The sequence below is a fragment of the Pseudomonas shirazensis genome, assembly GCF_050496565.1.
GTDB lineage: Bacteria > Pseudomonadota > Gammaproteobacteria > Pseudomonadales > Pseudomonadaceae > Aquipseudomonas > Aquipseudomonas shirazensis_A.
This window is the reverse complement of the sequence record NZ_JBNWAE010000013.1, coordinates 1-57,108: the sequence shown is the minus strand read 5'-3', so window position 1 is coordinate 57,108 and position 57,108 is coordinate 1. Positions and strand designations below refer to the sequence as shown.

The 57,108-nt window shown below is 62.9% G+C and carries 48 protein-coding genes and 2 pseudogenes (1 of these 50 only partly in view); 37 read left to right on the top strand and 13 right to left on the bottom strand.

Features of this window, described 5'->3' with window-relative positions:
• The 3 genes in view from zwf to ACQZ2L_RS18530 are tightly spaced (at most 17 nt apart) and all read left to right on the top strand, a layout consistent with a single transcriptional unit that may run on beyond the window.
• Positions 1-642, top strand: the 3' portion of a protein-coding gene (gene zwf / locus ACQZ2L_RS18540) for a glucose-6-phosphate dehydrogenase (protein WP_430327301.1). Its footprint begins 828 nt before the window's first position; 642 of the gene's 1,470 nt are visible here — the last part of the coding sequence; its start codon lies off the left edge, out of view; the stop codon is at positions 640-642.
• Positions 629-1,342: a 6-phosphogluconolactonase gene (pgl, locus tag ACQZ2L_RS18535; protein WP_430327300.1), complete on the top strand. Its 714-nt coding sequence runs from the start codon at positions 629-631 to the stop codon at positions 1,340-1,342. Before zwf ends, pgl begins: the two co-directional genes overlap by 14 nt.
• 17 nt (positions 1,343-1,359) lie before the next feature.
• Positions 1,360-2,034 carry a bifunctional 4-hydroxy-2-oxoglutarate aldolase/2-dehydro-3-deoxy-phosphogluconate aldolase gene (locus ACQZ2L_RS18530; RefSeq protein WP_430327299.1) on the top strand — a complete coding sequence of 225 codons (675 nt, stop codon included), beginning with the start codon at positions 1,360-1,362 and terminating at the stop codon, positions 2,032-2,034.
• An 82-nt stretch (positions 2,035-2,116) separates the two neighbouring features.
• Here the strand turns inward: ACQZ2L_RS18530 and ACQZ2L_RS18525 are convergent, their stop codons facing one another.
• From ACQZ2L_RS18525 to xseA, 5 genes and pseudogenes are all read right to left on the bottom strand, one after another.
• Positions 2,117-2,983, bottom strand: a complete 867-nt coding sequence (locus ACQZ2L_RS18525) for a methyl-accepting chemotaxis protein (RefSeq protein ID WP_430327379.1) — start codon at positions 2,981-2,983, stop codon at positions 2,117-2,119.
• Positions 2,978-3,958, bottom strand: a pseudogene (locus ACQZ2L_RS18520) (nitrate- and nitrite sensing domain-containing protein); the annotation flags it as partial. The pseudogene ACQZ2L_RS18520 and the gene ACQZ2L_RS18525, both read right to left, overlap by 6 nt.
• Positions 3,959-4,539: 581 nt before the next feature.
• Entirely contained in the window at positions 4,540-6,213 is a 1,674-nt protein-coding gene (gene leuA, locus ACQZ2L_RS18515; protein WP_430327298.1) for a 2-isopropylmalate synthase, read from the bottom strand.
• Positions 6,214-6,674: 461 nt separating this feature from the next.
• Entirely contained in the window at positions 6,675-7,502 is an 828-nt protein-coding gene (locus ACQZ2L_RS18510) for a peptidoglycan DD-metalloendopeptidase family protein (RefSeq protein WP_430327297.1), read from the bottom strand.
• A gap of 3 nt (positions 7,503-7,505) precedes the next feature.
• Positions 7,506-8,885, bottom strand: coding sequence for an exodeoxyribonuclease VII large subunit (gene xseA, locus ACQZ2L_RS18505; RefSeq protein ID WP_430327296.1), 1,380 nt, complete (start codon positions 8,883-8,885; stop codon positions 7,506-7,508).
• Between the two features lie 99 nt (positions 8,886-8,984).
• On the opposite strand from xseA, the gene ACQZ2L_RS18500 reads away from it, so the two are divergent.
• The 12 genes and pseudogenes from ACQZ2L_RS18500 to ACQZ2L_RS18445 all read left to right on the top strand — a co-directional run bounded on the left by ACQZ2L_RS18500 (position 8,985) and on the right by ACQZ2L_RS18445 (position 22,028).
• Complete coding sequence (locus ACQZ2L_RS18500; protein ID WP_430327295.1) at positions 8,985-9,740, top strand: sulfite exporter TauE/SafE family protein; 756 nt, start codon at positions 8,985-8,987, stop codon at positions 9,738-9,740.
• Between the two features lie 49 nt (positions 9,741-9,789).
• Positions 9,790-10,347 (top strand): sugar ABC transporter ATPase, encoded by a 558-nt coding sequence (locus ACQZ2L_RS18495; protein ID WP_430327294.1) that lies wholly within the window; start codon positions 9,790-9,792, stop codon positions 10,345-10,347.
• An 86-nt stretch (positions 10,348-10,433) separates the two neighbouring features.
• Entirely contained in the window at positions 10,434-11,903 is a 1,470-nt protein-coding gene (guaB, locus tag ACQZ2L_RS18490; protein ID WP_430327293.1) for an IMP dehydrogenase, read from the top strand.
• A gap of 78 nt (positions 11,904-11,981) precedes the next feature.
• The gene (guaA, locus tag ACQZ2L_RS18485; protein ID WP_103436237.1) at positions 11,982-13,559 is read left to right on the top strand and encodes a glutamine-hydrolyzing GMP synthase; all 1,578 of its coding nucleotides are present in this window, start codon (positions 11,982-11,984) and stop codon (positions 13,557-13,559) included.
• Positions 13,560-13,699: 140 nt separating this feature from the next.
• Positions 13,700-14,236, top strand: coding sequence for an RNA polymerase sigma factor (locus ACQZ2L_RS18480; RefSeq protein ID WP_430327292.1), 537 nt, complete (start codon positions 13,700-13,702; stop codon positions 14,234-14,236).
• A gap of 3 nt (positions 14,237-14,239) precedes the next feature.
• Positions 14,240-15,073, top strand: coding sequence for a FecR family protein (locus tag ACQZ2L_RS18475; RefSeq protein WP_430327291.1), 834 nt, complete (start codon positions 14,240-14,242; stop codon positions 15,071-15,073).
• Positions 15,074-15,215: 142 nt separating this feature from the next.
• Positions 15,216-17,732 carry a TonB-dependent siderophore receptor gene (locus ACQZ2L_RS18470; RefSeq protein ID WP_430327290.1) on the top strand — a complete coding sequence of 839 codons (2,517 nt, stop codon included), beginning with the start codon at positions 15,216-15,218 and terminating at the stop codon, positions 17,730-17,732.
• Between the two features lie 273 nt (positions 17,733-18,005).
• Positions 18,006-18,173, top strand: a pseudogene (locus ACQZ2L_RS18465) (helix-turn-helix domain-containing protein); the annotation flags it as partial.
• 12 nt (positions 18,174-18,185) lie between these two features.
• The gene (locus ACQZ2L_RS18460) at positions 18,186-18,914 is read left to right on the top strand and encodes a LysR substrate-binding domain-containing protein (RefSeq protein ID WP_430327378.1); all 729 of its coding nucleotides are present in this window, start codon (positions 18,186-18,188) and stop codon (positions 18,912-18,914) included.
• Positions 18,915-18,992: 78 nt separating this feature from the next.
• The gene (locus ACQZ2L_RS18455; protein ID WP_430327289.1) at positions 18,993-19,964 is read left to right on the top strand and encodes an NAD(P)-dependent oxidoreductase; all 972 of its coding nucleotides are present in this window, start codon (positions 18,993-18,995) and stop codon (positions 19,962-19,964) included.
• Positions 19,965-19,977: 13 nt separating this feature from the next.
• Positions 19,978-20,667, top strand: a complete 690-nt coding sequence (locus ACQZ2L_RS18450) for an RraA family protein (protein ID WP_430327288.1) — start codon at positions 19,978-19,980, stop codon at positions 20,665-20,667.
• A gap of 62 nt (positions 20,668-20,729) precedes the next feature.
• Positions 20,730-22,028: a CitMHS family transporter gene (locus tag ACQZ2L_RS18445; protein WP_430327287.1), complete on the top strand. Its 1,299-nt coding sequence runs from the start codon at positions 20,730-20,732 to the stop codon at positions 22,026-22,028.
• A 153-nt stretch (positions 22,029-22,181) separates the two neighbouring features.
• Here the strand turns inward: ACQZ2L_RS18445 and ACQZ2L_RS18440 are convergent, their stop codons facing one another.
• Together ACQZ2L_RS18440 and ACQZ2L_RS18435 are read right to left on the bottom strand one after the other, a co-directional pair.
• Positions 22,182-24,485 carry an autotransporter outer membrane beta-barrel domain-containing protein gene (locus ACQZ2L_RS18440; RefSeq protein WP_430327286.1) on the bottom strand — a complete coding sequence of 768 codons (2,304 nt, stop codon included), beginning with the start codon at positions 24,483-24,485 and terminating at the stop codon, positions 22,182-22,184.
• Between the two features lie 211 nt (positions 24,486-24,696).
• Complete coding sequence (locus ACQZ2L_RS18435; protein ID WP_430327377.1) at positions 24,697-25,605, bottom strand: alpha/beta hydrolase; 909 nt, start codon at positions 25,603-25,605, stop codon at positions 24,697-24,699.
• Between the two features lie 49 nt (positions 25,606-25,654).
• On the opposite strand from ACQZ2L_RS18435, the gene ACQZ2L_RS18430 reads away from it, so the two are divergent.
• The 6 genes from ACQZ2L_RS18430 to tadA all read left to right on the top strand — a co-directional run bounded on the left by ACQZ2L_RS18430 (position 25,655) and on the right by tadA (position 32,757).
• Positions 25,655-26,056: a hypothetical protein gene (locus ACQZ2L_RS18430; RefSeq protein ID WP_430327285.1), complete on the top strand. Its 402-nt coding sequence runs from the start codon at positions 25,655-25,657 to the stop codon at positions 26,054-26,056.
• A 141-nt stretch (positions 26,057-26,197) separates the two neighbouring features.
• A complete protein-coding gene (locus ACQZ2L_RS18425) occupies positions 26,198-27,838 on the top strand; it encodes a methyl-accepting chemotaxis protein (RefSeq protein ID WP_430327284.1) in 1,641 nt (546 codons plus the stop codon).
• A gap of 124 nt (positions 27,839-27,962) precedes the next feature.
• Positions 27,963-28,442 (top strand): N-acetyltransferase family protein, encoded by a 480-nt coding sequence (locus ACQZ2L_RS18420; RefSeq protein WP_430327283.1) that lies wholly within the window; start codon positions 27,963-27,965, stop codon positions 28,440-28,442.
• Between the two features lie 256 nt (positions 28,443-28,698).
• Positions 28,699-30,750, top strand: a complete 2,052-nt coding sequence (locus ACQZ2L_RS18415; RefSeq protein ID WP_430327282.1) for a TonB-dependent receptor — start codon at positions 28,699-28,701, stop codon at positions 30,748-30,750.
• A 139-nt stretch (positions 30,751-30,889) separates the two neighbouring features.
• Positions 30,890-32,272 carry a multicopper oxidase family protein gene (locus ACQZ2L_RS18410; protein WP_430327281.1) on the top strand — a complete coding sequence of 461 codons (1,383 nt, stop codon included), beginning with the start codon at positions 30,890-30,892 and terminating at the stop codon, positions 32,270-32,272.
• Complete coding sequence (gene tadA, locus ACQZ2L_RS18405; protein WP_430327280.1) at positions 32,272-32,757, top strand: tRNA adenosine(34) deaminase TadA; 486 nt, start codon at positions 32,272-32,274, stop codon at positions 32,755-32,757. The genes ACQZ2L_RS18410 and tadA overlap by 1 nt, the downstream gene beginning before the upstream one ends.
• 5 nt (positions 32,758-32,762) lie before the next feature.
• Here the strand turns inward: tadA and mltF are convergent, their stop codons facing one another.
• Entirely contained in the window at positions 32,763-34,220 is a 1,458-nt protein-coding gene (gene mltF, locus ACQZ2L_RS18400) for a membrane-bound lytic murein transglycosylase MltF (RefSeq protein ID WP_430327279.1), read from the bottom strand.
• Between the two features lie 242 nt (positions 34,221-34,462).
• On the opposite strand from mltF, the gene purL reads away from it, so the two are divergent.
• Positions 34,463-38,362 (top strand): phosphoribosylformylglycinamidine synthase, encoded by a 3,900-nt coding sequence (purL, locus tag ACQZ2L_RS18395; protein ID WP_430327278.1) that lies wholly within the window; start codon positions 34,463-34,465, stop codon positions 38,360-38,362.
• Positions 38,363-38,365: 3 nt separating this feature from the next.
• Positions 38,366-38,677 (top strand): NGG1p interacting factor NIF3, encoded by a 312-nt coding sequence (locus ACQZ2L_RS18390; RefSeq protein ID WP_430327277.1) that lies wholly within the window; start codon positions 38,366-38,368, stop codon positions 38,675-38,677.
• Between the two features lie 219 nt (positions 38,678-38,896).
• On the opposite strand, the gene ACQZ2L_RS18385 is transcribed toward ACQZ2L_RS18390, so the two are convergent.
• From ACQZ2L_RS18385 to tatA, 4 genes are all read right to left on the bottom strand, one after another.
• Positions 38,897-40,912 carry an HET-C-related protein gene (locus tag ACQZ2L_RS18385; RefSeq protein ID WP_430327276.1) on the bottom strand — a complete coding sequence of 672 codons (2,016 nt, stop codon included), beginning with the start codon at positions 40,910-40,912 and terminating at the stop codon, positions 38,897-38,899.
• Between the two features lie 86 nt (positions 40,913-40,998).
• Complete coding sequence (tatC, locus tag ACQZ2L_RS18380; protein ID WP_430327275.1) at positions 40,999-41,742, bottom strand: twin-arginine translocase subunit TatC; 744 nt, start codon at positions 41,740-41,742, stop codon at positions 40,999-41,001.
• Positions 41,739-42,029 carry a Sec-independent protein translocase protein TatB gene (tatB, locus tag ACQZ2L_RS18375; protein WP_430327274.1) on the bottom strand — a complete coding sequence of 97 codons (291 nt, stop codon included), beginning with the start codon at positions 42,027-42,029 and terminating at the stop codon, positions 41,739-41,741. The genes tatC and tatB overlap by 4 nt, the downstream gene beginning before the upstream one ends.
• Positions 42,029-42,262 (bottom strand): twin-arginine translocase TatA/TatE family subunit, encoded by a 234-nt coding sequence (gene tatA / locus ACQZ2L_RS18370; RefSeq protein ID WP_430327273.1) that lies wholly within the window; start codon positions 42,260-42,262, stop codon positions 42,029-42,031. Before tatA ends, tatB begins: the two co-directional genes overlap by 1 nt.
• A gap of 322 nt (positions 42,263-42,584) precedes the next feature.
• Between tatA and gspK the strand changes: the two genes are divergently transcribed.
• Positions 42,585-43,547, top strand: coding sequence for a type II secretion system minor pseudopilin GspK (gspK, locus tag ACQZ2L_RS18365; protein ID WP_430327272.1), 963 nt, complete (start codon positions 42,585-42,587; stop codon positions 43,545-43,547).
• 70 nt (positions 43,548-43,617) lie between these two features.
• On the opposite strand, the gene ACQZ2L_RS18360 is transcribed toward gspK, so the two are convergent.
• The gene (locus ACQZ2L_RS18360; RefSeq protein WP_430327271.1) at positions 43,618-45,663 is read right to left on the bottom strand and encodes a PhoX family protein; all 2,046 of its coding nucleotides are present in this window, start codon (positions 45,661-45,663) and stop codon (positions 43,618-43,620) included.
• Between the two features lie 224 nt (positions 45,664-45,887).
• Here ACQZ2L_RS18360 and ACQZ2L_RS18355 point away from each other — a divergent pair, with 224 nt between their 5' ends.
• The 13 genes from ACQZ2L_RS18355 to ACQZ2L_RS18295 all read left to right on the top strand — a co-directional run.
• Complete coding sequence (locus tag ACQZ2L_RS18355) at positions 45,888-47,528, top strand: lipoprotein UxpA (RefSeq protein WP_430327270.1); 1,641 nt, start codon at positions 45,888-45,890, stop codon at positions 47,526-47,528.
• Positions 47,525-47,950 carry a pilus assembly protein PilZ gene (locus tag ACQZ2L_RS18350; RefSeq protein WP_430327269.1) on the top strand — a complete coding sequence of 142 codons (426 nt, stop codon included), beginning with the start codon at positions 47,525-47,527 and terminating at the stop codon, positions 47,948-47,950. Before ACQZ2L_RS18355 ends, ACQZ2L_RS18350 begins: the two co-directional genes overlap by 4 nt.
• Positions 47,951-47,954: 4 nt before the next feature.
• Positions 47,955-49,907 carry a type II secretion system secretin GspD gene (gene gspD, locus ACQZ2L_RS18345; RefSeq protein WP_430327268.1) on the top strand — a complete coding sequence of 651 codons (1,953 nt, stop codon included), beginning with the start codon at positions 47,955-47,957 and terminating at the stop codon, positions 49,905-49,907.
• A complete protein-coding gene (locus tag ACQZ2L_RS18340) occupies positions 49,907-51,355 on the top strand; it encodes a GspE/PulE family protein (RefSeq protein ID WP_430327376.1) in 1,449 nt (482 codons plus the stop codon). The genes gspD and ACQZ2L_RS18340 overlap by 1 nt, the downstream gene beginning before the upstream one ends.
• A gap of 3 nt (positions 51,356-51,358) precedes the next feature.
• Positions 51,359-52,561, top strand: a complete 1,203-nt coding sequence (gene gspF, locus ACQZ2L_RS18335; protein ID WP_430327267.1) for a type II secretion system inner membrane protein GspF — start codon at positions 51,359-51,361, stop codon at positions 52,559-52,561.
• Between the two features lie 15 nt (positions 52,562-52,576).
• Positions 52,577-53,011, top strand: a complete 435-nt coding sequence (gene gspG, locus ACQZ2L_RS18330) for a type II secretion system major pseudopilin GspG (RefSeq protein ID WP_259075641.1) — start codon at positions 52,577-52,579, stop codon at positions 53,009-53,011.
• A 3-nt stretch (positions 53,012-53,014) separates the two neighbouring features.
• Positions 53,015-53,452: a type II secretion system minor pseudopilin GspH gene (gene gspH, locus ACQZ2L_RS18325; protein ID WP_430327266.1), complete on the top strand. Its 438-nt coding sequence runs from the start codon at positions 53,015-53,017 to the stop codon at positions 53,450-53,452.
• Complete coding sequence (locus tag ACQZ2L_RS18320) at positions 53,449-53,817, top strand: type II secretion system protein (protein ID WP_430327265.1); 369 nt, start codon at positions 53,449-53,451, stop codon at positions 53,815-53,817. The genes gspH and ACQZ2L_RS18320 overlap by 4 nt, the downstream gene beginning before the upstream one ends.
• Positions 53,814-54,404, top strand: a complete 591-nt coding sequence (locus tag ACQZ2L_RS18315) for a type II secretion system protein (protein ID WP_430327264.1) — start codon at positions 53,814-53,816, stop codon at positions 54,402-54,404. The genes ACQZ2L_RS18320 and ACQZ2L_RS18315 overlap by 4 nt, the downstream gene beginning before the upstream one ends.
• Complete coding sequence (locus tag ACQZ2L_RS18310) at positions 54,401-55,474, top strand: GspL/Epsl periplasmic domain-containing protein (protein ID WP_430327263.1); 1,074 nt, start codon at positions 54,401-54,403, stop codon at positions 55,472-55,474. The genes ACQZ2L_RS18315 and ACQZ2L_RS18310 overlap by 4 nt, the downstream gene beginning before the upstream one ends.
• Entirely contained in the window at positions 55,471-55,854 is a 384-nt protein-coding gene (gene gspM, locus ACQZ2L_RS18305) for a type II secretion system protein GspM (protein ID WP_430327262.1), read from the top strand. The genes ACQZ2L_RS18310 and gspM overlap by 4 nt, the downstream gene beginning before the upstream one ends.
• Positions 55,851-56,495, top strand: coding sequence for a hypothetical protein (locus ACQZ2L_RS18300; RefSeq protein ID WP_430327261.1), 645 nt, complete (start codon positions 55,851-55,853; stop codon positions 56,493-56,495). The genes gspM and ACQZ2L_RS18300 overlap by 4 nt, the downstream gene beginning before the upstream one ends.
• A 151-nt stretch (positions 56,496-56,646) precedes the next feature.
• Positions 56,647-57,108: hypothetical protein (locus ACQZ2L_RS18295; protein ID WP_430327260.1), on the top strand; the 462-nt coding region annotated here is incomplete at its 3' end.

The window sequence follows — 57,108 nt, the reverse complement described above, 5'->3', positions numbered from 1 at the left end:
CTCAGCACCGCCGTGGTCCGCGGCCAGTACATCGCCGGTTACAGCGATGGCAAGCCAGTGCCGGGCTACCTTGAAGAAGACAACGCCAACGCCCAGAGCGACACGGAGACCTTCGTCGCCCTGCGTGCCGATATCCGCAACTGGCGCTGGTCGGGGGTGCCGTTCTACCTGCGCACCGGCAAGCGCATGCCCGGCAAGCTGTCGCAGATCGTCATCCATTTCAAGGAAACCCCGCACTATATATTTGCCCCTGAACAGCGCTTGCAGATCGGCAACAAGCTGATCATCCGCCTGCAGCCGGACGAAGGTATTTCGCTGCGGGTGATGACCAAGGAGCAAGGCCTGGACAAGGGCATGCAACTGCGCAGCGGCCCGTTGCAACTGAATTTTTCCGACACCTGGCGCAGTGCGCGGATTCCGGATGCCTACGAGCGCTTGCTGCTGGAAGTAATGCGCGGCAACCAGAACCTGTTCGTGCGCAAGGACGAAATCGAATATGCCTGGAAGTGGTGCGATCAGCTGATCGCTGGCTGGAAAAACGCCGGCGACGCGCCCAAGCCCTATGCGGCCGGCTCCTGGGGGCCGATGAGCTCGATTGCACTGATTACACGTGATGGGAGGTCATGGTATGGCGATATCTGAACTGCAACTGCCAAGCGTCGTCACGACGCGTCAATTGGCTGATGCCGAGGCATTGGCTGCACGCCTGGCGGCGGATGTCGCCGAGCGTCTGCGCCAGGCAATCGCCAGCAAGGGCCAGGCGTGCCTGGTGTTGTCTGGCGGGCGTAGCCCGGTGCCGTTTCTCGAGCAACTGGCCAGTGCCGAGCTGGATTGGGCCAAGGTCACCGTGAGCCTTGCCGACGAGCGCTGGGTGCCGGTCGAACATGCCGACAGCAATGCTGGCCTGTTGGCCCGGCACCTGTTCAAGGGTCCGGCCGCCAAGGCCCGCTTCCTCGGCCTCTACCACAACGCCAGCAATCTTGAGGCAGCAGCCGAGCAGGCCGATCAGGCCCTCGCCGAGTTGCCGCCAATCGACGTGCTGGTGCTGGGCATGGGTGACGATGGCCATACCGCGTCGCTGTTCCCGGCCAGCCCATTGTTGCGCCAGGGCCTGGCCAAGGTCGGCGAGCAGCGGGTGTTGCCGATGCTCGCGCCCAGCGTGCCGCATCAGCGCCTGAGCATGACCCGCGCCTTGCTGGCCAGCGCTGCCTTTACTGCTTTGTCTGTGCAGGGGGCCGGCAAGCTGGCGACCCTGCGCGCTGCGCTGGCGGGCGATGACCCCAGCGAAATGCCGATTCGCGCCTTTCTTCACGACCCCCTGAGCATCTACTGGTGCCCATGAGCCAAGGATCCACTGTCATGACCACCCTTGAACGCCCCCAGCCTTTGCTGTCGATGGCCGAAAAAACCGCGCGGATCGATGCGATCTGCGCCGCTGCACGGATCCTGCCGGTAGTTACCATCGCCCGTGAGCAGGACATCCTGCCGCTGGCCGATGCGCTGGCCGCTGGCGGCATTCGCACGCTGGAAGTAACCCTGCGCTCGCAGCATGGCTTGAAGGCCATTGAAGTGCTGCGCGAGCAGCGCCCGGAATTGTGTATCGGTGCTGGCACTGTGCTCGATCGTGGCATGTTCAATGCTGTCCAGGCCGCAGGCGCGCAGTTTGTGGTGACCCCGGGGATCACTGCCGACATTCTCGCTGCCGGTGTAGAGAGCGACATTCCGCTGTTGCCCGGCATCAGCACGCCGTCGGAGATCATGCAGGGCTACGCCCTCGGTTACCGCCGCTTCAAGCTGTTCCCGGCCGAGATCAGCGGTGGCGTGGCAGCGATCAAGGCCTTCGGCGGGCCGTTTGGCGATATCCGCTTCTGCCCAACCGGCGGGGTCAACCCAGGCAACGTGCGCAACTACATGGCGCTGAACAATGTCATGTGCGTGGGCGGTACCTGGATGCTCGACAGCAGCTGGATCAAGAACGGCGACTGGAACCGCATTAGCGAATGCAGCGCCGAGGCGCTGGCATTGTTCGACTGATTGAATTCGTTGTGTGCTGCACGGCTTATGGGGCGCTTGGTCAGCGCCCCTTTTTTTGCTTTGGAGAAAGCCCGGCTGGCAGTCAGGCCAGGCGGAAGCGGCTGACCAGTTGCTGCTGATGCTCGGCCAGACGGGCCAGCTCCTGGCTGGTGACGGCGGTCTGCTGGGCGCCGGCGCTGACCTGGATGACCAGGTCGTTGATCTCGTTGACGTTGCGGCTGATGTCTTCCGAGACCGCACTTTGCTCTTCGGCCGCAGAGGCGATCTGGATAGTGCGGTCGTTGATGGTGGCCACGCCTTCGGCAATGTTGCCGAGCAATTCGCCGGCCCGACCGATACGTTCGGCGCCTGACTGCGCCTTGCCCAGGGTTTCCAGCATCGAGGCGTTGGCGCGGTCGGAGCCTGCCTGCAGGTTGCTGATCATCTGCTGGATATTGCCGGTCGACTCCTGGGTGCGCTGAGCCAGCGTGCGCACTTCCGAGGCGACGACAGCGAAGCCGCGGCCATGATCACCGGCGCGGGCGGCCTCGATGGCGGCGTTGAGGGCGAGCAGGTTGGTTTGCTCGGCGATGCCGCGAATCACGTCCAGCACCGAGGTGATGGCGTCGCTTTCGTCCTTCAGCTCATCAATGATGGTGGCGGTCTGCTGGGCTTGGCTGGACAGCTCGCGGATCAGCGTGATGGTGGTTTCGATCTCCTCGCGGCCCACCACGGTGCTGCCGTGGATCTGCTGGGAGAGGTTGGCTGCATCGCTGGTGCTCTGGGCCACGTCGCGCACGGTGGCGCTCATTTCATTGATCGCGGTGGCGACCAGTTCGGTGCTCTGGCGTTGCTGCTCGACACTGCGGCTGGTTTGCAGGGTGACGGTCGACGACTCTTCGGCGGCGGTGGCCACCTGGGCGGTGGCGCTGCCGATCTCCTGGACGATCTCGGTGATCTCTTGGGCCATGCGGTTGAGGTTGGCGGCGATCTGGCCGAACTCATCCTGGCTGCGGTAGTGGGTGCGTGCAGTCAGGTCGCGGCGGGCCAGGGCGTCGAGGGTGGCGTTGATGTCATGCACTGCACGGCCCATGCTGCGGATGATCAGCGATGCCAGCAGCGCAACGCAGAGCAGTGCCAGCGCTGCACCGATAGCGGTCAGCCAGAACGCTCGGGCGGCGCCGCTGCGGGCCTGCTCGGCAAGCTGGCCGACGGTCTGCGCCAGGCTGGTTTCGACTTCGCTCATTTGGTCGATGCGTTGCGTTGCCAGCTCGAACCAGGCTTCAGGCTTGGTGTTCAGCGGCTGGCCCAGTGGCACGTCGAAACCGAGCTTCTGCAGTTTCGCCACTTCCAGCGCCGACGCGCTTTGCAGAGCGTTCTGGTATTGGCTCAATACGCTGGCGGGTGCCTTGCGCATGAAGCCTTCGCTATAAGCGGTGAATTCACCCAGGTTACGACTGAAGCGCGATAACAGTGCCGCATCGAAGTGATCTTGATTGAATACCAGGCCGAGGATAACGCGCTCACGGCCAGCACGCTCCTTGAGTTCTATAAATTGATTGAGGGCGCTGAGTGCTTGCACCACGGCAGTATCGGTGACGCGGTTTTCCAATGAATGGGTATAGCCGATCAGCTTTTGAATAAGTTCGGTATAACGCAGGCTCGATTGCGTACTGTCGATGCTCAAGCCGTCGACTTGGCTACGCAGCGCTGAAAGTTGTTCGAGGCTGCTCAAGGTCTGGGTCAACTCAGCGGATTTTTCCGGCAGGTTGCGCAGTGTTTCCAGCGCAGCGCTGCTGTCCTGGCGAAACTGAACAAGGCGATCGCCCATGTTCTTGCCCTGGCTACCGATGAATACACCGCTGGCGCCACGCTCGCGTTGCAGGCGGGTGACCAGCTGGCTGATCGACTGGGCGGTGCCGCTCGCGCTGACGGTGGCCTGCATGTCTCGCAGGGTGCGCAGGTTGTCATTCAGAAACAGGCCGGCGAGTACCAGAAAGCCGAGCAGGGGGAACAGCAAGATCAGCAGCAGTTTCTGGCGTAGCGGTGCGTTGGTCAACATTGGCTTTGGCGTCGATATCCTTGTGAGCAGAAGTAAATATGGCGAGTGCCGAAGCTGTTGTTGTCATTGGTGGCACGCGGCCACTATGTTAAATGTTTAATCAAATAAAACGAAGTTGATAAGCGACGTATTTCGTCGGAGAATTTGATGCCCAACTTTAGTGCAATAAACAAAGTGTTGATCCATGTCAGTGCATGTTCAATTACTTGCTACATAAAGATAATTAGTTCGACATCCAACGTCTGCCCTTGTCGTGCCCGCATCCCTGTAGGAGCGGCCTTGTGTCGCGAAAGGCCCGCAAAGCGGGCCCGGCGATGTCAGCGGCGAAGCTGAAATTTTGGGGGCGCTTCGCACCCCTTTCCGACCGGTCCGGCGCCCCGGCAAGGCCGCTCCTACGGACAGCGCTGAACTGCTGGCCAAAAAAAACCGCATCCTTGGATGCGGTTTGATGAGCCGGCGGTGAGTTAAGCCGCTTTGGCCTCTTCCTGGCTCAGCGAGCGGTTCAGGGCACTGAACAGCGCCTTGAAGCTTGCGGTGGTGATGTTTTCATCGATACCTACACCATGCACCGGGCGGCCACCGGCAACGCGCAGCTCGATGTAGGCGGCCGCCTTGGCGTTGGTACCGGCACCGATGGCGTGCTCGTTGTAGTCCATGATTTCCACGGCGACCGGGATGCAGGCAGCCAGCGCTTCCAGCGCACCGTTGCCCTTGCCGTGCCAGTGCAGGTTGGTTTCGCCTTCACCGGCTACTTCCACTTCGACCTTGCTGCTGCCGTTTTCTTCCTGCAGGCGGTGGCTGACCAAGGCGTACGGGGCGTTGGCCTGGAGGTACTCCTTGTGCAGCAGCTTGTAGATCTGCTGGGCAGTCATTTCCAGGCCCAGGCGGTCGGTTTCACCCTGTACGACCTGGCTGAACTCGATCTGCATGCGGCGCGGCAGGCTGATGCCGTATTCCTGCTCGAGCAGGTAGGTGATGCCGCCTTTGCCCGACTGGCTGTTGACGCGGATCACCGCCTCGTAGCTGCGGCCGATGTCGGCCGGGTCGATCGGCAGGTACGGCACTTCCCACAGCTCGCCTTCCTGCTGCTTGCTGAAGCCTTTGCGAATGGCGTCCTGGTGCGAGCCGGAGAACGCGGTGTGGACCAGGTCGCCGACGTAGGGGTGACGTGGGTGCACCGGCAACTGGTTGCATTCCTCGACGACCTTGCGCACGCCGTCGATGTCGGAGAAGTCCAGTTGTGGGTCGATGCCCTGGGTGTAGAGGTTCAGCGCCAAGGTCACCAGGTCGACGTTGCCGGTGCGCTCGCCGTTGCCGAACAGGCAGCCTTCGGCGCGGTCGGCACCGGCCATCAGGCCCAGTTCGGTGGCAGCGATGCCGGTGCCACGGTCGTTGTGGCAGTGCAGGCTGATGATCACGCTGTCACGGCGATTGACGTTGCGGCAGAACCACTCGATCTGGTCGGCGTAGATATTCGGCGTGGCCACTTCAACAGTGGCTGGCAGGTTGAAGATGATCTTGTGCTCAGGCGTCGGGTTCCACACCTCGGTCACGGCGTCGCAGACTTCCTTGGCGAACTCCAGTTCGGTAGCGCTGAAGGTCTCTGGCGAGTACTGGAAGGTCCAGTGTGTCTCAGGCTGCTGCGCTGCGTATTTGACGAACAGCTTGGCGGCGTTGACGGCGATGTCCTTGACGCCTTGCTTGTCCTGGTTGAAGACGATGCGGCGGAACGACGGGCTGGTCGCGTTGTACAGGTGGACAATGGCCTTTTTCGCCCCACGCAGCGACTCGAAGGTGCGTGCGATCAGGTCTTCGCGGGCCTGGGTCAGTACCTGGATGGTGGTGTCATCCGGGATGTGGCCGCCTTCGATCAAGGTGCGCACGAAGTCGAAATCGGTCTGCGAGGCAGACGGGAACGACGCTTCGATTTCCTTCACGCCAACCTGCACCAGCGTCTTCCAGAAACGCAGCTTCTTCTCCGCATCCATCGGCTCGATCAGCGACTGGTTGCCATCACGCAGGTCAGAGCTGCACCAGATCGGCGCTTCGGTGATGGTCTTGGACGGCCAGGTGCGGTCGGGCAAATCGATGGTGGGGAAGGCGCGGTATTTCTTCGACGGGTCTTTGAGCATGGTCATGCGAATAATCCTTTTGGGTGCGGCCGAGATCGGGCCTGCCGGACGATAACGAGATGAAAAGGCGAGGCGACGCGATTCACCCTGGTAGTCGGGCACTGACCAGGCAGAGGCTGCGGTGTTGGCGGAGCAGAATGAGGGTGCTTGAGGTTTTCATGGCTTCAACCCTAACCAGAGCGATGAGGGTTGGCAAGCCTTGAGAAAAAATTGAGATAAATGCTTAAAAAGTGTTCATTGGCGCGATTTTATGGCTGTTATTCCTCGAGTGCTTAATGCTGGTTGCGCACTATATTTTCACGGCGCAACTCAGGCGCAGGTCCTGTAGGAGCGGCCTTGTGTCGCGAAAGGGGTGCGTAGCGCCCCCAGATATTCAGCTCCGCCGCAAACATTGCTGGGCCCGCTTTGCGGGCCTTTCGCGACACAAGGCCGCTCCTACACCCACACGCAGCACCGCGTGTAACCGATCAGGGCTGGAATGCGCCGATGAAGATCGCTGGATCGACCCGCGCATCGTTCAGGCTGACGTTCCAGTGCATGTGCGGGCCAGTGGCGCGACCGGTGGCGCCGACCCGGCCAACCACGTCACCACGGCGCAGTTGCTGGCCGTTCTTCACGTCGATTTTCGACATGTGGCAGAACATGCTGATAAAGCCCTGGCCGTGGTCGACGAATACCGTCTGGCCATTGAAAAAGTAGTTACCGATCAAGATCACCGTGCCGTTGGCCGGGGTCTTGATCGGCGTCCCGGCGGGGACGGCGAAGTCCAGCCCGGCGTGCGGGTTGCGCTCTTCACCGTTGAAGAAGCGGCGCACGCCAAACTTGCTCGACAGCGGCCCGTTGACCGGTTTGTCGAGGATCAGGTTGCTCGGCAGGGCCGGGCTGAAGCTGCGGTAGGCTTTGACCTGCTCGGCCAGCTCGCGGTCGATCCGTTTGAGGTCGGCCGGGTCTGGGTTGACCTGGCGCTTGTTCTTCAGGGTGATGTGCTGTTCGGGGTATTTCTTGCTGCCGACGGTGAACGGCAGGCTGCGGTTACCTTGGCTGAGAGTGGCAGTGCCAGGCTTCTGCGTCAGCGGGATGCCGACGATCGCCAGCCAGTTGTCCTGCTCCTTGACCACCAGCACCGGCTTGCCGTCAAAGCGCGCCTGTGGGGCACTGGCAGCAGGGCCCAGGTCGACCACGGCGACGCCGCCCGGCACTGGCTTGTTCAAGGTGCGGGTGATGTAGCTGGCCTGGGCCGCAGTGGTCAGCAGCAGCAAGGACAGAGCAAGCAGTGGAGCGAGCAAGCGGGGCATGTGTCAATCCAATAGCGAAAGGGTGACCGGAGTCTGGTGGTTGTCTTCGACCCGCACCTGCAGCTCGCCTTCGTTGAGGCGAGCGGTCAGGCGTTGACCGTTGCGCGTCTGCGCCGCGCTGCGGATGGCCTGGCCGCGCTCATCCAGCAAGATGCTGTAGCCACGTGCCAGGGTCGCAAGCGGGCTGACCACCTGCAAGGTCTGCAGCTGGGCCTGGAAGCGTTGCCGGCGGTCCTTGAGGGTTTCGCGCATGGCCCGCGGCAGGCGCTCGGCGAGGCTGTCCAGACGCTGGCCGAGCAACTTCAGCGTGCGCCCCGGGTGCTGCGCGGCCAGGCGCGTGTCGAGGCGGCCGAGGCGCTCCTGGCGTGCGCGCATGTTCAGCGCAAAGGCGCGGCGCAGGCGCATGTCCAGATCGTCCAGACGCTGCGCCTGTTGGCGCAGGCGTTCGCCGGGGTGACGCAGGCGGCGGGCCAGGCCATCGACGCGCAGGCGGTCATGGCTCAGACGGTTCTGCATGCGCAGCAACAGCCGCCGTTGCAGGCTCTCAAGGCGCAGCTGCAAACCGCTGCTGTCCGGAGCCAATAGTTCGGCAGCGGCGGACGGCGTGGGGGCGCGCACGTCGGCGACGAAGTCACTGATCGAAACGTCTGTTTCATGGCCTACAGCACTGACGATCGGCGTCACACAGGCGGCAATAGCCCGCGCGACGGCTTCTTCGTTGAAGCACCAGAGGTCTTCCAGCGAACCGCCGCCACGGGCCAGGATCAGGGCATCAAAGCCACGGCTGTCGGCCAGGCGCAGGGCGCGCACGATCTGATTGATCGCCTCGCGGCCCTGCACGGCAGTCGGGATCAGGTTCAGCTCGACCTGCGGCGCGCGCCGGCCAAACACGCTGATGATGTCGCGGATCACCGCGCCGGTAGGCGAGGTGATGATGCCGATGCGTTGTGGGTGCGCCGGCAGCGGCTGCTTGCGCTCGGTGCTGAACAGGCCTTCGGCGCTGAGTTTCTCTTTCAGCGCTTCGAAGGCCAGACGCAGGGCGCCGTCACCAGCTGGTTCGACCGTATCGAGGATCAGCTGATAGTCGCCGCGGCCCTCGAACAGCGAGACCTTGCCGCGCACCCGCACGGCCAGGCCATCGCGCAGGGCCTGACGCACACGCGTGGCGTTCTGGCGGAACAGCGCGCAGCGCACCTGCGCGCCGCTGTCCTTGAGGGTGAAGTAGATGTGGCCAGAGGCGGGCCGGGCCAGGTTGGAAATCTCGCCCTCAACCCAGACGTTGCGGAACACGTCCTCGAGCAGCACGCGGGCGCGGCCGTTGAGTTGGCTGACGGTGAGGACCTCGCGGTCCAGGCCGAGTCGTTCGAAAGGGTCTTTGATCATGCTCGGCATCATAAAGGACAAGGCTGACTTGTGCATCGCCCTCTGCACCGAGCATGCGCTGGAGTGCTACCTTTGCGCATCGCCCAAGGAGGGACTTGCATGCTCGCTCAATTGCCGTTTACCGGCCTCGAATGGATTCCGGTGTTACTCGCGGTCAGCGCGGCCTACGTCGTGTTCGGCATTGCCGGATTTGGTACGGCGTTGATTGCGGCGCCGGTGTTGATTCATTTCATGCCGCTGTCCAAGGTGGTGCCGCTGCTGGTGCTGCTCGACTTCATTGCGGCGTTCGGCAACCTGCTGCCGTCGCGCAAGGACGTTGCCCGTGCCGAGTTGCTGCGGCTGCTGCCGTTCATGGCCATCGGTTGCATTTTGGGCGTGGTGTTCCTGCTGCAGCTGAAATCAGACCTGCTGTTGCTGCTGATGGGCGTGTTCGTTACGGCCTACGCCATTTATGGGCTTGCGATCAAAACCCGACCGAAACGTCTGAATCCGCTCTGGGCGATGCCCATGGGAACCGTCGGCGGGCTGTTCGGCGCCATGTTCGGCAGTGGTGGTTTCCTTTATGCGATCTACCTGAATGCACGGCTGGATTCCAAGGATGAGGCCCGCGCGACGCAGTGCGCGCTGATCAGTTGCAGCACCATCGTGCGCCTGTCGTTGTTCGTGATTGCCGGGGTGTATGCCGACACAAGCCTGCTGTTGCTGGCGGCGTGCTTGCTGCCAGTGATGTTCCTTGGCACCTGGATAGGCCGCCAGTTGAGCTTCAAGCTCTCCCGCGAAGCTTTTGTACGGCTGGTGACCTGGCTGGTACTGGCCAGCGGTGTGGCCTTGATTGTTCGCTACCTGACGAGCTGAGCAGGGGGTAGAATTGGCCGATTATTGAAGTCCCAGGCCTGCCTTGTTCATGAACACCCAGAGCATTATCGTCCCCAGACTGTCCACCGTCCCGGTGCACGAGGCCCGCGCGCGGGCGATCCTGCGCTGGCTGGTCAGGGAGAAAATCGTCGAGGAGCAGTTGAGCACCTGTGGCCGCAGCGGCAACCGCATGGCCTACGCGCTGGCGCCAGGCGCGCGCAAGATCGCCCTGCGGCCCGAGCTGCTGCCGTTCGATCAGCCGGTCAACGGCCTGGAGGTCATGCTCAAGCGCTGCATCTACACCCCGACCGAGGGCTTTCTTGAAGAAGCCGGCTGCCCGGAGTGCCGGCGTGAGGTCGGCGAACCGCTGTTCGACAGCCTGGAAGAGTGGATGCCGGGGGTGAGCGACAACTTCACCTGCCCGCTGTGCGCCTTCGAAGACGACATCAATGGCTTTCTATTCTTGCAGCCATGTGCCTTTTCCAACCTGGGGTTCATCTTCAACAACTGGGGCGAGGCCGGTTTTACCTCGACCTTCCTCGCCGCGTTTGCCGACTGGCTCGACCATCCGGTAGCCGTGGTGCAGGTAAAACTGCCACAGGCCTGACCGAAGGCCCTTATTTTGCATTGAGCGGCGCGCCATGGATGAGTATAATGGCGCGCTTCCAATTTTCCCGCCCGGGAGCCCCCGCGATGCTGCGTATCAGCCAAGAAGCACTGACCTTCGACGACATTCTCCTTGTACCTGGTTATTCCGAGGTACTGCCCAATGAAGTCAGTCTCAAGACCCGTTTGACCCGTGGCATCGAGCTGAACATTCCGCTGGTATCCGCTGCCATGGACACCGTTACCGAAGCCCGTCTGGCCATCGCCATGGCGCAGGAAGGCGGTATCGGCATCATCCACAAGAACATGACCATCGAACAACAGGCCAGCGAAGTGCGCAAGGTCAAGAAGTTCGAGGCTGGCGTGGTCAAGGACCCGATCACCATCGAAGCCGACGCCACCGTGCGTGACCTGTTCGACCTGACCCGCCTGAACAATATCTCTGGTGTTCCGGTGCTGGCCAACGGCGACCTGGTCGGTATCGTCACCTCCCGTGACGTACGCTTCGAGACCCGTCTGGACGCCAAGGTGCGTGACGTGATGACGCCCAAAGAGCGTCTGGTCACCGTCCGCGAAGGCGCCGACAAGAACGAAGTCCGCGAGCTGCTGCACAAGCACCGCCTGGAAAAAGTCCTGATCGTTGACGGCAAGTTCAGCCTCAAGGGCATGATGACCGTCAAGGACATCGAAAAGGCCAAGGCCTACCCGCTGGCGAGCAAGGACGACCAGGGTCGTCTGCGCGTCGGCGCTGCGGTCGGCACCGGCAAGGACACCGGCGAGCGCGTTGCGGCGCTGGTTGCTGCCGGCGTTGACGTGGTGGTGGTCGACACCGCCCACGGTCATTCCAAAGGCGTGATCGACCGCGTTCGCTGGGTCAAGGAAACCTACCCACACGTGCAGGTGATCGGCGGCAACATCGCCACCGGCGCTGCCGCCAAGGCCCTGGCTGATGCCGGCGCCGACGCCGTCAAGGTCGGTATCGGCCCAGGCTCGATCTGCACCACGCGTATCGTTGCTGGTGTCGGCGTGCCGCAGATCAGCGCTATCGCCAACGTAGCCGCTGCCCTCGAAGGCACCGGCGTGCCACTGATCGCCGACGGCGGCATCCGCTTCTCGGGTGACCTGTCCAAGGCCATCGTCGCAGGCGCCTCGTGCGTGATGATGGGTTCGATGTTTGCCGGTACCGAAGAAGCACCAGGCGAAGTCGAGCTGTTCCAGGGTCGTTCGTACAAGGCTTACCGCGGCATGGGTTCGCTGGGTGCAATGGCTCAGGCGCAGGGTTCGTCCGACCGTTACTTCCAGGACTCCTCGGCCGGCGCCGAGAAGCTGGTCCCGGAAGGCATCGAAGGCCGCGTACCTTACAAAGGCGCACTGGCTGCGATCATTCACCAGCTGATGGGCGGCCTGCGTTCGTCCATGGGCTATACCGGCAGTGCCACCATCGAAGAGATGCGCACCAAGCCTGAGTTTGTACGCATCACCGGTGCCGGCATGGCCGAGTCCCACGTGCATGACGTGCAGATCACCAAGGAAGCGCCAAACTACCGCGTAGGCTGAGGCTTCCAGCATCATTAGCAAGCGGGGCTGTTACGACAGCCCCGTGTTGTTTCCGATTTCCACTGACGAGATTGAGTCATGGCCCTCGACATTCACGCTCACCGCATCCTGATCCTCGACTTCGGTTCCCAGTACACCCAGCTGATCGCCCGCCGCGTGCGCGAGATCGGTGTCTACTGCGAGCTGCATCCGTTCGACATGGACGATGAAGCGATCCGCGAATTCAACCCGCGCGGCATCATCCTCGCTGGCGGCCCAGAGTCGGTCCACGAAGCCAACAGCCCGCGTGCACCGCAAGCGGTGTTCGACCTCAACGTACCGGTGCTGGGCATCTGCTACGGCATGCAGACCATGGCCGAGCAGATGGGCGGCAAGGTCGAAGGCTCCGAGCTGCGCGAATTCGGCTACGCTCGCGTTGACGTGGTCGGCAAGAGCCGCCTGCTCGACGGCATCGAAGACCATGTAGACGCCGACGGCGTGTTTGGTCTCGATGTATGGATGAGCCACGGTGACAAGGTCACCCGCATGCCAGAGAACTTCCACGTTCTGGCCAGCACCCCAAGCTGCCCGATCGCCGGTATGTTCGACGACAGCCGCGGCTACTACGGCGTGCAGTTCCACCCTGAAGTGACCCACACCAAGCAGGGCGGACGCATCCTGTCGCGCTTCATCCTCGACATCTGCGGCTGCGAAGCGCTGTGGACCTCGTCCAACATCGTTGAAGATGCCATCGCCCAGGTCCGCGCCCAGGTCGGCACTGCCAACGTCCTGCTGGGCCTGTCCGGTGGCGTCGACTCGTCGGTGGTTGCTGCGCTGCTGCACCGCGCCATCGGCGACCAGCTGACCTGCGTATTCGTCGACAACGGCCTGCTGCGCCTGCACGAAGGTGAGCAAGTGATGGCCATGTTCGCCGAGAACATGGGCGTCAAGGTGATCCGCGCCAACGCCGAAGCTCAGTTCCTGGGCAACCTGGAAGGCGAAGCCGATCCGGAGAAGAAGCGCAAGATCATCGGCCGCACCTTCATCGACGTGTTCGATGCCGAAGCCAGCAAACTGGAAAACATCCAGTTCCTCGCCCAAGGCACCATCTACCCGGATGTGATCGAGTCGGCTGGCGCCAAGAGCGGCAAGGCCCACGTGATCAAGTCGCACCACAACGTCGGCGGCTTGCCAGAGGAAATGAACCTCAAACTGGTCGAGCCACTGCGTGAGCTGTTCAAGGACGAAGTGCGCAAACTCGGCCTCGAACTCGGCCTGCCGTACGACATGGTCTACCGCCACCCGTTCCCGGGCCCGGGCCTGGGCGTGCGTATCCTTGGTGAAGTGAAAAAGGAATACGCCGACATCCTCCGTCGCGCTGACCACATCTTCATCGAAGAGCTGCGCAAAGCCGACTGGTACCACAAGACCAGCCAGGCCTTCGTGGTGTTCCAGCCGGTCAAGTCGGTGGGTGTGGTCGGTGACGGCCGTCGCTACGCCTGGGTCGTCGCCCTGCGCGCCGTCGAGACCGTGGACTTCATGACCGCACGCTGGGCGCACCTGCCTTACGAGCTGCTGGAAACGGTCAGCGGGCGGATCATCAACGAGATCGAAGGCATCTCGCGCGTGACTTATGACGTGTCGAGCAAGCCGCCGGCGACGATTGAGTGGGAGTGATCCCGCGTCGATCTGCCAGTAAATAGTCCAAAGCCCGCGTAACTGCGGGCTTTTGGTTTCTGGACGAACCCGAAGTCGGCTAGCGCACAGCTTATCTTTATATATAATGCGACTCACTTTCACTTAGCCACACCGTCATCATGACTCAGTCACCTCACAACCCGGAACTGATCAGCGCTCTGGCGCTGCATTACGAAGACCTGGTCGCCTACATCCGTCGGCGCTTTCACGGCAGTCAGTTTGCCCGCGATGTGGTCCATGACGTGTGCCTGCAGCTACTGGAGAAGCCGCCACAGCAAGCGGTCAGGCTGCCGTTCGCCTTCCTGCGCCGTACTTCCTTCAATCGCGCCATCGACCGCCGGCGTGCGGATATCACCCGTGACGCCTATTTCGAGCCGACTACCGACGTGCCGGACTGGCACGTGCATGAATTCGACGGCGCAGCAGCGCTGGATTTCGCTCAACAGCTCGAAGCACTATTGGCGATTATCGACAATCTGCCGGCACGGGCGCGGCAAGTTTTTCTGCTGCACCGCATCCATGGCATGCCGCAGCGTGAGATCGCTGCTGAGCTGGCCATCTCGGTGAACATGGTCACCCAGCACTTCGCCCGGGCCATGCGCAGCATCGCCCAGGACTGGGAGCCGGCACGGCTAGCGCTGGCAGGGCGCAGCTGAGTCATGAGCGAACCCCGTCGCCCCGGCAGCAATGACCCGCTGACGCCCTTTGAGCTGGCGCTTCGCAACCGTGTACCGTCCCGCGAAGCACTGCTGGCGGAAGGCAAAGCGCAGACTGTCCGCCAGCGGCGGCGCAAGCAGGTGCTTGGCGCAAGCCTTTCGACAGTGGCGCTCGCGTCGATGCTGTGGGGGATAGATCCAGCCTGGCGCAGCGAAGACGTGCGCACGGCCTATGGCCAGCGGCACGACCTGCAACTGGCTGACGGCAGCCGGATCGCCCTCAACAGTGCCACTCACCTGCGTATCGAACAACGTCTGCGCAGTCGCCAGTTCGAATTACTGGAGGGCGAGGCTACCTTCACCGTGGCGCCGGGCGACAAGCCTTTCATTGTCCGTAGCCAGGGTGTGGCGGTGCGCGACATCAGTACGGTGTTTAATGTACGCAGCGATAGCCGTGGCGTGGCTGTAGCCGTAATTGAAGGCGCGGTGGATGTATCGACAGCGAGTGCCGGGCCTCAGCGTTTGCTGGGCGGTCAGCAGCTGATGCCCAGTCGTGAGTCATTGGGCGCGGTCGCAGCGCTCGACCCTGCCAGCGCCACCGCCTGGCAACAGGGCAAACTGCGCTTTGACGGTACACCGCTACGCGAGGTACTCGCTGAAATTCGTCGGTATCGCCAGGCCCCGATCCGGCTGGCCGACAATCGACTTGGCGATTTGCGCTTGTCAGGCGAATTCGACAGTGCAGCGGTGGAGTCACTGATCGACCTGCTGCCTGCCGTCATGCCGGTGATGTTGATCCGTGGGAGGGATGGCAGCGTGCTTGTAAGCGCGCGATAGCGGTTGTACGCGCGAGTAGAGGTACCGACGTAACGTTGAATGAAAATAAACAAGAATTATTCACATCTGACCTCAACATCTTTTGTACCCCATCCGCCTTCACCCATGAACGTCACTACTGATTGCGTCCTTGGGGAGTTCCATGAACAACAATGCACCATTGCGCCGTGCTCGGCTTTGCCGGCAGTCATTGCTGGCAGCCAGCGTCCTGCTCGCCTCCAGCCTGCACGCCGCGCAAGCTCTGCACACTGTCAACCTCTCGGCCCAGCCATTGGACCAAGCGCTCAACGCCTTGGCCGGGCAGACCGGCTCTCGCATTCTGTTCGCTACTGCCAGTGCTGAAAACCTGCAGGCTCCCGCTTTGAACGGAGAGTTGAGTGTCGAGCAGGCTTTGCAGCGCCTGCTGCGCGGCTCATTGCTCAGCGTGGACAAAACCCCGGATGGCAGCTTTGTAGTGGCTGAGCGGGTGTTGGCGGGTAGTGCGCTGGAATTGGGAACGACCACCATCAGCGGACAGGGCATCGGGCAGGCCACTGAAAACAGCGGCTCTTACACCGGGGGCCTGGTCAGCGTGGGCTCCAAGACTCCAGTCAGCATCAAGGATACCCCGCAGGCGGTATCAATCATCAGCCAGCAGATGATCGAAGATCAGCGCATGACTGCCTTGGCTGATGCGATGAAATGGTCGCCCGGCATTACCCTGCGCAACGCCAACTACAACACTCAGGCGTTCTACTCGCGTGGCTTCGGCATCGACAACGTGCAGATCGACGGCGCCGCGCCGATGGACATCGGCACCGGCGTGGGCACTTTCTACAGCGAGCGTCAGTACGACATGGCGGCGTACGATCACGTCGAGGTGCTGCGGGGGGCAAGTGCGCTGCTGGGCGGCAGCGGCGATCCGGGTGCCATCGTCAACCTGGTGCGCAAGCGGCCGCTGGACAGTTACCAGCTCAAGCTCAATACCTCGGCAGGCTCTTGGGACAACTACCGCAGTGAGGTCGACGTGACCGGCCCATTGGCGATGGAGGGACGCTTGCGCGGTCGCGCCGTGGCAGCCTACACCGATCGCCAGTACTTCATGGACAATCGCAGCACCGAGAAGCCCTTCATGTATGGCATCGTCGAGTTCGACGTGACCGATGACACCTTGCTTACCCTCGGCGGCAGCTATGACAAGGTCAAGGAAAATGGCACCGGTGACGGCTTGCCGCGCTACAGCACCGGCGGTGACCTGAAATTGCCGCGCCACCGCTGGTTCACCAACAGTCGAGCCTGGAGCGATAGCGAATCCCGCGAATGGTTCGCCAAGTTCGATCACCACTTCAATGAGGATTGGACCCTAAACACGTCCTACACCCACTCCATGAACACGGCCACTACCGAAGGTATCATCCCCTACGGTTCGGTCGATGAGACAACCAACACTGGCACCTACTGGTGGGGCAGCTACGTATCCAGCTGGAGCAAGCAATCGGTATTCGACGTGAACATTGCCGGTAGCTTCGACGCCTTTGGCCGCCGTCACGAAGTGCTGTTAGGGGCTGATTACCAGAAGGTCACCAGCCGCTGGCGTGCAGCATTGGGCGTCAACGGCAAGGGTGGCCTGATCGACCTGTGGAACCCGGCCGCCACGCCGCTGCCGGATACCGGCAGCAGCCGTAACTTCTGGCGCGATTACTCGCCAAACACCCGTGAGCAATACGGAATGTACTCGACCCTGCGACTGCAGCTCACCGACCCACTCAAGCTGGTGCTCGGTGCCCGTGCCCAGCGCTACAAATTCGAGCACGCTTACAGCACTGCCGCCAATACCGACGGGACTGGTGGGTGGACGACCGATGCGCCTGTGCAGGACCGGGTAGGGACCACGCTGATTCCCTATGGTGGCGTGATCTATGCCCTCAATGATGAGTGGTCGGCCTATGCCAGCTACTCAGAAATGTTCAAACCTCAATCGCTGAGCATGCAGGCTCCGGAGGACGCTCCGACCTCGCTCGAGCCGATGACCGGCAAAGCTTATGAAACGGGTATCAAGGGCGAACTGTTCGGCGGCGCGATGAACGTCACCGCGGCGCTGTTCCACATCACCCGGGAAAACCAGGCGGTGACAGACCCTGCCTATCCCGATCCGCCGTTCGGCTACAGCGGTTCCTGCTGCTTCCTTGCCCAGGACAAGATCACCAGTAGAGGCTTTGATCTGGAGGCCAGTGGCGAGATCGTGCCAGGCTGGCAGCTGCAGGCCGGCTACACCTTCAACCAGGTGCGCAACAATACCGAGACTACCCTGCATAGCACGATCACGCCCAAGCACCTGCTCAAGCTCTGGAGCGTCTACACCCTGCCAGGCGCTTTTTCGGACTGGCGCGTGGGCGCTGGGGTGACGGCAACCAGTCCGACTTATGTTTCAGGCAAGGCCTACAGCTTCGATGCGGCGGGTAACCCGATCGATAGCCATGACTACGATTTCAAGCAGTCGGGCTATGCAGTCTACGACGCGATGGTCGAGTACGATGTGGACGAGCATTGGACTGTTGCCCTCAATGGTCGCAATCTGTTCGATCGAACCTATTACGCCAGTGTGGGTACATCCGAGTACGGCAACTACTACGGCGAGCCGCGCAACTTCACGCTGACCTTGCGCGGTACGTTCTGGTAAACGCGCGACTGCAACAAAAGATGGAGCTGTCTATCAGGGTGGCGGTCGAGATGGCGCCGGCAGGCTAGCGCATGGGCCACGGGCGAGGACAGATTGCACGAATATGCACCTCAGCCAATCCGCCTGGAAATCGGCCGCTTCTTACCGTGAAACCCTGAAGCCCGCGTAATTGCGGGCTTCAGGTTTTTCATCAGAGCAACCTCGCTGCAAAGGCCTGATGCAGGCCGGCACGTGTCCTTATACTGGCGCATCTGCCTGACCGAGTGGGTTCGCATGCGGGATCTTACGTATTTCATAAAAGTGGCTCAGCTAGGCCATCTAGGGCGCGCTGCCGAAGCACTCCATATATCACCCTCAGCGCTGTCCAAGTGTATTGATCGACTCGAGCAACAGTACGCAGCGCAACTGTTCCAGCGCGTAGGCCGCAGCATCCGCTTGAGCGAGGCGGGGGAGTTGTTACTGGCCCATGCCCTTGAGGTCGAGCACGTGCTTGAACAGGCACAGCGGCAGACCGCTGCGTTGGGCCAGGGGCTCAGCGGCAGCATTCGCGTCGGGGCTGCTGCGACGAGCGCCGACTACCTGTTGCCGGCCGCCTGCAGGGTTCTGCAGCAAGAGGCGCCGAACGTTGTTGTCGAGTTGCAGATCGGCATGAACGATGTCCTTCGCGAGCAATTGCGCAAGGGGCAGCTTGATATCGTGGTCGGCCCACTGGGCGGTGCGGACGATGAAGAGTTGCTTGAGCACGAGGTCAGTGGCGACGAAGTGATTGTTGTTGCTCACCTTGATCATCCTCTGGTCGGGCGGACGGTTTCGCTGGGCGATTTCAGTCGCTATCGGTGGCTGCTCTCTCCGCCGACAGTCGCCACCCGACAGTGGCTCGATGGCGCATTTACCCAATACGGCCATGCCCTGCCAGCTGTGGCGATTGTCACCAATGCTATCGCTGCGGCACCGCAGCTGATCGCTGAAACGGGGCTGCTGAGTTTCATCTCCCGGCGCAATCTGGCCACCTTTGGCCAGGCTTACGGGCTGGTGGAGGTCAAGGTAGAGAGCGAGGCTCTCACCCTGAAAAGGCGCTTCGGTATCCTTCATCGGGCCAACCCTTATCTATCTCCTGCCACGCGGCGTTTCATGGCATTGATGGTAACGGAAGGACAAAGGTTTCCTGTCGGGAAAGATTAACTGAAAAAACGATAATGGAAGTAAACGATATTGACCGTAATACTGCCAGCCACATAACAACAAAGGCTGGAGTACTGCATGCCCTATACGATCCTCGTCACCGCGCCCAGCTTGGCGTCGGCCGGCCGGCAACTACTTGAAGCGGGTGGTCACCGTGTCATCTACATTTCCCCATCCGACGACCCGACGGCCATCGAAAAGGTGCTGGCTGCTGAGCCGGTCGACGCGATCATTTCGCGAACGCTTGCCCTGACTGCCGATGCCATCAAGGCCGCGACCCACCTCAAGGTGATCAGCAAGCATGGTGTAGGCGTAAACAACATCGCCGTGGATGCCGCCACGGCTCGTAGCATTCCAGTCTATGTCACCCCAGGTGCCAACGCTCAGTCCGTTGCCGAAATGGCACTTGGGCTGTTGCTGGCTGCCGCTCGCCGCATCAGCTGGATGGACGCGCAGCTGCGTGACGGGCGCTGGGCGCGCGCTCAGGACGGCATCGAGTTGAGCGGGCGTACGATTGGCCTGGTCGGCTTCGGCCAGGTCGCGCGCAAGCTCTGGCGCGCCTGTCAGGCCTTGGGCATGAATGCTCGGATATACGACCCGTTCCTGCCGCAGGATGCCGATCTCGAGGGCGCTCAACGGGCTGCCAGCCTGTTGCAACTGCTCGAGGGCAGCCATGTGTTGTCACTGCATATTCCGCTGACCGCGCAGACCCGGGGCCTGATCGGCGCCGCTGAATTGGCGGCGCTGCCTGCCGGGGCTGTGCTGATCAATACCGCACGCGGCGAAGTGGTGGATGAGCCGGCACTGATAGCTGCTCTGCGCAGCGGTGCCCTGTACGCCGCGGGGCTCGACACAACCGCTCAGGAGCCAATGCTGCCTGACAACCCTTTGCTGGGGTTGGAGAACATCGTGCTTACCCCACACGTCGCAGGCTCCACCCCCGCCGCCTTGGCGGCGATGGCCGAGGGCGCGGCGCGCAACGTACTTGGCTTTCTTGACGGTACCCCGCCCGCAGCCAGTGCCTGCGTGAACCCTACCGTTCTCTCCTGACTCAGAGGCATCTATGACAACTACCCAATGGCCAGCAGGCTATCGCATCAATCCGCGTGTGGAAGGGCCTTCGGCTGAACTGATCGCGGCGTTTCGCGAGATACCAGTGGCGGTAGCTGGTGATTGCATGGGGCGCTGTATCGGTGCTCGTGGGCTGCGTGGCTACCATGGTGATCTTGCGCTGAAACTGTGTGGGCCTGCGTTCACCGTTCGCGTGCGTCCCGGCGATAACCTGATGGTTCACAAAGCGCTGATGATGGTCGAGCCCGGTGATGTGCTGGTGATCGATGGCGGGGCAGACGTGAGCCAGGCGGTCATCGGCGGGCTCGTGCGCACGACTGCGCTGCGGGTGAAGCTGGGAGGTATCGTGATCGATGGTGCGGTACGTGACCTGGAGGAGTTGGCCGAGGGCATTATCCCGGTGTTCGCTGCCGGTCACACCCACCGAGGTCCGAGCAAGGACGGGCCGGGTGAGATCAACGTGCCGGTTGCCTGCGCAGGGCTTGCGGTATTGCCTGGAGACCTGGTGCTCGGCGACGCCGACGGCGTGATTGCCATTCGGGCCGAGGACGCAGCAGCACTGTTACCGCTGACCCATGCGCATCTGGCGCGCGAAGCCAGCATTCGCAAGACCAATCAGGAAGGCACAGCGGACCCCGAGCGCTTCAACGCGTCATTGCGCGCCAAAGGCCTGCCGGTCTGATACAGCCAGGTCAGCTGGTATTGCTGCGGTATACCTTACAACTATAAAAAAAGGTTTCTACCATGTTGATTACGCTAAGTTGCGTGATGTTGGCTTGCTTCATCTACGCACTGATGAGCAAACGGCTGTCGGCGCTGACTGCGCTGATCCTGATCCCGTCACTGTTTGCGTTAATCGGCGGTTTCCACGCCGAAATGGGTAAGTACGTAATTGATGGTTTGAAGATGGTCGCTCCCAATGGAGTTCTGATGATCTTCGCCATGTTGTATTTCCTGTGCATGACCGAGGCGGGCATGTTCGATCCACTCGTGGCACGCATCGTTGGCGCAGTTCGCGGCGATCCGGTGAGGATTTTCATTGGCACCGTAGCACTTGCGTTCATCGTGGCACTGGATGGTGACGGCGCTACGATCTACATGATCGTGCTCTCGGCATTTTTGCCGATCTATCAGCGCTTGGGCTTGTCGCGCCCGATGGTGTGCTGTCTGCTGTTACAAGTGGCAGGGTTAGGCAACATGATGCCTTGGGGTGGCCCAACCGCTCGTGCTGCTACGGCCATGCATGTGGACATGGGTGAAATGTTCGTGCCGCTGCTGCCTGCATTGCTTGCCAGTGTGGTGTACACCTTTGGTCTGGCCTGGTGGTTCGGTCGCCTTGAGCGCAGCCGGTTAGGTGGCGCGATCGATCTCAACGGAGATTTTTCTGATCGTGCTCAGCAGCGCTGTCAAAGCCGTTGCAAGCTTGGCTTCAACTGGACGCTGACTGCAGGTCTGCTGCTCGCGCTGTGCCTGGAAGTGCTGCCGTTGCCATATCTGTTCATGATCGCCTCCTGCCTGGCACTCATCGTGAATTTCCCCAGCCTCAAAGCTCAGCAGGATCAGCTGGCGCTGCATGCGCCACCGATCCTAGCGGTGGCCGGGCTGATTTTTGCTGCAGGCGTGTTCACTGGCATTCTTGGCGGTACCGGGATGGCAAATGCCGTGGCTGATGGCCTGGTCAAGGTTATCCCTGAAGCAATGGGGCCCTACATGGCGGTGTTGACAGCGTTGCTGAGTATTCCTGTCACCTGGCTTGTGTCCAACGATGTGTTCTATTTCGGTATCCTCCCGATTCTGGCGCAAACCGCCCAGCATCACGGCATCACAGCGCTGGAAATGGCCCGGGCCTCGTTGATCGGACAGCCCGTGCACATCCTCAGTCCACTGGTGGCGTCCACCTATCTGGTGGTGAGCATGCTCAAGCTCGACTACGCCGAAAACCAGCGATTCACCATGAAATGGTCGGTGATCAGTTGTCTGGTGCTGTTGCTGGTTTCGCTGCTGACCGGTGTGATTCCGCTGGTATCCAACGGTCAGGCCTAGTGGATGCAGAGGCTGATGCGCTGTAGGGACTTGGAAATTGAGCGTTATCTCGCCGGCTTTCACCATTTGTTCGCATACCGCACCGCTTGGCTGAAAGCCAGAGACAACAAAGCCCGCATGCGCGGGCTTTGTTGTTTCAGGCACAGACCTCTATCAGAAGTCGTAACGCACGTTCGCAGTAAAGGTATCCGCGTCAAAACCACTGCTGGTCAGGTAGCTGTAGTTACCGCCCACGCTCCACGCGCCGACGCGGTAGTTGGCGCCCAGGCCCAGCTCGTAGCTGTCACGCGCAGGCGTCGCACCGGTGGTAGTGAACGGCGTACCGCCGAGGACGAAGGTGGAGGTGGTGCCGGTCTTGTCGCCGATGAAATCGTGCCAGGCCATCAGCTTGGCTTCCGGTTCCAGGGTGCCCATGCCTACATCGAATGCTGCCGCGAGGCGAGCGCCGAGGCCCATTTCGCCGATTTCGTAGCGTTGGCTGCCGACGTTGAGGGCGGCCGAGCTGCCTTTTTCACGGTACGAATCAATCGATACGTTGGCATAGCGTGCGCCGACTTGCGGCTCCAGCAGCCACTGCTTGTCGAGCTGGAAGGTGTAGCCAGCCAGGGCGTTGACGCCGAAGATCTCACTGTCGTAGCTGGCCTTGGCGCGGGTGCCGGCAATGTAGCGTTTGGATTCGTTGTCGTTCCAGCCATACATCAGCGAGGTGTCGACGAAGAAGTTGTCGTGAGTCCAGTTGCCATACAGAGTCAGGGCATGGCCGTTGACGTCGGTTTTGCTGCCCAGGTCGGATTTGACGTCGCTGGTCAGGTAGCTGTAGGCCAGGCCCACGGTGGTGTCAGCGTTGAGCTTGCCGTCGGCACCCACGGCGATGCCGTTGGTGTTGGCGTCGTAGCCGTCAATACCGTGGCGGCGGTCCTGGTTGGCATCGCTGGTCAGCGCTTGCAGCCATACGCCTTGCTCGGCCAGCACGTCACCTGAGGACAGGCCGCTACGTGCTTTGCTGGCACGGCGGTTGATGGCACCAGAGACCAGGTTCTGGCTGTTGGTGGCGGCGTGGATCGCGCCACGGCTGACGTCTGGAGTGAGGGTTTCGGCCAGTTTGGCCAGCTCTTCACTGGTAGCGGCGTTGGCGAAACGCTGGAACACCGGGTCGCTTTCGTCCAGTTGGCCCATGACGGTGTTCTTGAACGGCTTGATGGCGTTTACTGCGTTGCGCGAACCACGCGCTTCCAGCAGGTTTTCCGTGATCACCTCATCGCTGCGGGTGGCAACCAGGGCTTTCACATCCTGGCCTTCGATGCCGAAGTTTTTCACTTCAAGCAGCGCCGAGGAGGACACCACCGAAAGGTTCTCTGGGTCTTCCCAGGTGCCGGAGTTGAGCAGGGTGTAGCGGGTGCCCTGGGCCGAGGTGCGGAAGTCGTCGGAGCGCGCCTGCAGTTCGATCTGGCTGCCCGCCGAGAAGAAGGTGTTGCCGGTTACTTTCAGAATAGGCGCGTTGGGCAGGGTGTCGTTGTCCAGCAGCAGGCGCAGGCGGGCGGTGTCGCTGTCCATGTCGAGGTCGCCGTCAATCGTCGTCTGCGGGCGCAGCAGGGTCAGGCGGCCGCCGTCGATGTCGACAAAGCCGGCGCGGATGGTCGAGCCATCGAACATCGCCTCGCCTTGCACCAGTACGCCACTCAAGCCCAGCACATCACCCTTCACCTGGCCGCCTTGCCAGTAGAAATACGATGGGGCTGCACCGTCATTGGCCTTGATTGCAGCCTCGCCGCCTTCGATCAGGCCAGCTGTCTGGGTGATGGCGAAGGTGTCGAAACCGGCCGAGGGATCCAGGCCGACAAAGTGAATGCCGAAGCCTTCGCCGGAGATGGTTCCGCTGTTGTTCAGGTCGGTCTGGAACCTGTCGGTGATCTGACCGGTGAACTGAGCGTGGTCGATCTCGATACCGGCGGAGTCGAGGCCGCGTGCGGTGATGGTGCCGGTGTTGTTGATGCGTGCCTGGGTCGAGGTGATCATCATGCCGTTGGCGTTTTCACCCGTCACGCTGATGTTGCCGCTGTTGTTCACTTCACCGGCGATGACCGCTTGGTACAGATCCAAGCCCATGGCGCCGGGGCCGTCCACCGTGATGTCGCCCTGGTTCACCAGGTCGCCAGCGACGGTGGAATCCAGGGTCATGGAGATTCCGCCCGCGTAGTCGGTCAGGCTCTCGGTTGTCAGGTTGATCTTGCCCTGATTGACCAGGTTGCCATCCAGAGTCACGTCTTGCAGGTAGATACCTGCGCCTGTCGACGTGCCGGTAAAGGTGGCGTTGGCAAAGCGCTCATTGATGCTGACGAACTGGCCTTTGCTCAGATCGTAATTAACGTCGAGCGTGGAAGCGGCATTGGCTGCGGTAGTCGTGGTAGCCGCAATGGCGAGCGCGAGCAATGAGCGGCGCATGGGAGAAATGTTCAAGGCAGTATCCTTACAGGGCAGAAACTGACACGGGAAGACCTACGCGTCAGCGTCTGTTTCGGGCATCCCTGCCAGCTTGTCAGTGAAGTGCTGAGTCAAGCGCGAGCGAATTTACACCAAACCATTAGAATGATTCATCCTGGAACGCGATTTTTAAGGGGAATAATCCAAGAAATGCGATGAGCCAGCTATTTTTTAGAGAAATAAAGGATTAGTCAGCAATAAGCGGAACTTTGCCATTTATGGGATGGTCAACAGTGGTCTTTTTTTGCCAAGCCCCATTGGTCAGCGGAGTTTCAAGCGACTCAGGCCATGCCGCTTCCCAGCCTTGGTCATGGCTGGCGCCGTCGATGCGGACTGTGTGGGAGAGGGGGGAATCAAGCGCTTGTTGGTATTTGTCAGCCAGAGTCGCTGGAATGATCTGGTCCGCTGTTCCAACCAAGTGCCGCTGTGGGAGAGCGGCTAGCTGAGCCCGGTAGTCCAGTGGCTCCAGCGAACCGTCGAGTGGCGACAGGTTTTTCATTACGGCCCACAAGCGCGGGCTGAGGTTGCCCGCCAGTGTCTGCACCTGGCTTACGTCAGTACGCTGGGCTGCCAACAACAAGGCAAGCGCGGCGCCACCTGAATACCCCACCAGTTCGAATTCCTGGTTGCCATAGCGCTGTTTCAATTGATCCAGCGCCTGACTGAGGCGGGTGACCACGTCCTGAGAAAACCGTCTGTTTGTCCACAGTTCTGGGCGGCACGCTGCGCTCATGACGAACTGGCAAGGTCGGGCCAGGTATGCGTTGGGCGTTGGGTCGGCCAGTGCCAGCCGGGCCACCAACAGATTGTGCGGGCTCGGATCCAGGCTGGGTTGGCTGGTGGTGGCCCAGGCATGGCCGTCGCCTTCGAGGTAGACGCGCAGGCGAGTCAGAATGCCTGCAGCGTGCGGTGTCAGTATCAGCAGCGGGAAGGCGCGTCCCGGCAGCACCTCAACCTGGCGACCCTGTGCGTCAGCAAGGTGCTGCAACGCCTCGCGCGGCGATTGGCAGGCCACAAGCAGCGCGCTTATGACCACCAGCCAGGCTTTACCGAGGTAGACCAATGCCTGAGAGGAGAGGGCGTATCTGTTGCTCATCGGTTGTGGATTACCATGGCTGCTATTGGATAAAGGATTGAAGGGAAGCATGGCCAAGTTCAACAAGGTATGGCGCTGGTTCAAACAGTTGGCAGTGTTGTTTCTGGTAGCGCTGGCGCTGAACGCTGCCGTTCAGCTGGGGGTACTGCTGCCATATGTCGTCAAGCATGTCGGTGTGACCACTTCCCTCGGTCACACAATGCTGATCACCACAGGCATCGACATCGTCGCCGTGGCACTGGTCAGTTCGGTAGTGCCCGCCGTGTTTCTGATGATGAACATGCATCGCTCAGCCTACGCAGCGATGGTCATCGGCATGCTCGCCGGCTTCCAGATCGAGGCGGCCTCTGCAGTAGCCAAGATATTGATACTTCTATGGTTGCTTGGAGTGGCAGTCTGGTTCGGCTGGTGCAAGCTGCGCGACGTTTACCGGTACTACAAAGCCAGATGACGCCCGGCACGCCAACACGCTCGGCTCAGGATTGAAATAAACACCCCGCCGCAGGCTTCAGGCTTGCTGGGAACGGTCGATAGCCTGACGATGCGCCCGCCGCGGCGATCGCAGCTCGTTCTCCCCCATGCAGGTCCGTATATGAACTGGTTCTACGACGCCAAGATATCAACCAAGTTGTATGTTGCATTCGCGCTATGCGCCTTTATCACGTTGATCGTTGGGATTGTCGGTAGCCAGGGAATTGGCTCGTTGTCTACAAACTTGCAGTTGGTCTTCAGTAACAACCTGGTCTCGGTGGCGAAAACCGCCGAGGCGCGCTCCGATGCCATTGCGCAGAGCCGTGATCTGTACCGTCTGTTGGCTGCTTCCATTGCAGGCAGCGACGCCGCCGAACGCAGCACTATTCTTGCCGCCATGAATGAAAACCGCCAGAGCAGCGAACGCGCGTTCGCGGTGTACCGTGCCACGCCTTTGGCCGATGACGAACGCGCCGCTGGCGATCGTATGGAAAAGGACTGGCCGGCCTATCAGGCCATCGTCGATCGTGTGGTGGCTACCATCGAACGTGGTGATCTGGCCGCAGCCAAGCAGCTGATGGCTGGAGAAATGCACCAGGCGTATCGCACCGTGATGGACGAGATGGAGATCATGGTCAAGTCGAACAACCGCCAGATCGGTGAAGGCGCCCAGGATGCTCGCGACAGCGAGGCTGATGCCAAGCTCAACCTTTACCTTGGCATCGGTGCCTCCTTCATCGCCGCGCTGCTGCTGGGCATTTTCATCAGCCGGGTGATCAGTGCGCCGATCGCATTGGCGGTTGGCAACGCGCAGCGAATTGCCGGTGGTGACCTGAGCAAAACCATTGAAAGCGGCCATCGTGACGAAGGCGGGCAGTTGCTCGCGGCGTTAGGCGCGATGCAAAACGGGCTCAAGGGCACTATTCAGCAGATTGCCAGTGCGGCAGATCAACTCGCCTCGGCGGCCGAAGAGCTCAACGCGGTGACCGAAGAGAGTAGCCGCGGCCTGGTCCGTCAAAATGACGAAATCCAGCTGGCGGCTACCGCCGTCACCGAAATGAGCGCTGCGGTTGACGAAGTGGCGCGCAACGCCACCTCGACCTCCGAAGCTTCCCGCCACACCAGCAATGAAGCAGCCAGCGGCCGCGATCAGGCGCGGGAGGCGGTCAAGGCGATCACCAGTGTGAATGCCGAGATCGGCCAGTCGACGGTGATTGTCGATGAGTTGGCAGGCAGCGTGCGCGATATCGCCAAAGTCCTCGACGTCATCCGTGGTATCGCCGAGCAGACCAACCTGCTCGCGCTCAATGCGGCGATCGAGGCAGCGCGGGCAGGTGAGCAGGGCCGCGGTTTTGCGGTGGTGGCCGACGAAGTCAGAGCCTTGGCCGCGCGCACCCAGGCCTCCACCGGCGAGATTGAAGCGATGATCGCCAGCGTGCAATCGCGCGCCGACGACGCGGTCAAGGCCATGGGCAACAGCCGTACCTTGGCCAGCAATACCCAGGAACTGGCCAAGGCCACTGGCGAATCGCTCGAGCGCATCGCTCAGAACATCGCTGGGATCAACGACCGCAACATGCTGATCGCCACCGCGTCTGAAGAGCAGGCCAACGTCGCGCGGGAAGTGGATCGCAACCTGGTCAACATTCAGGATCTTTCCACCCAGACCGCAGCAGGCGCCAACCAGACCAGCGCCTCCAGCCAGGAGCTGTCGCGCCTGGCGGTGTCGTTCAATCATCTGGTCAGCACCTTCAAGCTGTAAGCCGCGAACACCAGAGCTTGAGCTTTGCCAGTCACCAGCATGGAGACATGCAGGTGACTGGCAAGCGCTTGTCGGCAGCGTTTCAATTAAGCTTGAGCCGCCACTCCCTACCGGAACCCTTGCAATGACGCTGAATATCCGCCCTGCCGAGCGCGCCGATGCTGCGCTGATCCTGCGATTTATCACTGAACTGGCGATCTATGAAAAGGCCGAACACGAGGTCAAGACCGACGTCGCCGGAATCGAGAGCAGCCTGTTCGGCGAGCACAGTACGACCCATGGCTTGATCTGCGAGCTGGACGGCGAACCGATTGGTTTTGCCGTGTATTTCTTCAATTACTCGACCTGGCTGGGCAAGCACGGCTTGTATCTGGAGGACCTGTACGTGTCGCCGCAACAGCGTGGTGCTGGTGCCGGCAAGGCGTTGCTGCGCCATCTGGCGAAGATGGCAGTGGCACGTGGTTGCGGACGCTTTGAGTGGTCGGTGCTGGATTGGAATACTCCTGCGATCGAATTCTACGAAGCCATTGGCGCCAAGGCGCAGGATGAGTGGATTGGCTATCGCTTGAGCGGGGAGGCGTTGATCGGGTTTGCCAACGGCTGACCAAGCACGGTCCTGTGTGTAGGAGCGGCCTTGTGTCGCGATAGGCCAGCGGAGCTGGCCCGGCGATTTTGCGGTGCTGCACAAATCCTGGGGCCGCTACGCAACCCTTTCGCGACACAAGGCCGCTCCTACAGGGGGCGGTGTACAGGCATGCAATTTCTTGTGGATTGTTATGTTATAACAACCGTAGAATCGCTCCTCGTCTTAGGCCGTGGGTCACCTGCGTTGACCCACTTGTGCTCGATCAGGAGTAGAAATGAGAACCGCCCCGCTATCACTCGCCGCGCTGACCGCGCTGGTCATGACCGACCTTCATGCCAATCAAACCGGCAGCTCGGTCATCACCCTTGGCGAAATCAAGGTTTCGCAGGCAGCCGGCACGGCGCTGCGTACCGAGAACGTGCTGACCTCGGTCGATGTGCTGGGTGGCGATCAGGTCGAAGACAAGAACGTGATGAACAGCTGGCAGTTGCTCGGGCAGATGCCGGGTATCCAGTTGACTGAAACAGGGCAGGGCGCCGAGTCGGGCAAGGCGACCTTTCGCGCCTTCAATGGTGAGGGTTACATCAACGGCATCAAGATGCTCATCGATGGCATCCCGAGCAATGTCAACAGCGGCAACCAACGCTTTGTCGACATGGTGTTCCCGCTCGACATCAGCTACATCGAAGTGGTGCGCGGCACCAACGACCCGCGCTACGGCCTGCACAACATCGGCGGCAACATCAACTACGTCACCCGCCAAGGCGGCAACTACATCGACAGCCGAGTCACCTACGGCAGTTTCGACACCCGTGAGTTACAGCTGGCGATCGGGCATGAGGAAGGCAACTTCGCCCAGAACTACATCCTCGCCAAGCAGGACTCGGACGGCTTTCGCGACAACAGCAACTCCAACAAATACGCCCTCGGCGGCAAATGGTTCGTCACCGATGACGAGCAGGCGCTGCGCGTTGGCCTGATCGCCCGGCTGTACCACCATCAGGCCGAGGAAAGCGGCTTTCTTACCCGCGATGAACTGCGCGCCAGCCGCACCCAGTCGCCGGCCAAGAACGCCAACGACGGTGACGACCGTGACATGAAGCAGTTGAGCCTGCACATGGACTGGCAACTCAACGATCAGCTGAGCATGAGCAACAAGCTCTACTACAACAGCTACAACGATGACCGCACCATCACCTTCACCGATTACCCGCTGGGCAACGCCCCGCGCCAGCGGCGGATGTGGGACGAGCAGCAGACCGGCCTGCTGAGCACGCTGACCTGGCGCGCCAACGACCTGCTGACGCTGGACGGCGGTATCAACGTCGAAGAGCAGGACAACACCTATCGCCGCAAACGCTACCGCTTTAGCGTGCCCACCGATTTCGACGCAACCCCCGCGCGTATTCAGGACGACGACCACTACACCCTGCGCAACCTCGGTGGCTACGTGCAGGCGATCATCCAGCCGACCGAGTCGCTGAAGATCATCCCGGCCATGCGTGTCGACAAGTTCGACGGCAATACCACTACCCTCGGCGGGCAGAAGGCCTCGCTGCAGGACTACGGCTGGATTCAGCAGCCGAAGCTGAGCGTGGTCTACAGCGTCAGCGAAAGCGTCGACGTCTATGCCAACTGGGGCCGCACGTTCCAGATCCTTACCGGTAGCAGCTTCCCGGCGTACTTGAATGCAGGGCAAGCCAGCTACGATCCGTCGATCAACACCGGCAAGGAGCTGGGGGTCAAGTTCCGCCCGTTCAACGGGGCTGAGGCGCGCGTTTCCGTGTGGCAGCAGGACGCTACCGATGAAGTGGCCAACATGCCGGCCACCGGCACCTCGGTGGGGCTGGGCGAAACCCGTCGGCGCGGCGTCGACCTGCAGCTCAACGCGCAATTGAACGAACAGTGGACGCTGTGGGGCTCGCACTCGATTCAGGAGGCCAAGGTGGTCAAGGCCTTTGCCGCCACTGGCGAGTCGTTGGCGGGCAAGGAGGTGTTTTCGACGCCGCGTTACATCAGCAACCTCGGCGCCGACTACCAGTACAACGATGACTGGCGCTTTGGCCTGCAGGCGCGCGCCCAGGGCGACTACTACATCGATGCGCAGAATCAGCAAGGCAAGTATGGTGGCTTTGCCGTGCTGGATGCCAGCGTGCGCTACCGTATCTCCAGCGCGACCAGTGTCGACCTGCAACTGAAGAACCTTACCGATCGCGAGTACGAATACGTCTGGTACGACAACTTCTTCTGGGGCGGCGACGATCAGCCGATGTTTTCCCCGGCACCGGGCCGCTCGGCGTTTGTCTCGCTAAACATGAAGTTGTAAAGCCTGGCCAGCCGGAGTTCGAAGGTGAAGACCATCAACACTTCACTTAATCTTTCGCATTTGCAGGTGTATCGTATTCGCCCTTCATTGCCCGCCCCGTGCTGGCAGACTGATCGCGTTTAACGAGGTACCTGCACCGATGTCCTTTACCCGTCGACAAATGCTCAAGGGCCTGACTGGCCTGGTCGTGGTTGGCCTGGGCGCTGGGGGCGCGGCGCGCTACTGGCTTGGCAAGGTCGAGGACGATAGCGCCGGGCATGACTACGAGCTGATCGCCGCGCCGCTCGAGGTCGAGCTGGTGACGGGCTTCAAGACCGAGGCCTGGGCGTTTGGCCCGTCGGCGCCGGGCACCGAGCTGCGGGTCCGCCAGGGCACCTGGCTGCGGGTGCGCTTCATCAACCACCTGCCGGTCGAAACCACCATCCATTGGCACGGCATCCGCCTGCCGCTGGAAATGGACGGCGTGCCCTATGTCTCGCAACTGCCAGTCAAACCGGGCGAGTATTTCGACTACAAATTCCGCGTGCCGGACGCCGGCAGCTACTGGTATCACCCGCATGTCAGTAGCTCCGAGGCGCTTGGCCGCGGCCTGGTCGGCCCGCTGATCGTCGAAGAGCGCGAGCCCACCGGCTTCAAGCATGAGCGCACGCTGAGCCTGAAAAACTGGCACGTCGACGAACAGGGCGGGTGGCTGCCGTTCAGCATCCCCCGGGAAGCTGCGCGCAATGGCACCGCTGGGCGTCTCATCACCATCAACGGCCAGGCCGATTCGGTCACCGAATTGCCGGCCGGACAGGTTGTGCGTGTGCGTCTGCTCAATCTGGACAACACCTGGACCTACCGCATCAACCTGCGCGGCAACTGCGAGGCGATGATCTACGCCCTTGATGGCAACCCGGTCACGCCGCGGCCATTGGACGATGACTACTGGCTCGGCCCTGGCATGCGCATCTGCCTGGCGATCCGCATCCCTGAAGCTGGCGAGGAGATCTCCCTGCGCGACGGCTTTGTGCGCCTCGGCACACTGCGCTCGGTCGCCAGCAGCGATGCCCCTGGCGAATGGCCGCCGGCATTGCCGGCCAACCCGATTGCCGAGCCGGACCTGGCCAACGCCGAGAAGATCAACTTCAATTTCGAGTGGGTCGGCAAGGTCTCGGTCGATACCGACAGCGGCCGCCCGCCAAGCCTGTGGCAGATCAACGGCAAGGCCTGGGACATCACCGACAAGACCTGCGCCGACCGCCCGATCGCCACACTGGAAAAGGGCAAGAGTTACATCTTCGAGCTGAAGAACATGACCCAGTACCAGCACCCGATTCACCTGCACGGCATGAGCTTCAAAGTGCTCAGCTCAAACCGACATACCATCACCGAGCCCTGGTTCACCGATACCTACCTGCTGGGCAAGAACGAGCGCGCTCAGGTGGCCCTGGTGGCTGATAACCCGGGGACGTGGATGTTCCATTGCCACGTCATCGACCACATGGAAACCGGCCTGATGGCCGCGATTGCGGTGGTCTGATGCGCGCGCAGATTATCGATCGCAGCCGCGATCAGGCGTTCATGCAGATGGCCCTTGAGCTGGCCGCGCAAGGCGCGGCGCTGGGCGAAGTGCCGGTCGGCGCGGTGCTGGTGCAGGATGGCGAAGTGATCGGCAGTGGCTTCAACCGACCGATCACCGACAGTGACCCCAGCGCCCACGCCGAGATGGTCGCCATTCGCGCCGCAGCGCAGGCGGCCAACAACTACCGGCTGCCCGGCAGCACGCTGTACGTGACCCTGGAGCCGTGCAGCATGTGCGCGGGCTTGATCGTTCATTCGCGGGTGGCGCGGGTGGTGTACGGGGCGCTGGAGCCGAAAGCGGGGATCGTGCAGAGCCAGGGGCAGTTCTTTACCCAGGGCTTTCTCAATCATCGGGTGCTCTTCGAAGGCGGGGTGCTGTCGCAGGAATGCGGGCAGATACTCAGCGACTTCTTCAAGGCACGGCGAGCAAAAGCCTCGAGCTGAGCCGGTTACATCGGTGGTGACTGCTCGGCTGGCTTGTCCTTGTTGATCCCAGGTACATGCAGGTTGCCCTCGGCGACCTGGCCTTCGAGCTGCGGCTGGGTCACCCAGGTCAGGATGTCGTAGTAGCGGCGGATGTTGGCGACAAAATGCACCGGCTCGCCGCCGCGGGCATAGCCATAGCGGGTCTTGCTGTACCACTGCTTCTGCGACAGACGCGGCAACATCTTCTTCACGTCCAGCCACTTGTTCGGGTCCAGGCCTTCACGCTTGGCCAGGGTGCGGGCGTCTTCCAGGTGGCCGCTGCCGACGTTGTAGCCGGCCAGGGCGAACCAGGTGCGGTCCGGCTCCTTGATGCTGTCGTCGAGCTGTTCCTTGACCAGCATGAAGTACTTGGCGCCGCCGGTGATGCTCTGCCTGGCATCCAGCCGGTTGGACACGCCCATCGCCTGCGCGGTGCGCTGGGTCAACATCATCAGCCCGCGCACGCCGGTCTTGGAGGTCACCTCCGGCTGCCACATCGATTCCTGATAGCCGATGGCAGCCAGCAGGCGCCAGTCGACCTGCTCGACCTTGGCCGAGGCCTTGAAGTGCTTTTCATACTTGGGCAGGCGCTGCTGCAAGTGCTGGGCGAAGGTGTAGGCGCCGACGTAACCGAGGACGTCGACGTGGCCGTAGTAACGGTCCTTGAGGCGCTGCAGGGTGCCGTTCTTCTGCGCTTTGTCGAGGAACTCGTTGACCTCGTTGAGCAGACTGTTGTCTTCGCCCGCGGCGACGGCCCAGCGCTGATCGCGGCTGTCGCCCAGGTCAAAGGCAACCCGTACATTGGGGAAGTAAACCTGGTTCATCGCCAGCTCGTTGGAGTCGACCAGGGTCAGGTCGATCTGGCCTTCATCGACCATACGCAGCAAGTCGACTACTTCAACGGCGTCGGATTCTTCGTATTCCAGGGTCGGGAACTGCTTTTTCAGCGCTGCCAGCTGTTCAGCATGGCTGCTGCCTTTGAGCACCATGATCTTCTTGCCGATCAGGCCCTTGGCCTGGGTCGGACGCGAACGACCGTTGCGGTAGATCACCTGCGGGGTGACTTCGAGGTACGGATGCGAAAATTTTGCCTGGATGTTGCGCTTTTCGCTGCTGACCAGGCCTGCCGCTGCCAGTACCGGGCCGGACGGTTTGCCCAGTTGATCGAACATTTCGTCGATATTGTCGGCGGTTTCGATCTCCAGCTTCACCCCAAGGTCATCGGCAAAACGCTTGACCAGCTCGTATTCGAAGCCGGTTTCGCCGTTGCGGTCCTGGAAGTAAGTGGCCGGGCTGTTGCGGGTAATCACGCGCAGCACGCCGTCTTCCTTGACGCGCTCGAGGGTGCTGGGTTTTTCAACACAGGCACCGAGCATCAGGAAGAGGCCGGTTGCGAAGAGCCATTGGGCGCAACGCTTGCGCAAAGCAGTGGGGGCGAACATAGCTTGCAGTATACGCAAAGGGCCGCAACTGCCATATCTCGACAACGTTGGGCAGGTCTGCTAGCAGATTGGCCGTGGATTTATCGACGCGCGGGCAAAACCGGCAAAAAGCCCCGACTTTTCTGACCCCGGAGTCCGGTTCGGCCGCCCGGCAGCATTGCCTTGCAGCGGGTGCCCAATCGCGCGAATTACGCTAGAATGCACGGCCTCTAAGCACACCCCTTCCTGAGGCTGTCCCGACGATGTTGATCCTGCGCGGCGCTCCTGCCCTTTCTGCCTTTCGCCACGGTAAGCTACTCGAGCAACTGAGCCAGAAAGTCCCCGCTGTTACCGGCTTGTATGCCGAATTCGCCCACTTCGCCGACGTCGATGGTGAGTTGACCGCCGACCAGCAGCAAGTGTTGGCCCGTCTGCTCAAGTATGGGCCGAGCGTGCCGGTACAAGAGCCGACTGGTCGCCTGTTCCTGGTAGTGCCGCGCCTGGGCACGATTTCGCCCTGGGCCAGCAAGGCCAGCGACATCGCCCACAACTGCGGCCTGCAGAGCATTCAGCGCCTCGAGCGCGGCATTGCCTTCTATGTGGCCGGCGACATCAGCGAGGCCGACGCGCAAGCAGTTGCGGCCGTGCTGCATGACCGCATGACCCAGCGCGTGCTCACCCAACTGGAGCAGGCAGGCGATCTGTTCAGCCATGCCCAGCCCAAGCCAATGACCTCGGTCGACGTGCTTGGCGGTGGCCGTGCAGCTCTGGCGCAGGCCAACATCGACCTCGGTCTGGCCCTGGCCGAAGACGAGATCGATTACCTGGTCAACGCCTTCCAGGGCCTCAAGCGCAACCCGAACGACATCGAACTGATGATGTTCGCCCAGGCCAACTCCGAGCATTGCCGCCACAAGATCTTCAATGCCACCTGGGACATCGACGGCCAGGCGCAGGACAAGAGCCTGTTCGGCATGATCAAGAACACCTACCAGATGCACAGCGAAGGCGTGTTGTCGGCTTACAAGGACAACGCCTCGGTGATCGTCGGCAGCGTGGCCGGGCGCTTCTTCCCGAACCCTGAAACCCGCCAGTACGGCGCGGTGCAGGAGCCGGTGCACATCCTCATGAAGGTCGAGACGCACAACCACCCGACCGCCATTTCGCCATTCTCCGGCGCGTCCACCGGTTCCGGTGGCGAGATCCGTGACGAAGGCGCGACCGGTCGCGGCGCCAAGCCCAAGGCCGGACTGACCGGCTTTACCGTATCCAACCTGCGCATCCCTGGCTTCGAACAGCCGTGGGAGAAGCCATACGGCAAGCCAGAGCGCATCGTCAACGCCCTCGACATCATGGTCGACGGCCCGCTCGGCGGCGCTGCGTTCAACAACGAATTCGGCCGTCCGGCGCTGACCGGCTACTTCCGTACCTTCGAGCAGTCGATCCAGACCCCGCACGGCGAAGAAGTGCGCGGCTACCACAAGCCGATCATGCTTGCCGGCGGGCTGGGAAACATCCGTGAAGATCACGTGCAAAAGGCCGAGATCACCGTTGGCGCCAAGCTGATCGTACTCGGCGGCCCAGCCATGCTGATCGGCCTGGGCGGCGGCGCAGCGTCGTCGGTTGCTACCGGCGCCAGCTCGGCTGACCTCGACTTCGCCTCCGTTCAACGGGAAAACCCGGAAATGGAGCGCCGTTGCCAGGAAGTCATCGACCGCTGCTGGCAGCTGGGCGACGACAACCCGATCGCCTTCATCCATGACGTCGGCGCGGGCGGCATTTCCAACGCCTTCCCTGAGCTGGTCAACGACGGTGGCCGCGGTGGCCGCTTCGAACTGCGCAACGTGCCCAACGACGAGCCGGGCATGGCCCCGCACGAAATCTGGAGCAACGAATCGCAAGAGCGCTACGTGATGGCGGTCGATGCGGCCAACTTCGAGCGCTTCAAGGCCATCTGTGAACGTGAGCGCTGCCCGTTTGCGGTGGTCGGCGAGGCCACTGCCGAACCGCACCTGACCGTTACCGACAGCCACTTCGGCAACACCCCGGTCGACATGCCGCTCGACGTCCTGCTCGGCAAGCCGCCGCGCATGCACCGTTCGGTCACTCGCGAAGCCGAGCTTGGCGATGAGTTCGACCCAAGCACGCTGGACCTGGCTGATTCGGTCGAGCGCGTCTTGCACCACCCGGCCGTGGCTAGCAAGAGCTTCCTGATCACCATCGGCGACCGCACCATCACTGGTCTGGTTGCACGCGACCAGATGGTCGGCCCATGGCAGGTGCCGGTAGCGGATTGCGCCGTGACCGCGACCAGCTTCGACGTCTACACCGGCGAAGCCATGGCGATGGGCGAGCGTACCCCGCTGGCCCTGCTGGATGCCCCGGCCTCCGGCCGCATGGCGGTCGGCGAGGCGCTGACCAACCTGGCGGCCGCACGCATCGACAAGCTGTCCGACATCAAACTGTCGGCCAACTGGATGTCGGCTGCCGGCCACCCGGGTGAAGATGCCCGCCTGTTCGACGCCGTTCGCGCCGTCGGCATGGAACTGTGCCCTGAGCTGGGCCTGACCATTCCGGTGGGCAAGGACTCCATGTCGATGAAGACCCAGTGGAGCGAGCACGGCGCGCAAAAAAGCGTGACCTCGCCGATGTCGCTGATCATCAGCGGCTTCGCCCCAGTGGTCGACGTACGCCAGACCCTGACTCCGCAACTGCGCATGGACAAGGGCGAAACCGACCTGATCCTGATCGACCTGGGCCGCGGCAAAAACCGCATGGGCGCGTCGATCCTGGCGCAGACCCACGGCAAGCTGGCTGCGCAAGCGCCGGACGTCGACGACGCTGAAGACCTCAAGGCGTTCTTCGCCGTGATTCAGGGCCTCAACGCCGACGGTCACCTGCTGGCCTACCACGACCGTTCCGACGGCGGCCTGCTGACCACCGCGCTGGAAATGGCCTTCGCCGGTCATTGCGGTCTGGACCTTGAACTCGACACCCTGACCAGCAAGCGCGAGAAAGTCGCTGCCATCCTCTTCAACGAAGAGCTCGGTGCAGTCATCCAGGTTCGCCAGGATGCCACCCCGGACGTGCTGGCGCAGTTCAGCGCTGCCGGCCTGGGCGAAGACTGCGTGGCCGTGATCGGCCAGCCGATCAACAACAGCGAAGTGCTGATCAAGCTCGCCGGCGAAGCGGTATTCACCGGTGATCGCGGCCAGCTGCAGCGCGAATGGGCCAAGACCAGCTACCAGATCCAGCGCCTGCGCGACAACGTCGACTGCGCTGATCAGGAGTACGCCGGCCTGCTGGTTGAAGACAACCCAGGCCTGAGCGTCAAGCTCGGCTTCGACGTCAACCACGACATCGCCGCGCCGTACATCAAAAAAGGCATCCGCCCGCAAGTGGCAGTCTTGCGTGAGCAGGGCGTCAACGGTCAGGTCGAGATGGCGGCGGCGTTCGACCGTGCCGGTTTCAACGCGGTCGACGTGCACATGAGCGATATCCTCGCCGGTCGTGTTGACCTGGAAGCATTCAAGGGCCTGGTGGCCTGCGGCGGCTTCTCTTACGGCGATGTGCTCGGTGCCGGTGAGGGCTGGGCCAAGTCGGCGCTGTTCAACAGCCGTGCGCGGGATGCCTTCCAGGCCTTCTTCGAGCGTAACGACAGCTTCGCCCTGGGTGTGTGCAACGGTTGCCAGATGATGTCCAACCTGCACGAGCTGATCCCGGGCAGCGAGCTGTGGCCGCACTTCGTGCGTAACCGCTCCGAGCAGTTCGAAGCCCGTGTGGCGATGGTCGAGGTGCAGAAGTCCAACTCGATCTTCCTGCAGGGCATGGCCGGCTCGCATATGCCGATCGCCATCGCCCACGGTGAAGGCCACGCCGAGTTCGCCGACCCGGCCGCGCTGCTTGCAGCCGACCAGTCTGGCTGCGTGGCGCTGCGCTTTGTCGACAACCACGGCAAGGTCACCGAAGCCTACCCGGCCAACCCGAACGGCTCGCCGCGTGGCATCACCGGTCTCACCAGCCGCGATGGCCGCGTGACGATCATGATGCCGCACCCTGAGCGGGTGTTCCGCGCAGTGCAGAACTCCTGGCGTCCAGACGACTGGCAGGAAGATGCAGCGTGGATGCGCATGTTCCGCAACGCGCGGGTGTGGGTGAACTAAGCGGTGTACAAGCTCGCCTTCTTCGTCCCGGCCAGCCATGTCGAGGTGGTCAAGGCCGCCGTGTTTGCCGCCGGTGGCGGTCGCATCGGTGGCTATGAGCACTGCGCCTGGCAGACCCTCGGCCAAGGCCAGTTCCGCCCGATGCACGGCAGCCAGCCGTTTCTCGGGCGGGCTGGCGAGGTCGAGCTGGTCGACGAGTGGAAGGTCGAGCTGGTGGTGGCCGACGAGCTGATTCAGCAGGTTGTCACTGCCCTGAAGCTCAGCCACCCGTATGAGACGCCTGCTTATGAGGTTTGGCCATTGACTGACTTCTGAGCTGTCGTTGTCGTACCAATGAAAAGCCCTGGCAGGCAACTGCCAGGGCTTTTCCATTCACTGCAGCCGGGTTTGCCACGATCCCTGTAAGAGCGGCCTTGTGTCGCGAAAGGGCTGCGCAGCGGCCCCAAAATTTGTGCAGCACCGCAGAATCGCCGGGCCCGCTGCGCGCGCCTTTCGCGACACAAGGCCGCTCCTACAGGGGAGGCGTCCAGGCAGTTAATCGAAGAGCTTTTTCAGGCGCTCCCAGGCGCTCTGGTCAACGCTTGGGGCATGCTCGTGATGGAGTGCCTCGAAGATGGCCGCATCGCTCGCGTCCTTGATGTTGTCTGGATGCTCGCCGGCCCAGATGCTGACCAGTTCTTCCTGCCAGTCGCTGTCATTGGGGTGAGAGAAGTAGCTGCGCGCGACCTTTACCGGGTCGAGCAAGCGTCCGCCTTGCCAGTGTTTGAACATGGCAAGGCCGACATTGCGCACCGCGACCCGCGCCATCAGCGTCGCCAGGGTGTGCAGCGGGTGCACGTCATGGTCCTTGGCGAGCTGAGAGTGGGTCGGGTTGGTCGAGCCGGTCAGCATGGGGTTGCCACCGATCAGCGTCTGCACGTCATCCACTGAATTGCCGATCAGGTTGAGAATGGCCTGATAGCCGAGCTTGGTCAGGTCGGTCGCGCTGCGCAGCGGTGAGCCGAACATCCACGACACCAGCCGCGCGCCATTGAAACCGGGAATGTCGGCCAGGGTGTCACGCACTTCCAGCGAGGTCTTGAGGTACGCCTGCCATTTCGGATCAGGGTGGTCCTGCAACAGGATCAGCAGGGCCAGCTCGCTGTCGCTGCGCATCCCCGGGGTGATGGTTTCAAAGCCGGCCGAGGTCGGGAACAACGCCTTGGCCATCGGTTCGGCCAGGCTGGCGATTACGTCGCTGCCGGCGAACATGCCGGTGACGATTGGCCACCCGTGCTTGCAATCCGCTTGTGCGGTCCAGGTCAAGACATCGGCATGGCCCTGCTTGCGCAGGCTCAGCTCGGCATAGTTGGAGTGGGCGAAGTAGTCCTCCAGCACGTGCAGGGCCGCGCCGAATTCGCGCAGGCCTTCGGTACTTGGCCCCATGACCATGGCGGCGCTCAGGCGGGCGCACATGTAATCCACCGAGGTGCTGATGTAGCGCTTCATCGAGGTCTGCGGGTCGACCTGCAGCAGCGGGTCATCCTCGCGGATCGGCGCTTCGAAATCGCTGTCGATGTTGCGCGGATCAGCCGCGTTCGGGTTTGGGTTGCAGGGGTTGTCGATGTGTTCGCTTGGCCGGTACACGCCGAGCATTTGCGGGGTCACCCGGTAGTGATCGCGCTCCTGCGGGGTGCTTTGCAGGCCGGGAAAGTGGCGCAGCGCGAGCAGGTCGACCAGTTGTGTCAGGACCTCTCTGGAGAGCTTGGCGGGGAAGTCGTTCGGCGCGTCGGCAGCGCGTACCAGCTTGGGGTCGATGACTTGTGAGTAGTCGCGCAGCCAGTTGCCGAAGTAGATGGCCTGGCGCTGTTTTTCGGTGAAGCCGGCGAGCTTCAGGTCCTCGCCAATCGATTGGTGGCCCCATGAGCGCTCAGGGTGCCGATGATCGCCAGAGCCTGCGGAAAAACCTTCGCGGCTGCCGTGACTGGTGTCGGAAAATTGCGCTGCCTGGCCCTGGCTGTTGCGGATAAAGCGCCGCAGCATTGGCGGGTAGACCTGCAGCAAGCTGATCTGCCCTGCGTGGTGCACTCGGGCAACCTCATGCATGCCGCGTCTACCGGGAACGACGCAGCCGAACAGGTAGGCAAAGCGTGCGCCTTCCTCGTGTTCAGCGTCCGTCAAACAGCCGTCGTCGGCGCAGTTGGCGAGGTCCTGACGCAAGACGTTGTCCAGATGGTGACCGAACTCATGCAACAGAATGGTCGCCAGCTCGCACGCTGCGTTTGGCCGCTGCAATGCAGCATTGATCACCTGTGGATGGAGCTCTATGACGCGAGTGGCATTGTCGTAGCTAGCCTTGCCTTGCACGCGGGCAGTGACGCGGTGCACGGGGGTACTCAGGGTGCCACTGCGCAGGGTCTGTTGCAGTTGGCGGTAGCTTGCCTTGGGCAGGTCATCGCCGAATACCGGTGCGAACATCCGGTAGAAGGCTTGCGCCGAGAGCGGCGCGGCGATATCGGTCAGCAGGTCCAGCGCGAAGCGGGTCTGCAGGGTCACGGCGGGGGCAGTCATGATGGGAACTCGGCGAGGGATGAGCCGCCAGCATGTGAGCCCTCGCCGGGTACTGGGAGCAGGCAACCTGTCCCGCTGCATGCGCCTCAGTCGCGGCTGCGTGCCTTGGGCAGCGAGCTGCAGGTCAACAGCCCGACTTCAAACAGGATCCACATCGGCACTGCCAGCATCGTCTGTGAAAACACATCCGGCGGCGTCAGGATCATCCCCACCACAAAGCAGCCGACAATCACATAGGGCCGACTCTTGCGCAGCGTCGCCACATCGGTCAAACCGGCCCAGACCACGATGAAGGTCGCCACCGGGATCTCGAACGCCAGGCCAAACGCCAGAAACAGCGCCATGATGAAATCCAGGTACAGGCTGATGTCGGTCATCATCGCCACGCCATCAGGCGTCACGCTGGCGAAAAAGCCGAACATCATCGGAAACACCAAAAAGAATGCGAAGGCCATACCGCTGTAGAACAGGACGATGCTCGACAGCAGCAGTGGCAGGGCGATGCGCCGCTCGCGCTGGTACATGCCGGGCGCTATGAAGCCCCAGGCCTGATGCAGCAGCAACGGCATGGCCACGAACAACGCGCACATCGCGGTCAACTTGAACGGCGTCAGAAACGGCGAGGTGACGCTGGTGGCAATCATGCTGGTGCCTTCCGGCAAATATCTGCGCAGCGGTTCGGAGATCAGCGTGTACAACGTCTGTGCAAACGGAAACAGCGCAGCGAACAGCAGGCCGATCATCAGCAGCGCGCGCAGCAGGCGTTTGCGCAGTTCGCGCAGATGCTCGGTGATCGGCATGCGAGGCTGCTCAGACACAGCGATGCTCATGATGCATTCTCCTTGGCGATGACCGGCGCAGCGGCGTCATTGGCCGGCTGCGTGTCGAGGCGGATACCCTGGCGCAGGTCCTGTTCCAGGCGTTGCAGCGGCGCGCTGTCCAGTGTTGGCAGGTCGATCTCGCGTTCAACCTGGGTGCGCAGCGTGTGCATCGCGCGACGGGCCTGGCCCAGCACCCGGCCGACCGCGCGCGCCGCCACCGGCAGACGCTCGGGGCCGAGCACCAGCAGGGCGACGATGCCGACCAGCATCAGCTCGGTGAAGCCGATCTCGAACATCAGGCCTGACGGTCCGTGTGCGCCTGCGGCACGCTCTGCCCGTTCAGCGTTGGTGCCTGCTCGGCCTGAACATTGCCAGCGTTGTTGGCATCGGTATCGCCGCCCATGGATTTGCGAAAGCCCTGAATCGCCTCGCCAACATCGCTGCCCAGGCCCTTGAGGCGCTTGGTGCCAAACAGCAGAAACACGATCAACAGCACGATCACCAGTTGCCAGATTCCAATACCACCCATGTCAGCGCATTCCTGTAAGACCAAAAAAAGAGGGCAATCCTGTGTATGCCGGCCAGTTAGGGTAATTGGGGCTGCCTTGCAGCCCTTCGCGGGCAAGCCCGCTCCCACAGGGATATGCGGCGCCGCCTCAATCTGTGGGAGCGGGTTTACCGGAACGCCGGACCGCCGCGAAGGGGCGCGTAGCGGCCCCAGTCGGCTTGACTGACCTCAGGTAATCCTGCCTGTCCCAGATGACGCCTGGATGACGGTCGAGCAGTTGCCATCTGCCTGCAACACGCACGGTGTTGACTGGCGGCTTTCGGTGATGAAAAGGCAGGCGGCAATGGGCGGTAGGCAACAGCAGGGCGCGGCACTGTTGATGGTCATGGTGGCGCTGGCGATGCTGGCTGCGGGCTTGACCTGGCTGGTCGAGGGTGGCCGTCGCCAGGTCGATGAAGTGCGCCTGCTGCAGCAGCGGGTGCATGCACGGGCGATGCAGCAGGCCGGCCTGGCCTATGCCAGGCAAGCCCTGCGCGATCCGGCCTGGCGGCTCAGCCCGCTGTTCTGGCAGGCCCTGCGCGGGCAGCCACTGAATTACGATTTCGCCGGCGGCACGGCGCAGTTGCGGGTGCGCGATCAGCACACCTGTTTCAACGTCAATGCTCTGCTGGGCAACGATGCCGAGCGCGCCGAGCGCCAGCTGCGCTACCTGCTGGGCGACAACATGGCGGCTGAACGGCTGGTGCACGGCCTGGCGGACTGGCTCGACAGTGACAGCGACGCCCGCCTGCAAGGCGCCGAAAGTGTCCAGTATCTGCGCCAGCAGCCACCGCGGCTGGCGGCCAATCAGCCGATGCTCGACAGCAGCGAACTGAACCTTCTGCTGGAGCCGGACGCGACCCGCCAGCGCCGCTATCCGATGTTGTGTGCGATCGCGCAGACCAGCGGCTGGCGCTTGAACGCCAATGCCTTGGGCCTGGAACACCTGGAGCTGCTCGATGCGTTGTACGAAGGCAAATATCCGCGGTCACTGCTCAGCCGCATTGTCAGTGGCCGGCCTGCGACCGGTTATGCCGATGCAGCGGATCTGCGCCAGGCGCTGGGCGCTGTCGATGACGAAACATTCGAGCGCTTGAGTGAGGGCTTGCTGCTCAACAGCGGCCATTACCTGTTGCAGCTGTCGTTCGAGGAAGAGGGGCTGAGCTTGCGCAGTCAGTTGCAGATCGAGGCTCTGGGTGTGGTGCAGTGGCATGCGCGGGTGCCGGCGCAGCAGGTGCGCGTCAGGGCGCGCGAACCATTATTGTGAGCCCACAGACGAGAACGCCCCGGTTGCAGTGCCAGGATGGCGCTGCAACCGGGGCGTTGATCAAGCGCAATCAGGCAGTGCCGATCTCGCCGCCATCATTACGCTGAATGACTACCGTGGAAGCCCGCGGGCGCACCGTGGCACCTGCCGGAGTGGCGTCGGTAGCAACGTCGTTGTACGGCCAGTTGTCCGGATGCTGGATGTTGACGAACATCGACTTGTTGTCTGGGGCAAAGGCAATCCCGGTCACTTCGCAGCCGTTCGGGCCGACGAAGAAACGGCGCAGGGCCGACTGGTTCTGCGCGTTCACCGGGATCTGCTTGCCAGCAGCATCGACCAGATCGGTCGGGATCACCGCCAGCAGCTGGTCGTTGGTGTAGTCGGTAAGGGTCGACTCGCCGTTGTCGGTTTCGATCCAGAGTACGCCGCGGCTGTCGAAACTCATGCCATCAGGGCTGGCGAACTGGTTCAGCTCGGTCAGCCCGGAGCGGTTGATATCGGCAGTGCCGGCAGCGTTGGCGCCAAACACGAAGATGTCCCAGGCGAAGCTCAACTGGTCGTCGCTGTCGTGCCAGCGGATCACGTGGCCATGACGGTTCGGCCCGCGTGGGTTGGCGGCATCGACCTTGTCCGCGGTGCGCGCGCTGTTGTTGGTGAGGGTCAGGTAGACGTCACCGTTGACCGGGTGTACCGCGGTCCACTCGGGTCGGTCCATCGGCGTTGCGCCAACAGCGTCGGCGGCGCCGCGGGTATTGATGATGATCCCCGGCAGGTCACCGAACAGCGCGCCCAGGGTGCTGCCGCCGGTGGTGGCGGTGGCGACGTCGAGCAGCAGCCAGTTGCCGCTGCCGTCGGCATTGAAGCGGGCCACGTACAGCTTGCCCTGGTCCATGTACTTGGCACCGGTCGCCAGGCGGTCGGCCGGGGTGGCGTCCGCCGGGTCCCAGACCGCGTCGGAGACGAACTTGTACAGGTATTCGTTGTTGGAGTCGTCGCCGGTGTACCAGACCAGCGGTTTGCCCGCGACCGGCAGGCCCGGGCAGCAGCCCTCGTGACGGAAGCGGCCCAACGCGGTGCGCTTCACTGCCAGGGTGCTGGCGTTGTACGGGTCGATCTCTACGATGTAGCCGTAGGTGCTGGCTTCGTTGCGGTAGTCGTCGGTGGCGCTGGCGCCGCTTGGGGTAATGTTGAAACGGCCGAATTCATCGTCCACTTCGCTGGCATCACCGGCACAGGTTTCCCAGCGGTACTGGCCACGGGTGGCGCTGACGCCGATGCGCACCTGATCCGCCGGGCGGGTCGCGGTATTGACGAAGATACCTGGCCAGTTTTCTTCGCAGGTCAGGTAGGTGCCCCACGGCGTGTAGCCATTGCCGCAGTTGTTGTTGGTGCCGCGGCACTGGGTGCCGGCTGGGGAGAATTTGGTCTTGACGTGTTCGCTGCCGCGCAGCGGGCCGGCGATGTCCATCAACGACACCGTGGTGAAGCGGCGGTTGAGCGGGTCGTTGTCGACCACTTGCCAGCGCCCGCTGACCTTGCTCAGGCGAACCACGCCGGCGCCGTGAGCGTTGATTTCCTTGCGTGCTTCTTCCACCGGGCGCTTGCCGCTGCCGTCGGTGGTGGGGCCGGCCGGGTGCAGCGCAGCGGCATCGATGTACTCGAAGTTGATCGCCAGCAGGCCGTCATCCGAGCTGCCGTTGATAGGGAAGAAGTGCATGCCGTCGTGGTGCATGCCCATGGCGTTGGCCTGGTCGGTGGAGGTGTTGCTGCCATCGGACTTCCACGGGTTGGCGTTGCTGTTCAGCGGTGTGCCCCAGGGCGCCAGCACGTAGGCGCTGTAGCCGGCAGCGACGACACAGGCATCGGTGCGCGAGCCAGCGATGGAGTCGAAACCGAGCTTGAGTTTGACCGGCTCCGGGGTAGACGGCGAGTCATTGTCGGAGCCGCCACCACTGTCGAAACAGCCTGTCAGACCGGTGCCGGCGATCATTGCGATGGCGGCGCCAAGGCTGCCGCGCATCACGGTGCGACGGCTCAGGTAGGTGTCCATGACGCTGGCCATCGGCAGGTTGCCGCTTTGGTTGCGGTCCAGGTTGTCGCCGGTGTCTCGACTCATCAGGGTGTCCTTATAGTGGCTGAGTTGGAGGAAACCGCGACTGTAGTGCTCAAGTGTGATGTTTCCTTGGCAGAAATATTAAGGTCTGCTTAAAACTAGCAGTTCTTACCAGTGCTTCTTTACAGATCAATCGGCGATTACTGTCGGATATCTGCCATGAAACTGTCATCTGAGCGCCGCAATATCCGAACCCCAACGTGAACTCGGAAAAGGATGCGGGCCTGATGGTTAGCAGTGTGGGCAGACGCGAGGTAATCAGCTGGATGGGTGTGGCGGCATTGACGCCGTTGCTCGGCGCCTGCTCGGCGCTGCCCGGCCAGCGTAGCGGCGGCGCGCCGCTGGACCTGCTGTATCTGGCCGACACCCTGGATGCCCGCCAACCCGGCCAGGCGGTGGTGCCGGCGACGCGCCTGGGGCCGGTCAGCCACCTCGGCCGCGCGCCGTGGATGACCGGCGCTAGCGCCAGTGCTGCATCCCCGGAGCTTGCGCCCTTGCTGGATGCCAGCCAGAGCAGCCGCGCACAGCTGGGTGGTTACCCGGTGCTGGCCGCGTTGCTCGAGCAGCTGCGCAGCGAAGCCGGAGCAGACAACTGCCTGACCCTGGAGAACGGCCAGGGTTGGAATGGCAGCGGCCTGGCTTACCTGAGCCAGGGCGAAAGCGGCGTGCAGGGCAGCCAGCTACTGGGCAGCGATGTGCGCGTCAGCAGCGATGAACGTGTGCTGTGGCCACAGCGCTGTGCCGCGCTGTATCAGCAGTCCGCGGCGGCGACACTGGGCGCCGGCCTGTCTGCCGAGCAGAGCAAGGCGCTGGGCATCGACAGCCTGCGGGTGTTCCAGCGCGCAGGTGTGCGAATTGCTGTGGTCGGCGTGACCGACCCTTATGCGCAGGATCAAAAAGCCTCTCTGAAGCAGTGGTACCAATCGCTGCAGGCGGTATTCCAGCAGGCGCGGCGCGAGGCTGATCTGGTCGTCGCGCTGGCCGATGTCGGCACCGGCCCGGGCCTGTGGCTGGCCGAGCGCGTGGCTGAAATCGACGTGCTGCTGTGCGCCCGTGGCCAGGACTTGTGGCCGGCACCCGTGCTGGCCAGCCAGGCCAATGGCCGGCAGGTACCGGTGCTGTTCGCTGGTTGCCGAGGCAGCGGCGCGTTCCGTTTGCGCTGCCAGCAGGTGGCGGGTCAATGGCAGTTTCAGGCGCGGTTCTTCCCGGCCTTCGAGCAGCAGTTGACGCCCGCCGCCCAGGACCGCGCCGCACAGCTGCGCAGTGTGCTGCGTGTACAGCGTGCCGGCCATGCCGCTTGGCTCGATCAACCGTTGGCGCGAGCGCCGCAAGCCCTGTGGCGGCGCGATACGCGCGGCGGCAGTTGGGATGCTTTGCTCCATCAAGCATTGACCGACAGCAGCGCCATGCCGGTGTTGCTGCCGGGGCTGCGCTACGACTATCCGTTGGCGGGCGGTGAAATGATCACCCGCGAGCACCTGATAAGCCTTACCGGTGGCTACCCGGCGCCCGTGGTCGAAGCGCCAGCGCGGCAGGTTGAACAAGTGCTGGAAAACGCCGCCGAGCAGTTGTTCGGCGACCCACTGCTGCTCGACAACAGCCAGGATCTACCCCGCTGGCAAGGCCAGGCCTGGCGCGTCAGTTACAGCCCGCAAGGCAAGCGTATCGCTGACTTTGCCACGGTGCAGGGCCAGTGCCGCACCTTCGGCCTGCAGTTCGCCGCCGATGCCGGTGAACCGCTGTGGCAAACCCTCGAAGCCTGGTTGCGTCGTCAGCCCAGCGACTGGCGCCTGGCACCGCTGCAGTTGCCTGAGGTGCGCTATGTGCAGGGGCATCCTGGCTGGCACCCACGGCAGGCCGCGGCGTGAGCTGGAGCAGTCGCTTCGGCGCCTTTTTGCTGTTGACTTTCGCCGGCTGGCTGGCGGCGCAATGTGTGTTGCAGCTCAGCCGTCAGCCGCTACCGGCCACGGCGATGCAGCTTGAATACGCGGCCATTCCCGGGCTGATGGTGGGGCACTGGCAGGCCCCGCTCGATACTGGCGAGATCCCTCTGACCCGGCTGCCGTTGCAGTACCTCGGCGGGCTGCGTGCTCAGCCGCTGTCGGCGACGGTGGTGGTGCTGCGCTTCGGCGAGCAGATTCGCACCTTGGGCCGCGGCCAGCGGCTGGCGCCGGGCATCGTGCTGCAGGACATCGATGGCGCAGGCCTGATTATCGACAACCAGGGGCGGCGCGAACGCCTGCCCTGGCCGCCACGGCCCGCCGTGACCGGCTTCAAGCGGCAAGGATGAGTTGATGTTTGCTAGATACTGCGCAGCGGCTGCATTGAGCCTGAGCCTGTCATTGGCCTGGGCCGAAGAGCCCGAGGTGCTCGACGAAGGCGGCACGCCGATGTACGAAGTGAATTTCGTCGACACCGACCTGGTCGAGTTCATCCACAGCGTGTCGCGGATCACCGGCACCACGTTCATCGTCGACCCGCGAGTCAAAGGCAAGGTCACCGTGCGCACCGTCGACCGGCATGACGCCGACGCCATCTACGATATTTTCCTCGCCCAGTTGCGTGCGCAGGGTTACGCCGCCGTCGACCTGCCCAATGGCAGCGTCAAGATCGTCCCCGATCAAGCCGCGCGGCTCGAGCCGGTGCCGGTCGAAAACGCCGCCAGCAAGAATACCGGCAGCGATGGTGTCGCCACCCGTGTGTTCAATGTGCGCAATGCGGGCAGCGAGCAGATGCTGGGCATCATCAAGCCGTTGATCGATCCCCGGGTGGGCGTGATCACGCCGTACCCTGCGGCCAACTTGCTGGTGGTGACCGACTGGCGCCGCAACCTCGAACGCATCGACAGCCTGCTGCGCGAACTCGACCAGGTCAGCGAAGAGCCGCTGCAGGTGATGAAACTGCAGCACGCCAGCGCTGCCGATACCGCCCAGTTGGTCACGCGGCTGCTGGCCAGTGAACAGGCCGCCGACCGGGCCCAGGTGGTGGCCGACCCGCGCAGCAATGCCTTGCTGGTGCGCGGCAGCGCCGACAGCCGTGAGCGCGTGCGCGCCTTGCTGGCGCAGCTGGATCGGCCCGGCGACAACCTGCACAGCAGCAACACCCAGGTGATCTACCTGCGCCATGCCAATGCCAGCGAAGTGGTCAAGGTCTTGCGCGGCCTCAGCCAGACCGGCGCGGTGCCGGCGGAAGGGCAGGGCGAGGGCAAAGAGGCGCCCGTGGCCATGGCCAGTGACTCCGGCATTCGCCTGGAATACGAGGAGGGCACCAACGCCGTGGTCATGGTCGGCCCGGACAGCGAGCTGGCGGCCTATCGCAACATTGTCGAGCAGCTGGACATCCGCCGAGCGCAGGTGGTGGTCGAGGCGATCATTGCCGAGGTCTCCGACATTCAAGCCCAAGAGTTGGGTGTGCAGTGGCTGTTTGCCGACGAGAAATTCGGCGCAGGCGTAGTCAATTTCGGCAACAACGGGGTGAACATCGCCGGTATCGCCGGCGCTGCCGCCGAGGGCGACACCAGTGCGCTGGGCAAGCTGCTGTCGTCCACCACCGGGGTGACTGCCGGCATCGGCAACTTCGGCGGTGGCTTCAACTTCGCCATGCTGGTCAACGCACTCAAGGGCAAGAGCGGCTTCAACCTACTGTCGACGCCAACCCTGTTGACCCTGGACAACGCCGAGGCGTCGATCCTGGTCGGGCAGGAGGTGCCGTTCGTGACCGGCTCGGTGACCCAGAACAACGCCAACCCGTACCAGACCATCGAGCGCAAGGAGGTCGGGGTCAAGCTGCGGATCAAACCGCAGGTCAACGTCGACAACAGTGTGCGCCTGGATATCGTCCAGGAAGTTTCGTCGATTGCCGACAGCAGCAGCGCCAGTGACGTCATCACCAACAAGCGCGAGATCAAGACCAAGGTCATGGTCGAGGACAACGGCCTGGTGATTCTCGGTGGCCTGATCAGCGATGAATTGAGCACCAGCAACCAGCGTGTGCCGCTGCTGGGTGATGTCCCGGTGCTGGGCCGCTTGTTCCGCTCCGATGCCAGCCGCAATACCAAGCAGAACCTGATGGTGTTCATCCGCCCGCGCATCCTGCGTGACGGTCCAAGCCTCGCTGGCCTGAGCCAGGACAAGTACCGCAGCTTGCAGCAGAGCACGCCGCTGCAATTGCCGGCATTGGCCGAAGGCTCGCAGTTGTTGCAGGTGTTCCCGGCCAGCCGCGCGCGGCTCGAAGGCGGTAACTGGTGATGCTGCCCTATCGCCTGGCGCGCCAGTCCGGCCTGGCCCTGGCGCCACTCGCCGAAGGTTGGCAGCTGTGGCTGCGGGCCGACGCTGACAGTGCGCAGTTGCAGGAGCTACTGCGCGTGCACGGCCAGCCGGCAGCGGTCGAGTACTTGCCGGCAGCAGACTTCGATCAACGCCTCGGCCAGCTCTATCAGGCCGGCAGCGCGGCCAACCAGGCGTTGATCGAAGGCATCGGCGAGCAGGTCGATCTCGACAGCCTGATGAGCGAAATGCCACGCATCGAAGACCTGCTCGAAAGCGATGACGAAGCGCCGGTGATCCGCCTGATCAACGGCTTGTTCGGCCAGGCCATGCGCCTGCGTGCATCGGACATCCACATCGAAACCTTCGAGCAAAGCCTGGTGGTGCGCCTGCGCGTCGACGGCCACCTGCGCGAAGTCCTGCGCCCGCCGCGTGCGCTGTCGGCGATGCTGGTGTCGCGGATCAAGGTCATGGCCCGCCTCGATATCGCCGAAAAACGCCAGCCACAGGACGGCCGGATCACCTTGCGTGCAGCCGGCCGCGAGATCGATGTGCGGGTCTCGACCTTACCCGGTATCCACGGTGAGCGGGTGGTGATGCGCGTGCTCGACAAGCAGGCCAGCCTGCTGGCGCTGGACAACCTGGGCATGCCCGCGGCCGTGTTGCAGGGCTTGCGCAATTGCCTGGCGCGGCCCAATGGCATTGTCCTCAGTACCGGCCCGACCGGCTCGGGCAAGACCACCACCCTGTACGCCAGCCTCAACAGCCTCAACGACGGCAGCCGCAATATCCTCACCGTGGAAGATCCGGTCGAATACGCCATCGCCGGCATTGGCCAGACCGCGATCAACCCACGCGCCGGGCTGACCTTTGCCGCCGGCCTGCGGGCGATTCTGCGTCAGGACCCGGACGTGATCATGCTCGGCGAAATCCGCGACCAGGAGACTGCACAGATTGCCGTGCAGGCCAGCCTCACCGGCCATTTGGTGCTGTCGACCTTGCATACCAACAGCGCTGTGGGCGCCGTTACCCGTCTGCGCGACATGGGCATCGAGCCGTTTCTGATTGCCTCGTGCCTGCGCGGCGTATTGGCCCAGCGGCTGGTCCGGCAATTGTGCAGCTGTGCTGTCGCGCAGCCGCTGCAGGCCGCAGAAAAACAACTGTTCCCTGAACTGCGCGCGCTGCGCGAGACCTTTCACGCGGTCGGCTGCGAAGCCTGCCAGGGCAGCGGCTATGCCGGGCGGATGGGCCTGTACGAATTCGTTGAGCTGGATGCTGGGCTGATTGCCTTGCTCTACGAGGGTGCAAGCGAAGTGGCGATGCACACCTATCTGGCCAACCGTCGGCGCAGCCTGGTGAGCATGGCCAGTGACTGTCTGCAGCGCGGCCAGACCAGCCTGGCCGAAGTGCTGCGCGTGGTCCAGGGCTAGCCTATGCCGACCTATCGCTATCAGGCCGTCGACCTTGCCGGCAAACGCCATTGCGCCACTTTGCAGGCCGATAGCGAGCGCCATGCGCGGCAGTTGTTGCGCGAGCAGGGGATGTTCGCCAAAGACCTCAAGCGCCACGACAACGCGACCGGTCGCTCCCGTCGCCAGCGCCTCAGCCGGGCGCAGCTGTGCGAGCTGACCCGCCAACTGGCAACCCTGACTGGCGCCGGTATCCCTCTGGTCGATGCGCTCGCCACGCTGGAGCGGCAGTTGCGCCAGCCGGCGCTGCAAGCGGTACTGGTCGGTGTGCGCGGGGCGTTGGCCGAGGGCCTTGGGCTGGCCCGGAGTTTGGCCCGGCAGGGCGCGCCGTTCACTGGTCTGTACTGCGCGCTGGTCGAGGCCGGTGAGCGTTCCGGGCGGCTGGCGCAGGTGCTGACGCGGCTGGCTGATCACCTTGAACAGGTCCAGCGACAACAACACAAGGCGCGCACGGCGTTGATCTATCCAGCGGTGCTGATGGGCGTGTCGCTGGCCGTGGTGATCGGTTTGATGACGTTCGTGGTGCCCAAACTCACCGAACAGTTTGCCCATTCCGGGCAGAGCCTGCCGCTGGTGACCTCGATCCTGATTGGCCTCAGCCAGGGCCTGGTCAGCGCCGGGCCGTGGCTGCTGGCAGTTGCGCTGGTGTCCGGTGTGGCCAGCAGTTGGCTGCTGCGCAAGCCGCAGTGGTGCCTGCGCCGCGATCAATGGCTGCTGCGCCTGCCGCGCATCGGCGGCTTGCTGCAGGTGCTGGAAAGCGCGCGGCTGGCGCGCAGCCTGGCGATCCTCAGCAGCAGTGGAGTGGCCCTGCTCGAAGCGCTGCAGGTGGCCACCGAAACGGTAGGCAACCGGCGCATCCGCCAGGCCATGGAACAGGTCCGCCAGCAGGTCGAGGGCGGCACCAGCCTGCACCGGGCATTGGACGCCAGCCAACAATTTCCGCCACTGCTGGTGAACATGGTCGGCAGCGGCGAGGCCAGCGGCACCCTGGCCGACATGCTCGAGCGCGTGGCCGACGACCAGGAGCGCGGCTTTGCCCGTCAGGTCGATACCGCGATGGCGCTGTTTGAACCTTTGATGATTCTGGTGATGGGCGGCGTGGTGCTGTTCATCGTGCTGGCGGTGTTGCTGCCGATCATGCAACTCAACCAAGGCCTGCAACTGTGACAAGGAGAACCGCCAATGCAGCATCGACGTAAGCGCCAACAAGGCTTCACCCTGATGGAAATCATGGTGGTGATTTTCATCATCGGCCTGCTCATCGCCGTGGTCGCACCGAGCGTGCTGGGCAATCAGGACAAGGCCATGCGCCAGAAGGTCATGGCCGACCTGGCAACGCTCGAGCAGGCGCTGGACATGTACCGGCTCGACAACCTGCGCTTTCCCAGCAACGAGCAGGGCCTGGCGGCGCTGGTTACAAAACCGGTCGCCGAACCCGTCCCGCGGGCCTGGCGCAGCGACGGTTATATCCGCCGCTTGCCAGAAGACCCGTGGGGCACTCCGTACCAATACCGCATGCCCGGCGAGCATGGTCGGGTCGACGTGTATTCGCTCGGTGCCGATGGCGTAGCGGGCGGCGAAGACCTGGATGCCGACCTGGGCAACTGGGCGCTGTGACCGATGCTCGCCCAGCGTGGCTTCAGCCTGATCGAGTTGCTCGTGGTGCTGGCGATTGCCGGCTTGATGAGCGGCCTCAGCGTGGCCTGGCTCGACAGCGGCAACAGCACCGTCAGCCAGGCGCTCGACCGACTGGCTGCACAGACCCGCGAGCAAGCCGCGCTGGCGCGCCATGCCGGGCAACTGCGCGGGCTGCGCTGGAACGGCCAGCAGCCGGAGTTTGTCCGCCGCGAGGGCGACGCCTGGGTGGTCGAACCGGTGCGCCTCGGCCAGTGGCCGAAGACGCTGCGCCCGGACTGGTCCGCCAGTGCTACGCCGCAATTGCTGTTCACTCCCGAGGGCTGGGCGCGGCCGGGTTCGCTGCTGTGGCAGTGGCCGCAAGGCAGCCAGCGCTGGCAGTGGGGTCGCGACGGCCAACTGCTGACCCAGGCTGCGCCATGAAGTCGCGGCAGTGCGGCTTCACCTTGCTGGAAGTGGTGGTCGCGCTGGCCATCGCCTCGGTGCTGGCGGTGATCGCCAGTCAGGTCCTGCGCCAGCGCCTCGCTGTGCAGGAAACAGTCCAGCAGCACCGCCTCGGCCTGCTCTGCGCGCGCGAGCTGCAGGCACGTTTTGTCGTCGAGCAATACTGGCCTGCGGCCAATCAAGGCAGCGGCGAACTGCAGCAGGGCGCGCAGACCTGCCATTGGCGCCTGCAACTACGCAGCACCGGTGTGCGCGACCTGCGCCGTGGCGAACTGCAACTGTTCGCTGACCGCGAGCAGCGCCTGCCGCTGGGTTTGTACAGCGTGTTTCTGGAGCGGCCATGAAACGCCAGCAGGCCGGCCTGACCCTGGTCGAGCTGATGGTCGCGCTGGCCCTGACCGCAGTGCTCGGCATCATGCTCGCCGCGCTGGTCAATGGCTGGCTCAAGGTTCGCGAACGCCTCGACAGCACCAGCAGCGAAAGCAGTGTACTCGAATTTTGCCTGGCGCTGGAGCGGCGTTTCGACAGCCCGGTGCTGCGCCGTCTCTACGAGCAGCGCTTGCCGTTGGCCGTGCGCTGGCTCGACTGGCAGCCACAGGCGCAGCAGTTGCTCTGGGTGGCTGCCGCCGCCTGGCCGCAGGCCGAGGGCGGTTCACGCCTACAACGCCAGCGCCTGCGCTTCGATCCGCGCGAGCAGCAGTTGCTGTTGGAAAGCTCGGCAGACCTGTACGCCGTCGGCATGCCGCATTGGGTCGTGCGCGAGCGGTTGCCGCGGGTCAGCAGTTGGAGCGTTGTTTATTACCAGGGCGGCCGCTGGCTGGCCTGGCCTTCCGACCAGCCGGCACACCCTGGCGCGGGTGTGCGGCTGCATTTGCAGCGTGATGGAGCACCTTATGTCTGCACGTTCGTCCTGCCCTGGGGGCTTTCATGAAGCATGAATGGCGGTGGCGCTCGCCAGCGCGGCCTTGGTTGCTGGTGCGGCCCGTGGCGGATGGGCATTGGCACTGGTGCCTGCTGGACAATGGCGTGCTCTGTGACGAGGGGCAGGGCCGCCCGCCGCAGGGCCTGAACGCTCGGGTTGGCCTGGTGGTGCCGGGCGAGGCGTGCAGCCATTTTCAGGTGCCGGCGCCGCCCGGGCTCAAGCGTGAGGAATGGCCGCTGCTGTTGGAGGATCGCCTGTTGCAAGCAAGCGATGAGGTTGACTGTGCCTGCATCGGTCGAGCGGCAGGGCAATTGCGGCTGGTAGTGGTGGCACGCCATCGGCTCGATGGCTGGCTGGCGCAGTGCGTGGAATGGGACATGCAGGTGGAGCGTTGCTGGTCGCAGTTTCAGCTCTTGCCGACGCTCGAGCGGGGCAGTGGATGGCTGTGGCGACAGGAGCAATCGACCTTGTATGCGCGGGTGGACGGGGAGGGCAGCGAACACTGGCTGGCCTGGCCACAAGGGTTGGCTGGTGCTCCTGCACCGTGGGATACGCAGGTATTTACGCAGGTCGATGGACCCTGGCCGCAACGAATTGCGCATCTCGATGCCGTACCCGGGCTGCGGGAAATGCGCCGTCCGCGTAAATCGTTGAATGTTACGGGTCAGCACAAGCGCCTGATCGTCGTCTGTCTGGTGCTCGCTGCCGTCTGGAGCGGTCTGTGGCTGAGCCAGCAATGGCGTCAGGCCCAGCTGTATCGTGAGCAGGTACTGGCTGTCACCGGCCCGCAGGCCACACCGCGCCAGGCGGCTCAGGCACTCAAGCAGCTGCGTGCTGCCGACGGCGAGCGGGCCTTGCGCCTGCGCCGGCTCGACGGTTTGCAAGAGCAGTTGCAGGACTGGTTGCACACGCATCCGCAGTGGCGTCTGCGCGCGGTGCGCTTCGATGGCCAGCGTTGGCACCTGCACCTGGATGGCGAGGGCACACTGCCGCCGTGGGATGAAATGGCCACTGCGGTCGGCGCTGCAGTACAGGTGCAGGCACAGGGCGTGGTCTTCGATCTGGGGAGCAGTTCATGATCCGCGCGTTATCGCCGCGCCTGCGTATGCGCTTTGCCTTTGGCCTGATCGCGCTATTGCTGATCGTCATCCTGGCGCGGGAGGCGACGGCACGTTGGGCTCAGATGAGCCAATGGCGAGGGCTGGCCGAAACTGCGGTCAGCCTTGAGCGCAACCCTGGCTTGAGCGTGGAGCGCCTACGCCAATCCGCTCAGGCTCGGCATATCGAGCTGCAGGTCGAGCTGCAGGACGAGGCCTGGCATGTGCGTGGTTCAGTCGCCGACGAGAAGGTGCTCCTGGCATGGCTGCAAGCGCTGCAGGCCGAGGGCGTGCAGCCGCTGCAGTGGGGCATGGAGCAGGCGGGCAAGCAGCTGCGCTTCGACTTGCAGTTTCGGCCATGAGGGCGCGCGTGCTGCTGTGGCCGGCGCTTGTATGCGCTGTCACGCTGCTGGTCGAGTTGCCCGCTGGCTGGTTGGTGCCCGGCAGGGTGGTCAGCGGCAGCCTCTGGCACGGGCAGGCCGAGCAGGTGGGTGATGTCGGGCCGCTGAGTTGGCAGTGGCGGCCGTGGCGCCTTCAGGCCGAGGTCCGCTTGGCTTATCAGGGGCAGGCGTGGCTGGCGCGTCTGAGCGGTTTGCCCTGGCGCTGGCGGGCAGAGGTCGAGGCGCTCGAGGCAGCGCCGAGCGTGCCGGTGGCTTATCGCCTGCCGGGGCAATGGCAGGGGCATGTCAGGGTCAATGGCGTCTGGCGACAGTGCGCCGGTAGCGAGGGGCGTTTGCAGGTCAGCGATCTCGCGCTGGTAACGCCCTGGTCGCTGGGCTTGGGGCAAGGCTGGCTAGAAATGCGCTGCGCGGGTGACTGGCGCTTGCAGGGTGCATTGGCCTTGCAGGGGCAACACCAGCTCAATCTGGATGCTGACCTGCTCGCTCGCCGCGCGCGGCTCGGTTTCGAGGTTCAGCCAGAAGCCGCGCTGACGCCGTTGCTGCGTGGTGCGCAATGGCTGGGGCCGCAGGCAGTCAAGGGCGAGCGGCTGGTCAGGTGGTAGTGGCAGTCAACGGCGCCCCATTCTGCTCAGCCCGTGCGACCGTCCGGGCTCAAGACGAGTCTCGCGATACCTGGCATTTCTGTCAGTTTCGCCTGCGCATCAATCGGCTTAGCCTGCAGACAATTCTGCTGAATTCCCTGAGGCACCAACGATGTCCAATGCTCGAGTGACCGTCCTTTCACATGCCTCGGCACCCCTGACGTTCAAAGTGGCAAGGTCACCGGAAGTGGTCAAGCCGACCATCGACTCGGTTAAAGATGACAAAGACAAGGACGTTTCCAAAGACAGCTCGACGGTGTCGACCACGCTGAAATTGGTCGGCAAGGCGTCGCCCAGTCAGAAGTTGGAAATCCGCAATGGGACTAACAAGCTGGGAGAAGCGACCGCCAATGCTAACGGCGACTGGCACACCACGCTAACCGGCCTGACCGTGAAAGCCTACGCCCTGAAGGCGCATGGTTTGTACGGCAGCAACCCAGCTTCCGATCCCTGGAATGTGACCATCGTCCAGTCTGTTACCCCAACCCTCATCTCGGTGAAGGATGACAAAGACAAGGACGTGTCCAAAGGCAGTTCGACGGTGTCGACCACGCTGAAGTTGGTCGGCAAGGCA

What these genes read in the sequence shown, in the direction of transcription:
- pgl (WP_430327300.1), top strand. Translation starts at nt 629, where the DNA reads ATGGCGATATCTGAACTGCAACTGCCAAGCGTCGTCACGACGCGTCAA.
- ACQZ2L_RS18530 (WP_430327299.1), top strand. Translation starts at nt 1,360, where the DNA reads ATGACCACCCTTGAACGCCCCCAGCCTTTGCTGTCGATGGCCGAAAAA.
- ACQZ2L_RS18525 (WP_430327379.1), bottom strand. Translation starts at nt 2,983, where the DNA reads ATGGCCCAAGAGATCACCGAGATCGTCCAGGAGATCGGCAGCGCCACC.
- leuA (WP_430327298.1), bottom strand. Translation starts at nt 6,213, where the DNA reads ATGACCATGCTCAAAGACCCGTCGAAGAAATACCGCGCCTTCCCCACC.
- ACQZ2L_RS18510 (WP_430327297.1), bottom strand. Translation starts at nt 7,502, where the DNA reads ATGCCCCGCTTGCTCGCTCCACTGCTTGCTCTGTCCTTGCTGCTGCTG.
- xseA (WP_430327296.1), bottom strand. Translation starts at nt 8,885, where the DNA reads ATGATCAAAGACCCTTTCGAACGACTCGGCCTGGACCGCGAGGTCCTC.
- ACQZ2L_RS18500 (WP_430327295.1), top strand. Translation starts at nt 8,985, where the DNA reads ATGCTCGCTCAATTGCCGTTTACCGGCCTCGAATGGATTCCGGTGTTA.
- ACQZ2L_RS18495 (WP_430327294.1), top strand. Translation starts at nt 9,790, where the DNA reads ATGAACACCCAGAGCATTATCGTCCCCAGACTGTCCACCGTCCCGGTG.
- guaB (WP_430327293.1), top strand. Translation starts at nt 10,434, where the DNA reads ATGCTGCGTATCAGCCAAGAAGCACTGACCTTCGACGACATTCTCCTT.
- guaA (WP_103436237.1), top strand. Translation starts at nt 11,982, where the DNA reads ATGGCCCTCGACATTCACGCTCACCGCATCCTGATCCTCGACTTCGGT.
- ACQZ2L_RS18480 (WP_430327292.1), top strand. Translation starts at nt 13,700, where the DNA reads ATGACTCAGTCACCTCACAACCCGGAACTGATCAGCGCTCTGGCGCTG.
- ACQZ2L_RS18475 (WP_430327291.1), top strand. Translation starts at nt 14,240, where the DNA reads ATGAGCGAACCCCGTCGCCCCGGCAGCAATGACCCGCTGACGCCCTTT.
- ACQZ2L_RS18470 (WP_430327290.1), top strand. Translation starts at nt 15,216, where the DNA reads ATGAACAACAATGCACCATTGCGCCGTGCTCGGCTTTGCCGGCAGTCA.
- ACQZ2L_RS18455 (WP_430327289.1), top strand. Translation starts at nt 18,993, where the DNA reads ATGCCCTATACGATCCTCGTCACCGCGCCCAGCTTGGCGTCGGCCGGC.
- ACQZ2L_RS18450 (WP_430327288.1), top strand. Translation starts at nt 19,978, where the DNA reads ATGACAACTACCCAATGGCCAGCAGGCTATCGCATCAATCCGCGTGTG.
- ACQZ2L_RS18445 (WP_430327287.1), top strand. Translation starts at nt 20,730, where the DNA reads ATGTTGATTACGCTAAGTTGCGTGATGTTGGCTTGCTTCATCTACGCA.
- ACQZ2L_RS18435 (WP_430327377.1), bottom strand. Translation starts at nt 25,605, where the DNA reads ATGAGCAACAGATACGCCCTCTCCTCTCAGGCATTGGTCTACCTCGGT.
- ACQZ2L_RS18430 (WP_430327285.1), top strand. Translation starts at nt 25,655, where the DNA reads ATGGCCAAGTTCAACAAGGTATGGCGCTGGTTCAAACAGTTGGCAGTG.
- ACQZ2L_RS18425 (WP_430327284.1), top strand. Translation starts at nt 26,198, where the DNA reads ATGAACTGGTTCTACGACGCCAAGATATCAACCAAGTTGTATGTTGCA.
- ACQZ2L_RS18420 (WP_430327283.1), top strand. Translation starts at nt 27,963, where the DNA reads ATGACGCTGAATATCCGCCCTGCCGAGCGCGCCGATGCTGCGCTGATC.
- ACQZ2L_RS18415 (WP_430327282.1), top strand. Translation starts at nt 28,699, where the DNA reads ATGAGAACCGCCCCGCTATCACTCGCCGCGCTGACCGCGCTGGTCATG.
- ACQZ2L_RS18410 (WP_430327281.1), top strand. Translation starts at nt 30,890, where the DNA reads ATGTCCTTTACCCGTCGACAAATGCTCAAGGGCCTGACTGGCCTGGTC.
- tadA (WP_430327280.1), top strand. Translation starts at nt 32,272, where the DNA reads ATGCGCGCGCAGATTATCGATCGCAGCCGCGATCAGGCGTTCATGCAG.
- mltF (WP_430327279.1), bottom strand. Translation starts at nt 34,220, where the DNA reads ATGTTCGCCCCCACTGCTTTGCGCAAGCGTTGCGCCCAATGGCTCTTC.
- purL (WP_430327278.1), top strand. Translation starts at nt 34,463, where the DNA reads ATGTTGATCCTGCGCGGCGCTCCTGCCCTTTCTGCCTTTCGCCACGGT.
- ACQZ2L_RS18385 (WP_430327276.1), bottom strand. Translation starts at nt 40,912, where the DNA reads ATGACTGCCCCCGCCGTGACCCTGCAGACCCGCTTCGCGCTGGACCTG.
- tatC (WP_430327275.1), bottom strand. Translation starts at nt 41,742, where the DNA reads ATGAGCATCGCTGTGTCTGAGCAGCCTCGCATGCCGATCACCGAGCAT.
- tatB (WP_430327274.1), bottom strand. Translation starts at nt 42,029, where the DNA reads ATGTTCGAGATCGGCTTCACCGAGCTGATGCTGGTCGGCATCGTCGCC.
- tatA (WP_430327273.1), bottom strand. Translation starts at nt 42,262, where the DNA reads ATGGGTGGTATTGGAATCTGGCAACTGGTGATCGTGCTGTTGATCGTG.
- gspK (WP_430327272.1), top strand. Translation starts at nt 42,585, where the DNA reads ATGGGCGGTAGGCAACAGCAGGGCGCGGCACTGTTGATGGTCATGGTG.
- ACQZ2L_RS18360 (WP_430327271.1), bottom strand. Translation starts at nt 45,663, where the DNA reads ATGAGTCGAGACACCGGCGACAACCTGGACCGCAACCAAAGCGGCAAC.
- ACQZ2L_RS18355 (WP_430327270.1), top strand. Translation starts at nt 45,888, where the DNA reads ATGGTTAGCAGTGTGGGCAGACGCGAGGTAATCAGCTGGATGGGTGTG.
- gspD (WP_430327268.1), top strand. Translation starts at nt 47,955, where the DNA reads ATGTTTGCTAGATACTGCGCAGCGGCTGCATTGAGCCTGAGCCTGTCA.
- ACQZ2L_RS18340 (WP_430327376.1), top strand. Translation starts at nt 49,907, where the DNA reads ATGCTGCCCTATCGCCTGGCGCGCCAGTCCGGCCTGGCCCTGGCGCCA.
- gspF (WP_430327267.1), top strand. Translation starts at nt 51,359, where the DNA reads ATGCCGACCTATCGCTATCAGGCCGTCGACCTTGCCGGCAAACGCCAT.
- gspG (WP_259075641.1), top strand. Translation starts at nt 52,577, where the DNA reads ATGCAGCATCGACGTAAGCGCCAACAAGGCTTCACCCTGATGGAAATC.
- gspH (WP_430327266.1), top strand. Translation starts at nt 53,015, where the DNA reads ATGCTCGCCCAGCGTGGCTTCAGCCTGATCGAGTTGCTCGTGGTGCTG.
- ACQZ2L_RS18320 (WP_430327265.1), top strand. Translation starts at nt 53,449, where the DNA reads ATGAAGTCGCGGCAGTGCGGCTTCACCTTGCTGGAAGTGGTGGTCGCG.
- ACQZ2L_RS18315 (WP_430327264.1), top strand. Translation starts at nt 53,814, where the DNA reads ATGAAACGCCAGCAGGCCGGCCTGACCCTGGTCGAGCTGATGGTCGCG.
- ACQZ2L_RS18310 (WP_430327263.1), top strand. Translation starts at nt 54,401, where the DNA reads ATGAAGCATGAATGGCGGTGGCGCTCGCCAGCGCGGCCTTGGTTGCTG.
- gspM (WP_430327262.1), top strand. Translation starts at nt 55,471, where the DNA reads ATGATCCGCGCGTTATCGCCGCGCCTGCGTATGCGCTTTGCCTTTGGC.
- ACQZ2L_RS18300 (WP_430327261.1), top strand. Translation starts at nt 55,851, where the DNA reads ATGAGGGCGCGCGTGCTGCTGTGGCCGGCGCTTGTATGCGCTGTCACG.